This window comes from Frigoribacterium sp. CFBP 13729, assembly GCF_014841875.1.
GTDB lineage: Bacteria > Actinomycetota > Actinomycetes > Actinomycetales > Microbacteriaceae > Frigoribacterium.
This window is the reverse complement of sequence record NZ_JACYUR010000004.1, coordinates 170,652-224,476: the sequence shown is the minus strand read 5'-3', so window position 1 is coordinate 224,476 and position 53,825 is coordinate 170,652. Positions and strand designations below refer to the sequence as shown.

The following is a 53,825-nucleotide window of genomic DNA, read 5'->3' as shown; positions in this document are numbered from 1 at the left end:
AGGACGGGCTGCTGCTAGAAGGTCAGCAGGCCCTGCGTCTTGCTGGTCGCGGCGGCGTAGCGCTGGCCGACGTTGTCCCAGTTCACGATGTTCCAGAAGGCCTTGACGTAGTCGGCGCGCACGTTCTGGTAGTCGAGGTAGTAGGCGTGCTCCCAGACGTCGAGCATCAGCAGCGGGACGAGGCCGAACGGCACGTTGCCCTGCTGGTCGAAGAGCTGGAAGACGCTGAGGCGCTGACCGATCACGTCGTACGCGAGCACCGACCAGCCGGAGCCCTGCACGCCGAGCGCGGTGGCAGTGAAGTGCGCCTTGAACTTCTCTAGGTCGCCGAAGTCGCGGCCGATGGCCTCGAGCAGGTCGCCGGTGGGCTCGCCGGTCTCGGGGGTCAGGTTCGTCCAGAAGATCGAGTGGTTGACGTGGCCGCCGAGGTTGAACGCGAGGTCCTTCTCGAGCTTGTTCACGTTCGCCAGGTTGCCGGTCTCGCGGGCCTCGGCGAGGGCGGCGTTGGCCGTGTTCGCGCCGGTGACGTAGGTGTTGTGGTGCTTGGAGTGGTGCAGCTCCATGATCGTCGCGCTGATGTGCGGCGCGAGGGCGCTGTAGTCGTAGGGGAGATCGGGGAGGGTGTACTCAGCCATGTGGGAGTCCTTTCGCAGTTGACCTCCGTCCACCGTACGACTCCCGTGGGGTGCTGTGTCGAGCAACTCCCAGCAGGGACGCAGCCTCGCGGGCTGGTGTCCGGCTGAGCGTGCAGAGTCTGCAACGATCTGGACCGTGCACATGCCGATCACCCGAGTCGAGGTCTTCGAGGCCGCCCGTCGTCGGCAGCTGCCGATCAACGTGCCCCTCGACCCGTGGCGTCGGGCACTGCGGCGTGAGCTCGGCACGCAGCGCTTCGCGCGGTGGTTCACCCTCGCGATGTCCGGCGTGCTGCCCGCGGTGCTGGCCGTGGGCATCGTCGTCACGAGCGCCTCCCTGTCACGTGCGCTCGGGGACCTCGTCCCGCTCGTGCTGTTCTGGTCGATCGCCGCCGTCGTCGTCCGCCTGACGGGTCGGCGTCGCCGGGGCATGCGAGCCCTGCTGGCCGTGCTCGACCACGCGCCCGTGCAGAGGCCGCGCGAGGAGGGACGCCTGACGGACCAGGAGCGGCACCTGATCCGCAGCCTGCCCGAGCCGATCGCCGCCGACGACTTCCTCTTCTGGTTCGGCGCCCCGGACGGGCGCGACCTCGGGCTCGAGCTGCTGGGCGAGGTCGTGCGGTCGCGGGTCGACGACGACCTGTGGGCCGCGCTGCGGGTCTGCTTCGTCTTCGGGCTCGACGGCGACCACGTGCCGCTGCTCGCCGAGCTCTGGGACGGCGACTGGCACGAGGAGCACCTCGACGTCGTCGCCGCCCTGGGCGCCACGGGGGCGGCCTCGGCGGTGCCCGTGCTGCTCGGCGTCGTCGACGACGTCCCGCGGCACCTCGAGGGGCTGGACGCCTGGCGCGTGCCCGTCGCCGTGGTCGACGCGCTGGGCACGCTCGACGTCGAGGGCGACGGCGACCTCGACGGCGACCTCGACGGCGGTGCCGACGTCGGCGACGCGCGCGAGCTTGCTCTTGCCGAGCTGACGGGGCACGTCGACCGCGTCGTCGCCGGGTACGCCTGGGTCCGCCTGGTGGACCTGCACCCCGACTGGTGGCAGCAGATGGTCGACGAGGGCTCCGAGGCCGACCGGGCCACCGCCTCCTGAGGCTCGCCTGCTCCTGGACTCGTCCCGACCGCGGTCGGGCACGGAGGAGGCGCGCGGCCGTGGACGGCCCTGGCACCATGGGTGCATGGCCCAGACGACACCCCACCGACGAGCTGCCGCCGTCCGCGCCGCTCGCCTCGCCCTCGTGGCGGTCGCGGCGACGTTCCTCCTGGGCGCGTGCGCCCAGGCCGGGCCGGGCGAGGCACACGACGCGGGGGCGGCGCCGACCGGGTCGTCGAGCCCGTCCGTCCCGGTGGACGACGGCGACGGCACGGACGACGGCGCCGCCGAGGGCAGCCCCTCGGTGGTCTGGCTCGACGAGGGGACGTCGTTCTCCCTGACCCTCTTCGGCAGCTCGACCTGCCCGCCGGTCGTCGAGTCGGTCGAGGCGGCCGGTGCCGACGCCGTGACCGTGCGGCTCGCGCCTGCCGACCCGGGCATGTGCACGATGGACTTCGTGCCGGCCGTGTCCGAGCACGCGCTCCCCGCCGGCGTGGACGGTCGCCCCGTCACGGTCGACGTCGTCCCCGCGGAGGAGGGCGCCGAGCCCGTCTCCCTCGAGCTGCCGTAGGACCCGCGGAGCTGCCGTAGGGCCTGAGTCGCCGACCGTTCGTCTCGACCAGGTGTCGGTCGGGGCGGCTAGCCTGGCGTCGACCACGAGGAGGCGCACCATGGCAGGTTTCACGGGCTTCGGCCGACGTCGCGAGGCCGACCCGCGCCTCCCGCCGGGGCAGCACCTCGAGAAGGGGTTCCCGGTGCTGTCGGCCGGCCCGACCCCGAACATCAAGCGGTGGGAGCTGCAGCTCGGCACCGAGCAGGGCAGCCGCTCGCTCAGCTGGGCCGACTTCCAGGCGCTGCCGCACGAGCAGATCGAGACCGACATCCACTGCGTCACGAGCTGGTCGAAGCTCGGCACGCACTGGTCGGGGGTCTCGCTCGACACCCTCTTCGACGGCCTCGAGACCACGCACGAGTTCGCGATGACGACGAGCTACGGCGGCTACACGACGAACCTGCCCCTGAGCGAGCTGCTGGGCGGCAAGGCCTGGGTCGTCGACACCTACGAGGGCGAGCCCCTGGGGTCCGAGCACGGCGGCCCGGCCCGGCTCTTCGTGCCCGGCCTCTACTTCTGGAAGAGCGCGAAGTGGGTGCAGGGCATCCAGACGATGGCCTCCGACCGCCGTGGCTTCTGGGAGAGCATGGGCTACCACGCGCTCGGCGACCCCTGGCGCGAACAGCGCTACGCGTGAGCTCGTCGGACGACGGCGCGCCTGCCTCCTCGTCGGCGTCGCTGCCCGCTGACCCCTTCAGGTGGATGCCGGCGACGATCGTCGCCGCGGCTGGGCAGACCCCGACCGGGCGCTCGATCGTGCTCGAGGTGCCGGGGCTGCGACCGGCCCGGGCCGGTCAGCACGTCGACGTCCGCCTCACCGCGGACGACGGCTACCAGGCCGTCCGCTCGTACTCGTTGTCGGACGTCACGCTGTCGGACGTCTCGTCGTCCGACGTCTCGCTGTCGGACGTGCGGGCGAGCGCAGGAGGCGCGGGCCGGGCACCGCAGATCGAGCTCACGGTCGAGGAGCTCCCCGACGGCGAGGTCTCGCCGTACCTCGTCTCGGCGGCCGAGGTCGGCGACCCGGTCGAGGTGCGCGGCCCGATCGGCGGCTGGTTCGTCTGGCCGCCGACCGAGTTCGACCCCGACTCGGCGGTGCACGCCGTGCTGCCCGAGCCGGACGGGGCACCGGCACCGGGCCGGTCTCCGGTGCAGCTGGTCGGGGGAGGGTCGGGCGTCGCCCCGCTCGTCGCGATGGTGCGTGCTCGGGCCGCGGGGGCTGGTGCTGGTGCTGCTGACGCTGCTGCGGCCGGCGCCGCCGGCTCGCTCGGCGGGCCGCCGCCGATGCGGCTGCTCTGCTCGGTCCGGACGCCGACCGACCGCTGGTTCGGCGACGAGCTGGCGGCGCTCGCCGAGGAGTCGGCGGGCGAGGTGCGGGTCGACTGGGTCTTCACGCGCGAGGCTCCCGCCGGGGCGACCCGCGCCTCCGGCAGGCTCACCCGGGACGAGCTGCTCGACCTCGTGCTGCCCGCGTCCGCGCACCCGCTCGTCTACGTCTGCGGCACGAACTCGTTCGTCGAGACCGTCGCCGGCTGGCTGGTCGACGCTGGGCACGACCCGACCCGCGTCCGCACGGAGCGCTTCGGCGGCGTCTGACCCGCCCGCACCGCCCGCGCCTGCCTCGAGTGGTCCGAAGTGGTCGGTCCCGGCTCGATCGAGGACACGTCGTGACCACTCGGCGCGGGGCCGGCCGAGAGGGCAGCTCAGCCGAGCAGCTCGCGCATCTTGGCGTAGAACTCGGCCGGGTCGCCGGCGAGCGACGCCTTCACCATCGCGCTCCAGTCGTCGACGACGACCTCGATCGCACCGGCGGCGAGGCCGTCGAACGAGCTGCGGGGCACGTCGCGCGGGTCGATCTTGGGCCCGTCGTAGTTCGCCGTGATGTCGGTGTCCGCGGCCCCGAGCATCACGCCCTGCACGAGCGTCCCCTGGGCGGCGAGCTCGAGCCGGACGGCGTTGGTCATGTTCCACTCGGCGGCCTTGGCGGCGGCGTAGGCCCCGCTGCCGGTAGCGGCGAACCACGAGAGGGCGGAGAGGACGTTGACGATCGCACCGCCCCCGTTGGCCGCGAGCACGGGGGCGAACTCGCGGATCACGTCGAGGGTGCCCCAGTAGTGCGTGTCCATCTCGCGGCGGGCGTCGACGAGGTCGCCGGTGATCAGCGACGCGCCGGTCGCGATGCCGGCGTTGTCGACGAGCACGGTCACGTCGTGGGCCGCGGCGGCGGCGGCCACCACGGAGGCGTGGTCGGTGAGGTCGAGCTGCAGCGGCACGACCCGAGGGTCGGCGAAGTCGAGGGTCTCGGTCCGGCGAGCCGTGGCCCAGACCTTGGCGGCTCCGCGCTCGAGCGCCTCGAGGACGAACTGGCGGCCGATGCCGCGGTTGGCCCCCGTCACGAGGACGGTCTGGCCGGTGATGTCGATGTTCATGCGTGGTGTCTTCCTGGTCGTGGACGGTCGGCCGGACAGTCTCGGCTGGCCCGGCGTCGGCTACGCTAGGACTTCACGTTGACGTCAAGGGCAAGTCCGACACGCGGACCAGGCCGAGACGCCTTCCAAGAAGCACAGGGGCACGGATGCGCATCGGCGAGGTGGCAGAGCGAGCGGGCGTCAGCACGCGCGCGCTGCGGTACTACGAAGAGCAGGGCCTGCTCGAGTCCGACCGCACGAGCAGCGGCCAGCGCAGCTACGCGGAGGCGGCGGTCGAGCGGGTGCAGCTGATCCAGCAGTTCTTCACGGCGGGGCTCCCGAGCCGCACGATCCTGCAGCTGCTGCCCTGCGTCGACTCCGGCACGAGCTCGCCCGAGGTCTTCGCCGTGCTCGAGGCGGAGCGTCGGCGCATCACCACGGCGATGGCCGACCTCGCCGCTGCGCGCGACGCCCTCGACCGCATGGTCGAGATCGCGCGGCACCCGACCCCCGAGCACTGCCCGGCGCTGCGCGAGCCCGCCGAGCCTGCCCGCGACGCGGCCTGACCGGGGACCGGGTCAGGCGCGCGGGTCGCCCTCGTCGAGCCACGACGGCCGTGAGGGGCGCGGGTGCCGGAGCGTCTGCACGACGCCGATCAGGCAGACGACGAACACGACCGCGACCAGCACCAGGAACACGATGCCGAACGGCGTGGGAGCCTCGCCGCGGCCGAGCGAGACGGCGGCCGTGACCAGGTGCAGGAACAGCGGGAACGCGAGCACGCCCCAGAGGAACGGCGACCCGCGGAAGGTCGGCCACTGCGGGCGCAGCCTGCCTCGCGACCGACCGTCGGAGGCGGGGCGCGTCGCACCGGGGCGCTCGGGGCGCTCGTGTCGGTCGTGCGTGCGGTGCTGCTCGGCGTCGCGGTCGCTCATGGAGTGCCCTTCGTGGTCGTCGTCGATCGGTCCACCGTACGCCGCGCCTCCCCCGCCCCTCGGGTCGGGTCGAGAGGCCTCGGATCGACGTCCGGAGGTGCTCCGAGGTCGATCCGGGGCCTCTCGTGGTCGCGAGGACGGGCGGCGGTGCAGGCGCTGCACCGGGGGAGGCGGCGTCCAGGGCGGTGCTGCGACCATGGAGGCCCACCGACCCCCTCACCAGGAGCCGCCATGTCGCCCCGCGCCCTCTTCCGCTCGTTCGCCGTCGCCGAGGTCGTGACCTGGGCCCTGCTGATCGGCGGGATGCTGCTGAAGTACGTCGCGAAGGTGGGCGACTGGCCCGTCAGCGTCGCAGGGCCGATCCACGGGTTCGTGTTCCTCGCCTACCTCGTCGCGGGAGTCGTCGTCGCCGTGAACCAGCGCTGGTCGCCGGGGGTGACCGTGCTCGCCCTCGCGAGCGCCGTCGTGCCGTTCGCCTCGCTGCCCGTCGAGCGCTGGATCGACCGCCGCGGCGGGCTCGACGGCGACTGGCGGCGCGAGGCGACCGGCGACCCGCGCGACCGCCGGCCGCTCGACCGCCTCCTCCGCTGGGTGCTCGGGCACCTCGCCCTCGCGGTCGTGCTGCTGCTCGCGGCCGTCGTGGTCGTCTTCGTGCTGCTGCTGATCGTCGGCCCGCCCGTCGGCGGCTGATCCGTCAGGGGGCTGACAGCGAAGGGGCTGACAGTCGAGGAGGCGGTCGCCTCGAGACCTGGACGTCCCGTTCGATACCCCCCTAGGGTATGGGGATGAGCACCCCGCACGACCACCACGCCCCCGTCGACGACGAGCAGGTCGGCACCGACCACTCGGGACTCGCGACGGCCGACCACTGCCAGGACGCCGCGGGCGTCGGCGCGGGGCACGACGCGCACGTGGGCCACGACGCGCATGCCGGCCACGACGCGCACGCAGGGCACGACGCGCACGCGGGCCACCACGGTCACGGAGGCCACGGCGACCACGCCGCGCAGTTCCGCGACAAGTTCTGGGTCAGCCTCGTCGTCGCCGTGCCGGTGGTCGCCTTCAGCTCGATGTTCGCCGGGCTGCTCGGCTACGACGTCCCGTCGTTCCCCGGCTCCGAGTGGATCTCGCCGGTGCTCGGCACGTTCCTCTTCGCGTGGGGCGGCTGGCCGTTCCTCAGCGGAGGCGTCGCGGAGGCCCGGGCGAAGCAGCCGGGCATGATGCTCCTCATCGCGATGGCCATCACCGTCGCGTTCGTCGCGAGCTGGGCGACGACGCTCGGCATCGGCGGCCTCGACCTCGACTTCTGGTGGGAGCTCGCGCTCCTCGTCGTCATCATGCTGCTCGGGCACTGGATCGAGATGCGGGCCCTGGGCGCCGCCTCCGGCGCCCTCGACGCGCTCGCCGCGCTGCTGCCCGACACGGCCGACCGCGTCGACGCCGGCGCAGGCACCGGCACCGGCACCGGCGCCGGCGCGACGACCGAGGTGGCGCTCGCCGACCTCGTCGCGGGCGACGTCGTGCTCGTGCGCTCGGGTGCTCGCGTGCCCGCCGACGGGGTCGTCGTCGACGGCTCCGTCGAGATGGACGAGTCGATGGTCACGGGCGAGTCCCGGACCGTCGCGCGCGGCGAGGGCGACCGCGTCGTCGCCGGCACCGTCGCGACCGACGGCGCCCTGAGGGTCCGGGTCACCGCGGTCGGCGACGACACGGCCCTCGCGGGCATCCGGCGGCTCGTCGCCGAGGCCCAGGCCTCGTCGTCGCGTGCCCAGGCGCTCGCCGACCGCGCCGCCGCCCTGCTCTTCTGGTTCGCCTCGGGTGCCGGGGTGGTCACCTTCGTCGTGTGGCTCCTCCTCGGCGACCTCGACCAGGCGATCACGCGCACCGTGACCGTGCTCGTCATCGCCTGCCCGCACGCCCTCGGGCTCGCCATCCCGCTCGTGATCGCGATCTCGACCGAGCGCGCCGCCCGGGCGGGCGTCCTCGTCAAGGACCGCCTCGCCCTCGAGCGCATGCGCACGGTCGACACCGTGCTGTTCGACAAGACCGGCACCCTCACGAAGGGCGAGCCCGGCGTGACGGACGTGGCCACCGCCTCCTCGTCCGGGGGGCTGACGGCCGACGAGGCCCTGCGCCTCGCCGCGGCCGCCGAGCGCGACAGCGAGCACCCGGTCGCCCGGGCGCTGGTGCGTGCCGCGGACGCAGCGACGTCGGCTGCCCCGCAGGAGGCGCGGGTCGAGTCGTTCCGCTCGCTCACCGGCAGCGGCGTCTCGGCCCGGGTCGACGGGGTCGACGTCGCGGTCGGAGGTCCCGGGCTGCTCCGCGACCTGGCGCTCGAGGCGCCCGCCGACCTCGCGGCCGCGACGGAGCCGTGGCGCGGTGACGGCGCGGCCGTGCTGTGGCTCGTGCGCTCGGGCAGCGTCGTGGCGGCCTTCGCGCTGCGCGACGAGGTCCGGCCCGAGTCGGCCGAGGCGGTGCGCCGGCTGCACGGCGCCGGGGTGCGCGTCGCGATGGTGACGGGCGACGCGCGGCAGGTCGCAGACTCGGTCGCGCGCGAGCTCGGCATCGACGAGGTCTTCGCCGAGGTGCGCCCGGACGAGAAGGACGCCCGCGTCGCCGAGCTGCAGCAGCGCGGCCAGCGCGTGGCGATGGTGGGCGACGGCGTCAACGACGCCCCCGCGCTGGCCCGGGCCGACGTGGGGATCGCGATCGGCGCGGGCACCGACGTCGCGGTCGAGTCCGCCGGCGTCGTGCTGGCCTCGAGCGATCCGCGTGCCGTGCTCTCGGTCATCTCGTTGTCCCGGGTCGGCTACCGCAAGATGATCCAGAACCTGGTCTGGGGCGCGGGCTACAACGTGCTCTCGGTGCCGCTGGCCGCGGGCGTGCTCGCGCCGGTCGGCTTCGTGCTGTCGCCGGCCGCCGGAGCCGTGCTCATGAGCCTGTCGACGGTGATCGTCGCCTTGAACGCGCAGCTCCTCCGCCGCTGGCGCCCCGCCGCCTGAGCGCCGCGCCTCCTCGTCCCCCCTGAGCGCATCTCCGCGCCTCCTCGCTCCGTGTGACCCGCAGATGCCGACCGAGGTCGCTCCAAAAGTGGAGAATCCGGGGGTTGTGAGGCCGTTCGCGCGTTCACGGTCGGCATTTGCGGCGACGAGGATTCCGCGAGGGGCGGGCGCAGGAGGGGCGGGCTGGGAGATCGCTGATGATTCAGTTGCTAAGAGATCGGGCGGGGATAGCGTCGGCGGCATGAGCACAGCAGCGACCCGTCCCGCCTCCGCCACCGCACCTCCCGCGTCCGTCGACGTCGTCCGTCAGGTCGTCGTCGTGGTGGGCGCCGTGCTCGCGATCGTCCTGGCCGCGATCGGCTCGGGGGCCTTCGGCGGCACCTCCGTGTCGGGAGCCTCGGGCGGCGCGCTCAGCGCCGACGCGACGCCGATCGCCCCGGCGACGACGGCCTTCTCGATCTGGTCGGTGATCTACGCCGGCCTCGTCGCCTACGCCGTCTACCAGGCGCTGCCCGGCCAGCGGGCCGTCGACCGTCACCGCCGCCTCGGCTACTGGGTCGCCGCCTCCATGCTGCTCAACGCGGGCTGGCTGTTCGCCGCCGTGCAGCTCGGCCAGGTCTGGCTCAGCGTCGTCGTGATCGTCGCGCTGCTCGCCGTGCTGGTCCGGATCTTCCTGCTCGTCGTGCACACGCCCACCCGCAGCCGGGTCGACGCGGTCGTCACCGACGGGACGATGGGCCTCTACCTCGGCTGGGTGTCGGTCGCGACGGCCGCCAACATCGCCGCGGCCCTCGTCGAGTCCGGCTTCGGCGGGTTCGGGCTGCCGAGCGGGCTCTGGTCGACGCTCGTCCTCGCGGTCGCCGGGCTCTCGGGCGTCGCGGTCGCCGTCGTCGGACGGGGTCGCATCGCCCCGATGCTCTCGCTGGTCTGGGGCCTGGCGTGGGTCGCCGTCGGGCGGTTCTCGGGGCAGCCGCTCGACATCGCTGCGGGAGTCACCGCGCTGGTCGCCGCCGCCGTCGTGCTGGTCGTCGTGCTCGTGCTCCGGGTGCACGCCGAGCGGAGCGGCTCCGCTCGCGCCCCCGGGGAGGCGACGCGCGCCTCCTAGGGGGCCTGTCCCTCCGGGGAAGCGACGAACCGACGTGGTCTCCCCCGTCGGTTCGTCGTTCTCGCGTCGCTCAGGCGCCAGCGCGGGTCACGCGGCTCAGCGGCTCAGCGGCCGCCGGTCAGCTTGCGGTCGCGCTGCGCGACGCCGGCGGTCCCGTACGGGTAGTCGTCGACGCGCGGGCTGCTCGACGCGTCGAGGCGGGCCAGCTCGTCGTCGGTGAGCAGCTTCGCGAGGTCGGAGGCGCCGAGGTTGTCGTCGAGCTGCGCGACCGTGCGCGCGCCCAGGATGACCGAGGTCACGGCCGGCTGCCGCAGCAGCCACGCGAGCGACACCTGCGACGAGGAGGCGCCGTGCGCGTCCGCGACGGAGGCGACGGCCTCGATGGCCGACCAGGTCCGCTCGTCGCCGTTGCGCGCCTCCCACGCCTCCATGCCGCGCTTCGGGTCCTCGCCCAGGCGGGTCGCGCCGGTGGGCGCCTCATCGCGACGGTACTTGCCGCTCAGCCAGCCGCCGGCGAGGGGCGACCACGGCAGCAGGCCGATGCCGGCGTCGAGCGACGCGGGGACGATCTCGTGCTCGATGTCGCGGACGAGCAGGTTGTACTGCGGCTGGAGCGTGACGGGGGGCGCGAAGCCGAGCGCCTGCGCCCGGGCGACGGCCTTCGTGAGCTGCCAGCCCAAGTAGTTCGAGAAGCCGTAGTAGCCGATCTTGCCCGCGGTGATCGCGTCGTCGAGGAACCGCAGCGTCTCGTCGATCGGGGTGAAGGAGTCCCAGGCGTGCATCTGGTAGAGGTCGACGTGCTCCACGCCGAGCCGGCTGAGCGACGCGTCGAGCGCCGTCGCGAGGTGCCGGCGCGAGAGGCCGACGTCGTTGGGTCCGTCCCCCATCGGGAACCGTCCCTTCGTCGCGAGCACGACCTGGGCCGCCTCCGTGGGGTGCGCGGCGAGCCAGCGCCCGATGATCTCCTCCGAGGTCCCCGCCGAGTACACGTCGGCGGTGTCGACGAGCGTGCCGCCGGCCGCGACGAACGCGTCGAGGATCTGGTGAGAGGTGGTCTCGTCGGCTTCTGCGCCGAACGTCATGGTGCCCAGTGTCAGCTCCGACACGGAGGCACCGCTGTTCCCGAGGGTCCTGTAGTCCATGCCCCGACGCTACGCCGCGAGCTCGGGGCCGTGCCCGAGGAGGCGTCGGCCCGGCACCCGGGAGACGCTCGATACCAGGCGGTCGGGTGAGAGTCGCCCGAGACGAGCCTGCGAGGTAGCATCGCGGCATCGGTGGATCAGGCCGATGCGTGCGAGGTGCGTCGACCACCGGCCTCGCCGCCCACGAGAGCACCTCGTGCTCCGCCGCACCGCCTGGAGGGGCGCATGGCCAGTCCTGCGACGCCCACGGCCTGGACCCGCGCGGGCTCCCGTCGCCCGGACTTCGACGACCCTCGGGTGCGCGGCGTCGAGACCTCGGACCCCGCGGTCGCGCACTCCATCATCAGCCGCATCTACCGTCTCCGCGACCTCACTCCCGAGGCCGGCCACGACTTCAGCTTCGGCCGGGTCGTCACCGGCGACGACCGGTTCGCGATGGGCCAGATCCACTACAGGGGACAGCTGCACGCCGTCAGCGAGCCGCTGCCCGAGTTCTTCTGCATCAGCCGCGTCCTGGGCGGCCGCTACGGCCTCGCGGACGGCAGGGCCGACCTGCGGGCACAGACGGGCGACCGCTTCGTGTTCCCCAGCGACCGCGTCAAGGAGCACCGCTGGGACGACATGCACCTCGGCCAGGTGATGCTCGACCGGGCCGCGGTGGAGCGCGAGCTCGCCGGCCTGTCGCTCACGACGCCGCCGGAGGGGCTGCAGACCCTCGCGATGGAGCCCGTCTCCGAGGCCCTGGGCGAGCACTGGGGCAGCACGACCCGGCACGTGCTCGACGGGGTGCTCTCGAACGACGCCGCGATGGCGAGCCCGCTGGTGCGGTCGGCCGCGTTCCGCTCGCTCGTGACGGCGTTCGTCGAGGCCTACGACACGAACGTGGTGGGGACGGGCCGGTCCTCCGACGCGCGTGCCCTGCCGTCCACCGTCCGTCGAGCGCTCGCCTTCGTCGAGGAGCACGCGCACGACGACATCGGGATCGTCGAGATCGCGGAGGCGGCCCGCCTGACCCCGAGAGGGCTGCAGCTGGCGTTCCGTCGCCACCTCGACACGACCCCGATGGCGGCCCTGCGCGCGGCTCGCCTGCGCGGTGCGCATGCCGACCTCGTGCTCGGCGACCCCACGCTCGGGCACACCGTGGCCGGCATCGCGCTGAGCTGGGGCTTCGCCAACCCCGGACGGTTCGCCGCGCTCTACTCGACGCAGTTCGGCCGGACGCCCCGCGAGACCCTCGAGTCCTGAGCCGCCGAGTCCTGAGGCCCGGTTCCCGGCCCCCTCTGCAGGAGGCGGCCGTCGCGATCCCGATCCGGCGCCTCCTTCGCTCCCTGTCCTCCTCCTTCGTTTCGTGACCACCTGGTGGTCAAGAGGGCCCGACACGACGCAGAATGAGAGTGCCTCGCGATTTGGGTTCAGGATCGCGAGTCGTCACGCGGCACGCTGAGGGACGTCGGGTCCCGTTCGCGGCTGCGAGGGGTGCGGGTGAGGGCGTCGGGTCCCCGCCCGCACCCCCTTCTCGTTCCGCCCTCCCTGCCCGCGGGCCGTAAGGTCGTCCCATGTCTGGCAGCACCTTCGGTGAACTCTTCCGCGTCACGAACTTCGGCGAGTCGCACGGCGTCGCCATCGGCTGCGTCATCGACGGGTGCCCTCCGGGCCTGTCCCTGAGCGAGGCCGACATCCAGGGGGAGCTCGACCGCCGCCGCCCGGGCACCTCGCGCCACGTCACGCAGCGCAGGGAGCCCGACGCCGTCGAGATCCTGTCCGGCGTCTACGAGGGGCAGACCACGGGCACGCCGATCGCCCTCATGATCCGGAACGTCGACCAGCGCAGCAAGGACTACGGCAACATCCTCGACACGTTCCGCCCCGGCCACGCCGACTACACGTACTGGCGCAAGTACGGCGTGCGCGATCCTCGTGGCGGCGGCCGCTCCTCCGCCCGGCTCACCGCGCCGATGGTCGCCGCGGGCGCCGTCGCGCGAAAGTGGCTGCAGGAGCAGGGCGGCATCTCGTTCACCGGCTGGATGAGCCAGCTCGACGACATCGCCGTCCCGTTCACCGACGAGTCGCAGATCTCGCAGAACCCGTTCTTCGCCCCCGACGCCGCGATCGTGCCGCGGCTCGAGGAGCGCATGGACGAGCTGCGCCGTGCCGGCGACTCGTGCGGCGCCCGCATCGACGTGGTCGCCCGCAACGTGCCCGCGGGCCTCGGCGAGCCCCTGTTCTCCAAGCTCGACGCGGACATCGCGGCCGCGATGATGGGCATCAACGCCGTCAAGGGCGTCGAGATCGGGGCGGGCTTCGACAGCGTCTCGCAGCGCGGCAGCGAGCACGGCGACGCCCTGACCGCCGACGGCTTCGAGACCAACGACGCGGGCGGCGTGCTCGGCGGGATCTCGACCGGGCAGGACCTGAGGGTCTCGGTCGCGATCAAGCCGACGAGCTCGATCCGGACGCCCCAGCGCTCGATCGACCGCGAGGGCAACGAGACGAGCGTCGAGACGTTCGGGCGGCACGACCCGTGCGTGGGCATCCGCGCGACGCCCATCGTGGAGGCGATGCTCGCCCTGGTCGTGATGGACCACGTGCTCGCGTTCCGGGCCCAGATCGGGCCCGTGCCCTTCACCCCTCCCGGGGCCTGATCGGCGCTGCTCGGCCGAGCGTCCTGCTCAGCCGAGCCGCGCCTCCTGCAGGGCTGAGCCCCCGGGGGTCAGTCGCGCGCGGACACGTCCGTGTGGACGAAGTTCGTGGCCGAGCGGCTCGCGGTCGGTCCGCGCTGGCCCTGGTACCGCGAGCCGTACTCGCCCGAGCCGTAGGGGTGGTCGGCCGGCGAGCTGAGGCGGAAGAAGCAGAGCTGCCCGATCTTCATGCCCGGCCAGAGCTTGATCGGCAGCGTCGCGACGTTCGAGAGCTCGAGGGTGACGTGTCCGGTGAAGCCGGGGTCGATGAAGCCGGCCGTGGAGTGCGTCAGCAGGCCGAGGCGGCCGAGTGAGCTCTTGCCCTCGAGGCGGGCGGCGACGTCGTCGGGCAGCGTGACGCGCTCGTACGTGCTGCCGAGGACGAACTCGCCCGGGTGCAGGATGAACGGCTCGTCGGCGGGCGTCTCGACCAGGCGCGTCAGCTCGGGCTGCTCGGCGGCAGGGTCGATGAACGGGTACTTGTGGTTGTCGAACAGCCGGAACAGGCGGTCGAGCCGCACGTCGATGCTCGACGGCTGGATCAGCGAGGAGTCGTAGGGGTCGAGGCCGATGCGCCCGGCGTCGAGCTCGAGCTTGATGTCGTGGTCGGAGAGCAGCACGCGGTCAGCCTAGTCAGCCGCCCCGTCCGCCTCGCTGCCCGGCGCCTCCTGCACCTCGTGGCTGACGATGGCGATGTGGGTGCGCACCTGGTGCTCGGCCGCGTCGCCGTCACCGTCGGCGACCGCGCGCGCGGCCGCGACGTGGGCGTCGAGGGTGCCCGGCCAGGGGACGGCCGGCGTGAGGCCGAGGTCGGCGCGCCCCTCCAGGATCTCGCGGACCGGGGCGGCGAGCTCGGCGTACAGGAGGTTGCCGCTGGCGGTGAGCAGCAGCGAGTGGAACGCGACGTCGACCGCGAGGTACTCGGACGAGTCGCCCCGCCCGGCCCGGCCGAGGTCGTCGAGCTCGGAGGCGAGGCGCACGAGGCCCGCCCGCTGGTCGTCGGTGGCGTTCCGGGCCGCGAGCCGGGCGGCGGCCGGCTCGAGCGCGGCGCGCAGCTCCATCAACTCGACGAGGTGTCGGTGCCGCAGCGGGCCGGCCAGGGTCCAGCGGATGAGCTGCGCGTCGAGCACCCGCCACGACGCGCGCGGCTGCACGGTCATCCCCACCCGTCGGCGCGACCGGATCAGGTCGAGCGACTCGAGGACGCGCACCGCCTCGCGCACGGCGGTCCGGGAGGCCCCGAACTCGAGCTCGAGCGCGGCGAGGGTGAGCACGGTGCCCGCGGGCAGGTCGCCCGAGGCGATGCGGCCGCCGAGGGCGTGCACGAGCCGGGCGTGCGTCCCCTCGGCCCCGGGGCGAGATGTCATGAGGGTCATCCTGTCGTAGGCCGAGAGCTCGGCACGACTTGAAAAGTACTACCTTTGATGGCACCCTGGCCTTCACCGCGGTCGCGCACCTCTTGTGCGCCTCGACCGCGGACTCGACGGGCGCAGCCCACGGTATTCAACGGAGAAGATCGACATGGACGACTGGACACAGACCCTGGGGGCGGCTCCGCTCCTCGCGATCGCCGCGGGGGCGATCGCCTTGATCCTGGTGCTCGTCATCAAGTTCAAGCTGCACGCGTTCCTCACCCTCGTCATCGTCGCGGCGCTCACGGCCCTCGCGACGGGCATCCCCACGGGCGCCATCGCCGACCTGCTCGTCACGAGCTTCGGCAGCACCCTCGGCTCCGTCGCGCTGCTCGTCGGGCTCGGGGCCATGCTCGGGCGGCTCGTCGAGTCGTCGGGCGGCGCCCGGGTGCTCGCCGACCGCATGGTCGACGTCTTCGGGGAGAAGCGCGCGCCCTTCGCCCTCGGCCTCGCGTCGCTGATCATGGGCTTCCCGATCTTCTTCGACGCCGGCCTGATCGTCATGCTGCCGATCGTCTTCGCCGTGGCCCGCCGCATGGGCGGCAAGTCGCTGCTGCTCTTCGGCATCAGCTCCGCCGCGGCCTTCTCGGTCATGCACGTGTTCCTGCCGCCGCACCCCGGCCCGGTCTCGGCGACAGAGCTGCTCGGCGCCGACCTCGGCATCGTGCTCGTGGCCGGCCTCGTCATCGTGTTCCCCGTCTGGTACGTCTCCGGCTACCTGTGGGCCAAGTACGTCAACAAGCGCATCCCGCTGCCCGTGCTGTCCCTCTTCGGCAGCGAGAAGGACGACGTCCACGCCGCGAACCCGCCCAAGGCCGGCACGGTCATGGCCGTCCTCGCGGTCCCGCTCGTCCTGATCCTGCTGAACACCGGGCTCAGCTCGCTCGGCTCCGTGGGGGTCGTCGACCCCGACGCCACCTGGGTGCAGGCGCTCGTCCTGATCGGCACCAGCGGCATCGCGCTGCTCATCTCGGTGCTCGTCGCGGCCGTCGTCCTGGGCCGGGCCCGTGGCGTCGGCGGCAGCGCGCTCGAGAAGGTGCTCGACAGCGCGCTCGGCCCCATCTGCTCGGTCGTGCTCATCACCGGCGCCGGCGGCATGTTCGGCGGCGTCCTCCGCGCCTCGGGCATCGGCGATGCGCTCGCCGACGTGCTGGGCGACCTCGGGCTGCCCGTCATCGTGGCCGCGTGGATCATCGCCGCGATCCTCCGCCTCGCCCAGGGCTCGGCGACCGTGGCCCTCGTGACCGCCGCGGGCCTCGTGGCCCCGGCCGTCGCCCTGGCCGACCTCAACCCCGTCCAGCTGGCCGCCGTCGTGCTCGCCACGGCCGCGGGCTCGGTCTTCGCCGGCCACGTCAACGACTCGGGCTTCTGGCTCGTCGGCCGCCTGATGGGCATGGACGTGAAGACCACCCTGCGCGTGTGGACCGTGCAGCAGGGCGTCGAGTCCGTGCTCGGCTTCGCCGCGGCGCTGCTCGTCTTCGCCGTCGGCTCGCTGGTCTGACCGACCGCCCGGAACCACCAAGGAGAACCATGACCTCGTCCCTCTTCGACCTCACCGGCCGGCTCGCCCTCGTGACCGGCTCCTCCCGCGGACTCGGTCGCTCCTTCGCGCTGGCGCTGGCGGAGGCGGGGGCCCAGGTGGTCGTGCACGGCCGCGACGCCGGGGCGCTGCGCGAGACCCAGGACGCCCTCGAGGCGGCCACGGGGACCCGGCCCGCGACGACGGTCTTCGACGTCACCGACGCCGCGTCCGTCGAGGCGGCCGTCGGGGAGCTCGTGGCCGAGCACGGCGTGCCCGACGTCCTGGTCAACAACGCCGGCGTGCAGAAGCGCGCGCCGTTCACCGAGTTCCCCGTCGAGGACTGGGACGCCGTCGTCGCCACCAACCTGTCGAGCGTGTTCTACGTCTCGCGGTTCGTGGCGCCCGGCATGGTCGAGCGCGGCTCGGGCAAGATCGTCAACGTCGCGAGCGTGCAGTCGATGCTGGCGCGCGAGACCATCGCGCCGTACTCGGCGAGCAAGGGCGGGGTCGCCCAGCTCAGCCGCGGCATGGCGGCCGACGTGGCCCGGCACGGGGTCCAGGTGAACACCCTGTCGCCCGGCTACTTCGCGACCGAGATGAACACGGCTCTCTGGCAGGACGAGACCTTCGACTCCTGGCTGCGGCAGCGCACGCCGGCGCGTCGCTGGGGCCGCGTCGAGGAGCTCACGGGGACGCTGATCTACCTCGCGTCGAGCGCGAGCGACTTCGTCTCGGGGCAGAACATCTTCGTCGACGGCGGCATGACGAGCGTCGTCTGACGTGCGTCGTCCGACGAGCACGCAGGACCGGCCCGCCCACAGAGGAGAACGACCGTGAAGACCATCCAGATCGACTCCGCGACCGTCCTGACGGAGCGCGAGGTCCCGACGCCCGAGCCCGGAGAGGGCGAGGTGCGCATCCGCGTCGACTTCGTCGGCATCTGCGGCTCCGACCTGCACTACTACTTCGAGGGCGCCAACGGTGCCTTCGTCGTCGAGGAGCCCCTCGCCCCCGGCCACGAGCTGTCGGGACGCGTCGACCTCGACCCGAGCGGCGAGTGGGCACCCGGGACCCCCGTCACCGTGCACCCTGCCCGGTTCGGCACCCCGACCGAGGGCACCGAGGAGGCGCCGCACCTGTGGCCCGGCGGCTCCTACCTGGGCAGCGCCTCGACGCACCCGCACACGCAGGGCGCCCTCAGCGAGTACCTCGTGGTCGACGCGGGCATGCTGCGGGCGCTGCCCGCCACGCTGCCGCTCGAGCGCGCGGCCCTGGCCGAGCCCCTCGCCGTCGCCCTGCACGCGGTGAGCCGGGTCGGCGACGTCCGGGGCGCCCGGGTGCTCGTCTCCGGGGCCGGGCCGATCGGCCTGCTCGCCGCCGCCGCGGCCCGTGCCCGCGGCGCGGCGCGCGTGACCGTCGTCGACGTCCTGCCCGAGCCCCTGGCGCGGGCGCTCGCCGTGGGCGCCGACGAGGTCCTCCGCCTCGGGGAGGACGCCGTCCCCGCCGACTCGTTCGACGTCGTGCTCGAGTGCTCGGGCGCCGCGCCGGCCGTCAGCGCCGCCTTCGTCGCCGCCCGTCGCCTCGGCGTCGTCGCGCAGGTCGGGATGGTCCCCGACGTCGCCCGTCCGGTCAACCTCGCGCCCGCGATCTCGAAGGAGCTCACCGTGCTCGGCGTCTTCCGCTTCCGGGACGAGATCGACGAGGCCGTGCGGATGCTCGACGCCGACCCGTCGCTCGGCGCGGTGGTCACGCACGTCGTCGACAGCGCCGACGCGGTCCGGGCCTTCGACGTCGCCCGGGACTCGTCGGTCAGCGGCAAGGTGCTCGTCGCCGCCTGGCCCGACAGGCCGTAGGAGGCGCCGGCCGTTCCACGGGACAGGGCCCGCGAGCCTCGTCCCGCCCCGTGGGGGGAGGATGGGGGCATGCGCGCCGTCACCGTCCCCGTCCCCGGAGGGCCCTCCGCCCTCGTCGTCAGCGAAGTCCCCGAGCCCGTCGCCGGCCCTCACGAGGTCGTGATCGACGTCGCCGCGGCGGGTGTGAACCGCGCCGACGTCTCGCAGCGCGAGGGGCACTACCCGTCGCCGGCCGGGGCGCCCGCGTGGCCGGGGCTCGAGGTGAGCGGCACCGTCGTGAGCGTGGGCAGCGAGGTGACGAGCGCCTCCCTGGGCGACTACGTCCTGGCGCTGCTGTCCGGCGGCGGCTACGCCGACCGCGTGGCCGTCGACGAGGGCCTGCTGCTGCCCTACGCGAAGGGGCTCGACCTGGTCGAGGCGGCCGGGCTGCCCGAGGCGCTCGCGACCGTCTGGTCGAACGTCTTCATGTCGGCCGGGCTGCAGCCGGGCGAGACCCTGCTGGTGCACGGCGGGTCGAGCGGCGTCGGGTCGATCGCGATCCAGCTCGCCGCGGCCCTGGGCTCCACCGTCTACGCGACCGCCGGCTCGGCCGAGAAGACGGCGTTCTGCGAGCAGCTCGGCGCGGCCCGCGGCATCGACTACAAGCAGGAGGACTTCGTCGAGGTCGTCCGCGAGCTCACCGGGGGCCGCGGCGTCGACGTCGTGCTCGACCTCGTCGGCGGCGACTACCTGGCCCGCGACGTCGAGGCGGTGGCCCCCGGGGGCCGCGTCATGGTGATCGCGACGCAGGGCGGCACGTCCGCGACGATCGACGTGGGGCGCCTGATGGCCGCGCGCGCACGCATCTGGGGCACCACCCTGCGTGCCCGTCCGCTCCCGGAGCGCCGCGCGATCATGGCCGAGGTGCGCGAGCACGTCTGGCCGCTCGTCTCCGCCGGGACCGTGCGCCCGGTGCTCGACAGCGTCTACCCGCTCGAGTTCGCCGCGACCGCCCACAAGCGGATGGAGTCGGGGCAGCACCTCGGCAAGATCGTGCTCGCGGTGCGCTGAGGGCCGCGCGCCCGGCCGACACGTGAAGGAGGTGCGGTGCAGGCAGACCTGCACCGCACCTCCTCGACGTGGTCTCGTCGCCGGTGCGTCGGCGGCGCGTCGGCTCAGCGGACGCGGGCGTCCGACTGGTCGTCGTCCTCGTCGTCGTCGCCGGGGATGTGCACGTCGGCGACGGCCACGTTGACCTCGGCGACGTCCATGCCGACGAGCTGCTCGATGGCGGCCGCGACGGACTCGCGGACCTGGTCGGCGACCTGGCTGATGGCGACGGGGTACTCGACGACGATGGTGACGTCGGCCGCGACCTGGGTCTCGCCGACCTCGACGCGGACGCCCTGGCCGAGGTCCGTGCTGCCGACGACGTCGCGGAGGGCGCCGAACGCTCTTGCGGCACCGCCGCCGAGGGCGTGCACGCCGGGCACCTCACGGGCGGCGATGCCCGCGACCTTGGCGATCACGGCGTCCGCGACGACCGTTCGGCCGGGCGTCGTGCCGTCGGCCGGGAGGCCGTCCGGGGTCGTGACGGCGGCGGGGGAGGTCTGCGTGGTGTCGGCCATGATGGCTCCGTTCTGCGTGAGGCTGGTGTAGTCATGGATGAGACGCGTCCCGCGACACGATCGTCACGGAATCCGTCGAACTCGTCCCACCCACGCTCCTTCGAGAGCCGCCGCGCAGAGGAGGCAGCATGCCGATCGACCTCTCGGACGCCGCCGACGGCACGCTCGCGTCCCGTGCCGCGGAGGGCGACGAACGGGCCTTCGAGGTGCTGCTACGGCGTCACCTCGGCCTGATGACGGCGTACGCGACGCGGCTCACCTCGTCCCGGGCCGACGCCTCCGACGCGGTGCAGGAGGCGTCGATCACCATCTGGCGTGAGCTGCCGGGCCTGCAGACCCCCGACGCCGTCCGCGGCTGGATGATGACGATCGTGTCGCGCAAGGCGTTCGACCTGATCCGTCGTCGCCGTCCCGCCGCCGACGTCGACGAGCTGGAGGTGCCCTCGACCGACGGCGCCCACGACGACCCCGAACGACGGGCGCAGTCGTCCGACGCGATGGTCGCGCTGCGCCAGGCGCTCGGCCGGCTGCCCGCCGCCCAGCGCCGCGTCTGGACCATGCGCGAGGTCGGCGGCGAGTCGTACGCTGACATCGCGGAGCGGACCGGCTCGTCCGTGACCGCCGTGAGGGGCCAGCTCGCCCGTGCCCGAGAGTCCCTGACCCGAGAGATGGAGGCCTGGCGATGAGCGACCCGACGCACGTCTCGCCTGCCGTGCAGCCCGCCGAGAGCCCTCGTGAGAGCTCGGAGCCGGACGGCGGCTCGGTCTCGACCGAGCGGCTCGCCGACTACCTCGACTCCGGCCGGGAGCCGTACGACCCGCTCATCGAGGACGACCCCGAGTGCCTCGCCCAGCTCGTCGCGCTCGAGCGGCTGCGGGCGCTGTCGTCCGAGCTCGTCGAGAGCGACGTCGAGACGGCTCCCGCGCCCGACCCGTCGTGGATCGCCGGCGTCATGGACCGCGTGCGTCTCGAGTCGCGCACCGGCCGCGACATCCCCCTGGCGTCGCCCGACCCGCGCAGCACGGTGCACATCACCGAGGGCGCCGTGCGCTCGCTCGTCCGCGAGGCCGGCGACTCGGTGCCCGGCGCCGTCGTGGTCTCGTGCGGGCTCGCGGGCGACGTGGGCATCGCGGACGCGCCGATCCGGGTCGACGTGGCGATCAGCGTCGTCTACGGCGCCGACCTGCGGAGCGTGGCCGACCTCGTCCGCGAGGCCGTGGCGCGGGCGCTCACCCGCCAGACCGAGATCGTCGTCGAGGCGCTCGACGTGACCGTGCGCGACGTGCACCTCGGTGCCCGAGAGGCAGGACTGTGATGGACGAGGCGACGAAGGACGACGCGACGACCGTCGAGGAGGCGCCCGTCGCCTCCCCGGCACAGGCGCGGCTCGACGACCTCGCGCTCGAGCTCGGTGCGCTCGCCGCCGAGACGGACGGCGTCGCGCGGGTGCAGGCCCGGCCCGGCGCCGTCGAGATCGCCCGCCAGGCGCTCGACGGGCTCGCGGCGGCGGTCGCCAGCGTGACCGCGCGCGTGGGCACGGGTGCCGGCGCGGGTGCCGACGGTGCCGAACGTGCCGACGCGTCTGCGTCCGCGACGCAGCCCGCGGGGCGCTCGCTGCCCCTCGTGACGCTGGTCGTGACCGACGACGAGACCCGGGTCGTGCTCGACCTCGCCGTGGACGAGGCCGCCTCGGGGCCGGCCGTGGCCCGCGACGTCGCGGCGCGCCTCCTCGTGCACCTCGCGGAGCAGCAGCTGCCCGACCCCACGGTCGACGTGCGGATCGTGGGCGTCGCCTCCTAGCCTGCCGTCGGCCCGGCGGGGCGGGGCTCGAACGTCGGCACCCGCCGGACCCGCGCGGACCCTCGTGCGCGCCGAGGGGTGTGCGCGGGTCCCGAGGGTGTCGACGAGCCGGCTGTCAGCGGGTCATGCGGTCGAGCGAGAAGGCCGCCGAGGCGAACGGGCCGCCCTGCGGGCCGGCGACGGTGCCCGGGTCCGTCGGCGCGACGCCCTCGGCAGTCGGCTCGGGGAGGGGGCCTTCCGCCGCTACGGACGCGTCGTCCAGCGGGTGGTACCCCACGGCCTCGCCCGCCGCGAGGTCCCACCATCCCTCGGCGTTGGCCGACACCGCGTAGAACACGGCCGCGTGGACGTCGGTCGTCATGGCGGCGACGAACGCGCGCACGGCGTCCGGACGGCTGAGCCAGGTGTGCAGGTGGCGGGTGTCCTCCGGCGCTGCCCCGTAGCTGCCGATGCGGAGCGCGATGGTACTCAGGCCGAACTTGTCCGAATAGAGGCGGCAGAGGGCCTCGCCGGCGACCTTCGAGACGCCGTAGAACCCGTCGGGGCGGGGCGTCATGCCGACGTCGACGGTCGTGTCGGTGTCGTACGAGCCGGTGAGCCGGTTGCTGCTCGCGAAGACCACGCGGCCGACGCCTGCCCGTCGCGCCGCCTCGAGCACGTGGTACGTGCCGACCACGTTGACCGTCGCCAGGTCGTGGAAGTCGGCCTCGTCGCTGAGGCCGCCGAGGTGCACGACCCCGACGCAGCCGGCGAGGAGCGCGGTCAGGGCCTCCAGGTCGGCGACGTCGACGATCTCGCGCCGCTCGACGGCAGCGGCTGCGGCTGCGGCGTCGGGGTTGCTGCCGGAGACGAGGGCCGCGACCGGAGGCACCTCGACGACGTCGGTCGAGACGAGCTCGACCCCGAGCTCGTGCAGCGCGGAGCGGAGGTGCACCCCGATCCGCCCGGCAGCACCGGTCACGGCCCAGCGGGCTCCTCGGAGGCGGGTGGAGTCGGGCTCGGCGTGGTCGCTCATGCCCCCACCGTAGAGCCGACCCCCGACCCCCGACCCCGACCCCCGACCCCGAGCTCGGGCCGCACATGCCGACCGCAGGCGGGGATGCGCCCCCGCAACACAGGGATTTCCCGCTACAGCAGCTCGCGCGGTCGGCATTTGCAGGCACCACCGGCTGGAGGAGGCGCGATGGGCGGCCTGGGGGAGGGGACGGGGCGGGCGCGCACGGCACCGACCCCGGACAGCAGTCGAGCCCGGCACCTGTGCAGGTGCCGGGCTCGGACTGGGAGGGCGCGACGTGTCGACGCCCGGGTGGATCAGTGCTGGTCGCCGTCCTTGGCGCGCTCGGTGGCGAGACGGTCCTCGCTCATCGACTTGTCCTTCTGGCCCTGAGCGGTGAGCTCGGCGTCGTCGGTCTTCTTGCCGACGGCCTCCTCCACGTGTCCGGCTGCCTTCTGCACTGCGTCCTTGGCCTTGTCTCCGATGGACATGCGGTTCCTCCTCCTGCTGAGTCCCGGGATGTCCCGGCTGTGACGTGGACGGTAGGCCCGCCCGGCGACCTGCGCCCGCCGCTCGGGATGTTCCCAGGAGGCGGTCGGCCGGCGGTCAGCGCCGGCCCGGCGGCCTAGACCTCGCGGCCGGCGGGCATCTGCGTCTTGCGGGGGTCGGTCTCGGCGAGCCCCTCGAAGATCGACTCGATCTTCGCGAGCACGTCGGCCTCGAGCACGACGCCCGACGCCTTCGCGTTCGACTCGACCTGCTCCGGACGCGAGGCGCCGATGATCGCCGACGCGACGTTCTCGTTCGACAGCACCCAGGCCAGCGACAGCTGTGCCTGCGTGAGGCCGAGGTCGTCCGCGACGGGCTTGAGCTGCGCGACGGCGTCGAGCACGTCGTCGCCCATCCAGCGCTCGATCATCGCGGCGCCGCCCTTCTGGTCGGTGGCCCGGCTGCCCGAGGGCAGCTCGCCGCCCTTGGTGTACTTGCCGGTCAGCACGCCCTGCGCGACGGGGGACCAGACGATCTGCGAGATGCCCAGCTCCTTCGAGGTCGGGACCACCTCCTCCTCGATGACCCGCCAGAGCAGGGAGTACTCGGGCTGGTTCGAGACGAGCTGGATCTTCAGCTCACGGGCGAGCGCGTGCGCCTCGCGCAGCTGCTCGGCGTTCCACTCGGAGACGCCGATGTAGAGCACCTTGCCCTGGTGGACGAGGTCGGCGAACGTCTCCATCGTCTCCTCGAGGGGAGTCTCGACGTCGTAGCGGTGCGCCTGGTAGAGGTCGACGTAGTCCGTCTGGAGCCGCTGCAGCGAGCCGTTGATCGACTCGGTGATGTGCTTGCGGCTGAGGCCGGTGTCGTTGTGGCCCTTGGGGCCGGTCGGGCCGTAGACCTTGGTGAAGATCTCGACCGACTCGCGACGCTCGCCCTTCAGGGCCTCGCCGAGCACCACCTCCGCCTGGGTGTTCGCGTACACGTCGGCCGTGTCGAAGGTCGAGATGCCGACGTCGAGCGAGGCGCGGACGCACGCCGTCGCCGTGTCGTTCTCGACCTGCGAGCCGTGGGTGAGCCAGTTGCCGAACGTGAGCTCGGAGACCTTGAGTCCTGAGTTGCCGAGGTACCTGAATTCCATGGGGTTCTCCTTGTCGGGGGCGCTCCGCTGCGCACCGCCGTCGACGCTACGCCCCGGCGGCGTGAACGTTCACGCCCGGGGTACGGCGGCCTGGCGGCCTCGAGTGGTCAAGAAGTGTCCTTCCCGGCTTCGGGAAGGACAGATGCTGACCAGTCGACCTCCGCAGGCGACGGCTGCACGACGAGAGGCCCCGTTCCGACCTCCGCAGGTGCGGGCAGGTCGATCCGGGGCCTCTCGAGGAGTCTTCGGGGGTAGGGGCTCAGGCCTTGTCGGCGTCCGAGTCCTTGTCGTCGTCGACGAGGCCGTCCTTCGAGCCGTCGGCCAGCTTCTCGGTGTGCTCGGCCTGCTCGTCGGTGACGTTCGTCGAGCCGTCGGGGGCGGTGTCCGGTGTGGTGTCGTCGTGATCGCTCATGCGGGCGACGATACGCCGCACCGCGCCGGGCCGCCGGACCGGTCAGCCTCAGAGCGAGGGAGATCCGGTCCGAGGTGGGCAGGATCACGGGGCACTTGACCGGCCGACGGGCAGATCACTCTCAGATCGAGGGAGGCATGCCACGCACCGCACCGCACCGGCAACGGACGCAGGAGGCGCGGTACCGGTCGTGATGTCCAGGCACCTCTCGTGTCCGCCCTCCGACCTTGACCTGTCTTGCACCGCAAGGTAGCTTGTGACGCATGACAGCGGACGTGGGTGCGCAGCTGCGCAAGGGCGTCGTCGAGTACTGCGTCCTGGGCCTGCTCGACCGCGAGCCGATGTACGGCTGGCAGCTCTCCGAGCAGCTCGTCCAGGCCGGGCTCGTCGCCAGCATCGGGACGCTCTACCCCGTGCTCGGCCGTCTCCGGGCCCAGGGCCTCGCCACCGCCTTCGATCAGCCCTCGGCCACCGGCCCCGTCCGCAAGTACTACCGGCTCACCCCGCTCGGCCGGGCCCAGCTGACCGCCTTCCGCCTCCAGTGGGGGCCCTTCACCGCGTCGGTGCACCAACTCATCGGAGAGGACACCCATGACTGACACCACCCCCGAGGTCACCACCGCGTACCTCGCCCGGCTCGACTCCGAGCTCGACCAGCTCCCGGCAGACCTGCACCGCGACATCGTCGCCGGCGTCGAGGAGGAGCTGCAGGGCCTCGACGCCGAGTCGGCCGCTGCCCGCATCGAGCAGCTCGGCGACCCCGCGTTCATCGCCGCGGAGGCGCGCGCCGGGTCCGCGACGGAGGCGCGCGCCGAGTCGCCTACCGGAGCTCCCCTCGGGGCCCCGGACGCGCCTCCCCCCGGCCGGGCGTTCTCGATCACCGCCGCCGTCGTCCTGATCGCCGGCTCGCTCCTGGTGCCGGTCGTCGGCGCCCTCGTCGGCCTCCTCTTCGTCAGCCAGGCCCAGGCGTGGTCACGACGGGAGAAGGCCGCGGCGTGGCTCGCGTCCGTCGGCGTCGCGCTCCTCGCCCTCGCGGCGGCGGCCCTGATGTCCTCGTCGGGTGTCGGCGGCGGCCACCTCGCGCTCCTGGTCGGCTACCTCGTCATCCCCGTCGTGGGCATCGTGCTCGCCGTCCGGGCGCACCGTCGCGGCTGGCGCGCTTGACCGATCCCCAGGCCGAAGGCTCGCGCCGGCGCGCACGACCGTCGGCGCGAGCGACAGTCGGTGTGCGCACCCGCCGGCGGGGGCACTCGCTGGCTCGCGCGACCGTCGGCCGACGCACCCGCCGACTCGCGCACCCGCCGGCCCGCGCCTCCTGCGCTCGCCCCCTGCGCACCACACCCCCTACGGTGCACCGCACCCCTGATCTCAGGGGTGCGGTGCACCCGAGGGGGTGCGCCAGGTCGGGCGGCCGCGGGCTAGCGCGCGGTCTCGCCCGCGTCCGCGATGCAGCTGAGCGCCTGCTGGCCGGCGTCGGACTGCTCGGCCGACGAGTCGGAGGAGACGGGCCAGGTCGACGACGACTGCGCGTCCTCGTTGACCGACTCGAAGGTGCCGTCGAACTCGTCGGACTCGACGTCGCCGGTCGTGGTCCAGAGGCCGACCGTGTCGCTCAGCACGTTGTTCTCGCCGACGGGGGCGGCGACGTACCAGGTGCCGTCGTCCTCGCGGGCGTAGGCGAGCAGCACGTCGTCGTCGACCTCGTCGCCGAGGGCGTTCAGCGCGCTGTCGAGCACGCGACTGCAGTCGACCTGGTTCGACTGGGCGGGGCTGGTCGCCGTCTTCTCGCTGCCGGGCACGTCGCCGGCCGGGTCGGTGACCTGGGCGCCGCCGGTGCAGCCCGTCAGCGGCAGCAGCATGAGGGCGGCGAGGGGCAGCAGCGTCTTCTTCGTGATCATGGGGCGACCGTACGGCGGTGGCGCGCGGGCCGTCCGCATCCACAGGAGATCGTGCCCTGCGAGCACGGCCGACGCTCTTGCCCGGTGCCGCGGACGACCCGAGGAGGCGCGGGTCGGTATAGTAGGAGACACCTGCCTCAGAGCGGGTTCGCGAGTGTAGTTCAATGGTAGAACTCCAGCTTCCCAAGCTGGTAGCGCGGGTTCGATTCCCGTCACTCGCTCCACTTCCCCGTCGACGCGCCGTCGTCGCCGTCTCCGTCGCCGTCTCCCGTGTGACCGGGGCCCCTACCGCGACGTCGGCGGTCTCCCATAGGTTCGAGCCAGGCCGTCGGCGTCCCCGGACGACGCGGCCGCAGCTGCTCCGCCTCCCCGGAAGGACCACCATGGACATCCTCTTCGTGCACGGCGCCCTGGTGCGCGACGGCCAGTGGTGGTGGCGGCCGACGGCCGACCTGATGGAGGCGGAGACCGGCATCCGGAGCCGCTCCCTCGCCCTGCCCTCGTGCGGGGAGCGCCCGGCCGACGGCCGCGACGACGTGCGGGTCGGCTCCGATGCTGGCGGCGGCGCCGGCGTTGCCGGCGGTGCAGATGGCCCCGCGACCGGCCTCGTCGCCGACGCCGCCGCCCTGCGCCGCGCCCTCGACGAGGCGAGCGGGCCCGGCGAGGTGATCGTCGTCGCGCACTCGTACGGCGGCACCGTCGTGGCCGAGGCCGGTGCTCACCCGGCCGTGGCGCACCTCCTGCTGGTCTCGTCGTACCTGCCCGACGTCGGGCAGTCGCAGGGCGCCGTGATGAGCGGCGAGACGGACCCGGTGCCCCTCGGCGACGCCGGCGCCGGGCGGCTCGGGCTGGTCGGCGACCTCAACGCCCCGTGGTTCGGCGCCCGGTTCCTGCAGGACGGCACCCCCGATCAGCAGCGCGAGGCCTTCAGCCGGGTCGTGCCGCAGGACGCCGCCTCCTTCACGACGCCCACCACCCGGGCCGGCTGGCAGGGCGTCGACTCCACCTACCTCGTCTGCGCGGACGACCGCAGCACCTCGGTCGGGCTCCAGCGCGCGCACGCGGCCCGGGCGACCCGGTCGGTCGAGCTGCCGACCGGGCACCACCCCTTCGTGACCCGGCCGGACCTCGTCGTCGAGCAGCTGCGGGCGTTCGCGTGAGCGCGCGGGGCGCGTCGGGCGCGACGGGCGTGCCGAGCGTGCCGAGCGCGTCCAGCGCGATGTCGGGCTCGACCCGCACGACTCTGGTGGCGGGCGTGCTCGTGGGGCTGTCGGCGGCGACCGCCCTCGTCGACCTGGTCGTCGCCTCCTCGTTGCTGCGCACCGCGGGTCCGCTGCTCGCGCTCACGGGCGCGGTGCTGCTGGTCGTCGGCGTCCGGGACGAGACCGGACTCGGGCGGGTCTCGGCCGTCGCGTCGACGGGCGTCGTCCTGCTGTTCGTGCCCGACGTGGTCGACCAGGCGCTCTCGTCGACCTGGAGCGACCTGGCGACCTCGGCCTCCCCGGGGGCCCTGACGCTCGGCACGGCGCTCAGCGTGCTGCGGCTCGTGGCGGTCGGGCTCGCGGTCGCGGCCGCCGTCGTCGTGGTCCGCCGGCGCCTCCTCGAGCCGTGGGCGCGACGCGCCCTGGTCGCCGTGGTGGTCGCCGCGGCGTTCTTCGCGCTGATGCCGCTCATCCCGTCGTCGACGCTGGGCCTGATCGTGATCGTCACCCGCCTGTACCTGCTGCCGCCGGTGCTGTCGCTGCTGCTCGGCGTGGCCCTGGTGCTGCACGGGCGAGGTGGCCGGGTGCGCTCGCGGGTGGGGCGCGGCCTCGAGGCGTAGCGCTCGAGCACGGACGTCGTGCGCCGGTGAGCGCCGTCGGAGTCAGGCGGGGGCGAGCACGGCCGTCAGCGTGACGGCGAGGGCCGCGTGCTGTCGCTCCGCCGGCCAGGCGCCGGGGTCCCCGGCCGTGAGGGTGGCGATGCCCTCGATCGCGGCGACCAGCGCCGACGCCCGCGCGGCTGCATCCGCGGCTCTGTCGGGGTCACCGGTGCCTGCGTCACCGTCGACGTCGGTGCCGGCCGGGCCCCGGGCGGCCTCGAGGAGGCGCGAGAGCCGGGCGACGAACGACCGGTTCGCCGCGGTGTGGCGTTCCGCCAGCACGGGGTCGCCCAGCGCCGCGGCGACGAAGCCCACCCACACGCGGGCCTCGGCGAGCCCCTCGGCGTCGGTCGGCAGGGAGGCGCTCGCCACGGCCCGCACGGCGGCGGCGGGGTCGGCCGCGGTGTCGGCCTCGAGCCGTTCGGCACGCTCTCGCGACCGCTCGTGGAGCACGTCGCGCGCGTGCAGCAGCAGCGCCTGCTTGTCGCGGAAGGTGTGCAGCACCAGCCCGGTCGTGCAGCCGGCCCGCTCGGCGACGGCGCGCAGGGTCAGGCCGCCCGGCCCGAGCTCGGCGAGCGTCGCGAAGACCGCCTCGGAGAGCTGGAGGCGTCGGGCGTCGTCGTCGCGGAGGCGGGGCACCCCAGGACCGTAGCATCTGTTACCGTAACGCTTGCTACGGACGCCGGACGAGAGGGCATCCGCGAGAGGAGCCGCACATGACCTGGCAGATCGAGGTCGTCCCCTACGACCACCCCGAGGCCGACGAGCTGCGCCGGGCCCAGCGCCGCGAGCTCGACGAGCGCTACGGCAGCGACGACCACGAGCCGGGCACGCCGCCCAGCGCCTCGGACGTGCCCGTCTTCGTGGTCGCGCGCACCGCCTCCGGTGCCGCGGTCGCGTGCGGAGGGCTCCGCCCGCTGCCCGACGACGTCGCCGGGCCCGGCTCGGTCGAGGTGAAGCGCATGTTCGTCGATCCGTCCGCTCGCGGCTCGGGGGTGGCCGTCGCGGTGCTCCGAGCGCTCGAGGAGGAGGCGCGCGGCCTCGGCGCCCGCCGCGTCGTCCTCGAGACGGGCACGCGGCAGCCCGACGCGATCCGCTTCTACGCCCGCGAGGGGTACGGCGAGGTGCCGCTGTTCGGGGCGTACGTCGGCAGCGCCGAGTCGGTCTGCTTCGCCCGCGAGCTGTAGGAGGCGCGGCGCGCGTCGCCGAGGGCGGTCGCGTCTTCGTCCGGCCCGGCTCAGCTCGGCTCGGCTCTGCTCGGTGCGGTTCTGCTCGGTGCGGCTCTGCCTCGTGCGGCTGGCTCTGCGCCGAGGGCGGGTCTTCTGGCTCGAGGGCGGGTCGCGGGCGACCCGCCCTCGGCCCGGAACGCCCGCCCTCGGCAGGGGGCGCTGCCGCTCGCGTGCTGGCCGGCTGCCGCTAGCCTGGGCAGGTCGCGAGGGGCGACGGATCGAGGGGGACGACATGAGCGACGCACGAGACGACGAGCAGGGCCGGGCCGGGGGGCAGCAGCCGCAGCCGTACGGGCAGACGCCCTACGGGCAGCAGGCAGGCGGGGAACAGCCGCCCTTCGGGCAGCCGCCGCAGCAGCAGCACGGCGGGCAGCCCTACGGCCAGCAGCCCACTGGTCAGCCGCCCTACGGGCAGGCGCAGTCGGGTCAGCCGCCCTACGGGCAGTCGCAACCGCCCTACGGCACGCAGCCGCAGCAGCCGTACGCCCAGCAGTCGTACGGCCAGCCGCAGCAGCCCTACGCCCAGCAGTCGTACGGCCAGCCGCAGCAGCCGTTCGGCGCGCCTCCCGGAGTGTCTCCGCGCCTCGCCGACGGCTCGGTGCCGCTCTGGGCGCCGCTGTACGGCGCCGGTCCGCTCGAGTCGGTCGGGCGGTTCTTCCGCAAGTACGCCGACTTCAGCGGCCGCGCGAGCCGGAGCGAGTACTGGTGGGTGGCGCTCGCCACGGTCGTCGTCTGGTTCGGCCTCGGCCTCCTCGGGCTCCTGGCCGGTCTGCCCGGCATGGAGGTCCACGCCGACGGCTCGTCCGACCCGGGACCGGGCTTCTATCCCTTCGCCCTCGTCTTCGCGGCGCTCTTCTTCGGGACGATCGTGCCGTATCTCTCGATCGGGGTCCGACGGCTGCACGACGTCGACCTGAGCGGGTGGCTGCTCCTGATCAACCTGTTCCCGTACCTCGGCGGCATCGCGCTCACGGTGCTCGCGATCCTCGGCCCGAAGCCCGGCGGCGCGCGCTTCGACCGCCCCCGGCCCTAGGGCCCGCCGGCCCGCCCGACGTACCTGCCGTCTCGCACCCCTGAACGAGCAGCACACCCCCGAATTCGGGGGTGTGCTGCTCGTTCAGGGGTGTGACGTGTGCGCGGGTGGGCGGGCGTCAGCGAGGGAGCGTCAGCCGGAAGACGGCGCCGCCGGGGGCCGCACCTCCGGGCTCACAGACGAGGTCGCCGCCGTGCGCCCGCGCGATGCCGCGGGCGATGGGCAGGCCGAGGCCGGCGCCTCCGTCGCCCGTCCGCCGGGCCTCGTCGAGCCGGACCAGCCGGTCGAAGACGCGCTCGCGGTCGGCCTCCGGCACCCCGGGGCCGTCGTCGGCGACGAGCACGGCGGCCACCTCCGGCGACGAGCCGTCGACCGTCAGCACGACCGTGCCCGTCCCGTGCGTCGCCCGCGCTGCGTTGTCGACGAGGTTGCCGAGCACCTGCGCCAGCCGGCCGGCGTCGCCCAGGACGACCAGCGCACCTGCGCCAGCGCCGCCGCCTGCACCAGCGCCGCCGCCTGCACCAGCGACAGCGCCAGCGCCGACCCCAGCGCCCGCACCAGCACCAGCGCCGCCACCGCCGTCGACCCACGCCCCGGCCGCGGCGCCCGCCCCCCGCACCTCGACCCGCAGCTCCAGCCCCGGCCGACGCAGCCGCTGCCCCTCCACGACCGAGGCGACCAGCGCCTCCACGTCGACGGGCGCGACGTCGAGCTCGAGCCCGCGGTCGACGCGGGCCATCAGCAGCATGTCGTCGATGAGGCGCGACGCCCGGGCGGCCTCCCGGACGACGTGGACGGCCAGCCGCTCGCGCTCGTCGGGCCCGACGTCGGCCGACGAGCGGACCAGCGTGTCGGCGGCCGCGCGCATCCCGGCGACGGGCGTGCGCAGCTCGTGCGCCGCGTCGGACACGAACGCGCGCACCCGCTGCTCGGCCTCCAGCGCGGTGCGCTCCGCGGCGAGTGCCGTCCGCTCGGCCTCGAGCGCGGCCTGCTCGGCGCCCTCGACGCCGTCGAGCATCTCGTCGAACGCGGTGGCGACGCGGCCGATCTCGGTCGACTCCTTGGCGGGACGCAGCCGCCGACCCCGGTCGCCGTGGGCGATGGAGCGAGCGACGGCGGTCATCCGGTCGAGCGGACGCAGGGTCGCCCGCACCACGAGCACGAGCCCCGCGGCGGCCACGACCAGGAACACGCCCGACGTCCCGAGCATCACCCAGCGCAGCTGCGTCAGCGTCTGGCCGACCGAGCTCGAGTCGGCCGTCAGCGTGATCGTCGACCCGTCGCTGAGCTCGCTCACCAGCGTCGTCACCTCGTCGTCGGCCGTGACGCTCGAGGCGGTCACCGTGACGGCGTCGGAGTCGGCCGCGGCGCCGTCGGTCGCACCCGGAGCCGAGGAGGTGCCCGTCGCCTCCTCTCCCGGGGCCGCGGGGCCTGCGGTCGCGTCGCCGGGCGGCGTGTCCGTGCCCGCGCCTCCTGCGCCCCTGCCCGGTCCGGCCGGCAGGCCGTCCCCGAGTGCGGGCGGGCCCTCGCGCAGCTCGTCGGGGGAGGGACCGGCGACGATCGCGCCGCCGTCGGCGTCGCGGATCACGACGGACAGGCCCTGCGCCGACAGCCGGTCGGCGAGGTCGTCGCCGTCGACGGTGCCGACGAGCGCGGCGGCCGCCGAGGCGCGGTCGCGGAGGCGGTCCTCGACCTGGGCGCGGAGCCGCTGGCCCAGAGTCGCCTCGACCGCGACGGCCAGCCCGGCGAGCAGCAGGGCGAGCAGCACGAGCACGGCGACGACGGTGCGCGCCCGGAGCGACCCGGTGCTGAGTCGAGGCCCGTCGTGCCGCGCGGTGCCGTCTCGCGCCGCGTCGTGCCGCACCGTGTCGCGCCCGTCGCTCACGCGCTCATCCGGTAGCCGAGCCCGCGGACGGTGTGGATGAGCCGCGGCCCCTCCCGCTCCATCTTCTTGCGGAGCGAGCTGAGGTGCACCTCGACGAGGTTCGGGTCGTAGTCGTCGTAGCCCCACACCTGGGTGAGGATCTGCGTCTTCGAGACGGTCCGGCCCCGGCTCTCGGCGAGGAAGGTCAGCAGGCGCTGCTCGGTCGCGGTGAGGTCGAGCGCGACCCCGGAGCGGGTGGTGACCGAAGCCTCCGGGTCGACGACCAGGTCGGCCACCTCGATCACGGCGGGGATGCGCCCGCGGCGCCGAAGCACCGCGCCGATCCGGGCGAGCAGCTCGGCCACCGAGAACGGCTTCACGACGTAGTCGTCGACGCCCTCGGCGAAGCCCCGGAGGCGGTCGTCCAGCTCGTCGCGCGCGGTCAGCATGACCACGGCCGCGTCGCTGCTCGTGCGGACCGTCGCCGCGAGGCGGATGCCGCTCGCCCCCGGCAGCATCCAGTCGAGGACGACGAGGTCGGGGACGAACGCGCGGAGCGCCTCCGGCAGCTCGGAGCCGTCGGGCAGGCCCTTGACGGCGAAGCCCTCCGCGCCGAGGGCGGCGACGACGGACGAGAGCAGGGCAGGGTCGTCGTCGATCACGAGGACGCGGGCGGGGGAGATCACCGGCTGGACGGTACGGGGCCGAGATGCGCCGTCGCCGCCGGTCGCCTATGGAACTGCTGGACGCCCCGGCGACTTAAGCGCGGCTTCAGGTGCGCTCCCGAGGTTGGTCACAGCGGCGGACGACCGGTCCGCACCACCACCACCCCCTCGTCAGGAGACGACATGAACGACCAGCAGAACCCCTTCGACCGTGACGGCGACCTCGGCCGTGACGGCAGCGGCGCCGGCGACGGCGACCGTCACCGCGACCAGCGCGACGCGTTCGGCGCCCCCCGGCAGGACTCGACGGCCGACGACGCGACCCGCGAGCTGCCCCTCTCGCCCCGCGTCGCGTCGGAGCAGGGCGTGCCCGCCGCCCCGCGCCGACGGGTGACGAAGCGGCTCGGGATCGGCCTCGGCGTCGCCGCGGTCGGGCTCGCGCTCGTCGGCGGCACGGCAGCGGTGGCGTCGTCGGGCGGCGCGAGCACGCTCACGGCGGCGACGTCGAGCGCGTCGCCGAGCCCCAGCGCGAGCTCGGACGCAGGAGGCGGCACGGACTCCGCAGACGAGACCGGCCCTGCGGCCCCCGGCTCGGACGCCTCGGGGTCGCCGACGCCCGCCGCGCCCGGTGCGACCGGCGACGAGGCGGACGGCGACGCGCCGGTCGGCCCGCTCGCGGGCGGCCCCGGCTGCGCGTCGGGCACTGCCGGCGAGGGCGCCCCGGCCGCACCCGCGCCGGGCGACGCGCCCGACCCGGGCGCGAAGGGCGCCGACGGTGCCGACGGCGCCGAGCGCCCGACGCCGCCGGCCCCGCCGGCCGACGCCCCGGCCCCCGGCGAGGAGGGCTCCGGCAGCAGTGACCGCCCCACTCCTCCGACCGATGCGCCCACCCCGCCGACGGACGCTCCGTCGGCCCCCGCCGACGAGTCCGCCACCGGCAGCTGACCCGCTCCTCGTGCACCTCGAAGTGGACGATGCACCCCGTCATGTCGGGGTTCATCGTCCACTCCGGGGTGCCGGGCCGCCGCACCCGGCCGCGCCGCACCCGGCCGCCGCGCTCAGCCGTCCCGGCAAGCACAGCGCCGCGGCAGACCGCTCGGTCTGTCCGCAACGCGCAACCTCGGCGGCCGGCGCTGGCGCGTAGATGCGGCCGCATGTACCGTCAGCGAGCGCCACCGCGCCACCCGACCGGGACGGATCCCGGCACCGCACCGCCAGGACGGCCCATGCACACCCTCCGAGACCGCACAGCAGCGACCCTGCACACGCTCGCGCGCCCCTACCTCGCCCTCCACCTCGGGGTGCTCGGCCTCAAGATCCGCAGCGCGCCGTTCCCCCGGGACGAGGTCACCGCGACCCTCCCCGGGCCGAGTGCCGCCCGCCTCCTCGTCGTCGGCGACCTGGCCGCCTCCGGGTACGGAGTCCTCCTGCACGGCATGGCGTTCCCGGCGCAGCTCGCCGGCGTCTGGTCGACCCGCACCGGCCGCGGCTGCAGCTGGCAGACCGTCGCCGACCCGCTGCTGACCGTGCGCCGGGCGGCCCACCACCCCCGTCTCGGCTCGTCGGCGACGGGTGCCGACGCCGCCGTCGTCGCTCTCGGCATCCCCGACGTGCTGAGGATCACGCCCAGCGCGGACGTCGTCGCGTCCGTCTCTCGCCTCGTCGCCCGCGTCCGCTCGGCTGCGGGCAGGGACGTGCCCGTGCTGCTCGCCGGGCTGCCCCCGATGACGCAGTTCCAGGGCCTGCCGCCCGCCGCCGCGCAGCTGATCGGGTCGCAGCTGCGCCGCGTGGACGCCGCCCTCCGCCAGGTCGCCGCCGAGCACGTCGGCGTCGAGTTCGTCTCGTTCCCCGCCTGGGACACCGACGGCACGACCCTCCGCCGCGCCTTCTCGTTCCGCGCGATGCACCGCGGCTGGGCGCTCGCCGTCGCCGCCCGGCTCGCGGCGGTGCTGCCGGGCGCGGGGCCCGATCCGGCGACGGGGGTCGTCCCCGAGGCCGAGCTGATCACGAAGGAGGCGGTCGTCGGCCCAGACGGCGACGGCGCCTCCGTGACGCTGGTCGCCTAGGTCGCCGGGGCCGCCGCACGACCCGGCCCTCGGCGCTGTCGCCCCCGTAGGGTCGTCCCGAGGCCGCGCCCGCGGCCGTGACCGACGGAACGGAGCCGACGACCATGGCGATCTCCAACCTGCCCTACGACGACCAGGCGATCGTCGACGCGGTGAGGGCGCTGCCGGCTCAGGACGAGTCGGTCAGCCAGGTGTCCGTGAACTTCCTCAGCAACGACATCGAGGAGGGCACCACCGCGACCGTCACCGCGACGGTCACCTGGGTCGTCAGCGCGACCGACGCCGTCGCGATCCTCGATGCCGCACGTCCCCGTCCGGTCGGGCCGGTCGACCCCGTCGACCCCGGCAGGGACGACTCGCCCCTCGCCTGAGCCTGCCCCCCACCGCCATCGAGAGGAGACCCCGTGGGCTACCTGATCTACGACGGGAACACCGCTGAGATCCACATGGACGACCGCACGCTCGCGCACCTGCAGATCGTCATCATCAACAAGCTCCGTCGCCAGGAGAGCTTCGCGTTCTCCTGGAAGGAACCTGCCTCGGCAGGCGACGGCCGCAGCACCATCTGGCTCTACCCGACGGTCAGCCTCCGCTTCCGGTTCGAGGGGAGCCGTCCGCCGCTCGTCAACCAGGAATGGCTCACGACGCTGTCCGCCGCCGCGAACAGCGGGTCGGGGCTGCAGGTGCTGCCCGAGCCCCCCGACCGCGTGTCGGGCACGAATGCCGAGGGTCGCCGCGAGACGTCGAGCAGCACGGTCTGAGAGGCACACGAGCCAGCCCTCCAGCCGTGGAGCTGGCGGGCTGGTCCCCGGCGGGACGACCCGCGCCTCCTCGGCTCAGCCGACCTGGTGCACGGCGTAGCTCGCGACGAAGCCGAGCACGGTCACCAGCCCGGTCAGGGTCTGCGCCTTGCGGAACGCCTCCGGGATCATCGTGTCGCAGATCATCGCGAGGATCGCTCCGGCCGCGAAGGCCATGACGAACGACTGGGCTGCCTCCGGCACGCCGCCGAGCAGCACGTAGCCGCCGATCGCCGACAGGGCGCAGACCACGGCGATGCCCGACCAGAGCCCGAACACGTATCGGGCACCGCGCCCCGACTCCTTGAGGTCGGCCGTGCTCGACATGCCCTCGGGGAAGTTCGAGATGACCACTGCGACGAGCACGGCGACGCTCAGCGTGCCGCCGCCCGTGAGGCTGACGCCCTGCACGGCGGTCTCGGGCACGCCGTCGAGCAGGGCGCCGAGCGCGATCCCGAGGCCGGTGCCGCCGCCGGCCGCAGCGGCCTTCGCGCCGCCGCCACCGCCGCCGGTGCTCGCGTCGTCCTGGTGCCGGCGGTGTCGCTTGTGCCGGGACCCGCCGTGCTCGAGCAGCTGGTCGAGCACGACGTAGACGACAGCCCCGGCGACGAAGCCGGAGATCGTCGGCACGAAGCCGCCGCTGCTGGTCGCCTCGTCGACGAGGTCGAACGCGAGCGCCGAGATGAGCACGCCTGCGCCGAACGCCATCACGAGGGCGACGAGCTCGCGCGGGACCCTCATGAACCAGGCGACGAGGGAGCCGACGACCAGCGACAGGCCGGAGAGCAGACCGGCGAGGCCGGCGAGGAGGAGCGGTGAGGTCACGCGGTCCGGTGTACTCCCTGGGGGAGGCCTCCGTAGGGCGACGGCCGGTCCCGGTGGTGGAGACGTCCGGTCTCGGGCAGGGGCCGGGCCGGCTCCGTCGTGGAGGCGGGACGTCCCTCCGGACCTGTCCCTCCCGTACCCCGTTCCCGTGCTCCGCGACTTGTACCGCACCCCTCGTTCGGGGCGCAAGCCCCTGCCCGAGGTCGGTCTGCCGTCCTAGCCTCAGGACAGGACGAGACGGGTGTCCTCGACGCGGAGGGAACGGAATCGACATGAGCCTGTACGAGACCGACCCGCGGGTCCGACCTGCGGCGATCGAGGCCTACCCGAAGCGCCGGCCCCCCGTGCCGGCTCTGCCGCCGATGCGCTCGGTCCGGCCGCCCGAGCCGGCGTACGCCGACTTCTTCGAGGGGGAGCACGCGGCACTCGCGGTCTCTGCTGTCGCGACCCGCTGAGGTCGCGCGCCTCCTCAGCTCTGCCGGGCCGCGCCTCCTCGGCCCTGCCGGGATCGCGCCTCCTCAGCAGGACCGAGACCGCGCCTCCTCGGCCCACCGGCATCGCACCTCCTCGGCCCGACCGCATCGCACCTCCTCAGCCCGGCTGGGCCTCCGCCTCGGGCTGCGGCCGTGACCGCACCGCCAGCTGCACCGCCAGCCCGATGCCGACGAACGCGACCATGAGCCCGCCCATGACGAGGGCGGTCCCGCCGAGGGCTCCGGCCAGCGGCGTCGCGAGGCCGCCGAGCCCGAACTGCAGCCCGCCCTGCAGCGCGGCCGCCGAGCCGGGCCAGCGGTGCCCGAGCGCCTGCGTCAGCGTGATCGACCCGGGGATGACGAAGCCCCAGCCCGCCGTGACGAGCGCGAGGGCTGGCCAGATCAGCGCCGGTCCGACGCCGGTCGCCGCGCCCGCCAGCACGAGCGCCGACCCCACCGTGCAGGTGACGAGGCCGGCCGTGTAGAGGGAGTCCTCGGCGAACCGCCCCACCAGCCGCCGGAACAGCAGCGTCGACAGGATCATGCACGACGCGTTCGACGCGAAGACGAGGGTGTAGCCGAGCTCGCTGAAGCCGTACTGCTCCTGGAACACGAACGACGACGTCGAGATGTACGAGAAGAAGCCGATCGTGGCGGCACAGCCCGTGACGAGGTACCAGCGGAACCGCGGGATCCGCAGCAGCTCGCCCATGCGGCGACCCGCGGCACCGAGCGAGGCTCCCGACCGGGAGGCGGCGGGCAGCGTCTCGGGGAACCGCACAGCCGACAGCAGCGTGAGCACCAGGCCGAAGACGGCGAGCACCACGAAGAGCGACCGCCAGGCGGCGACCGTCAGCACGACGCCGCCGACCAGGGGCGCGACGACCGGCCCGAGCGAGTTCACGACGGCGAGCGAGGCGAAGAGCCGGCTGCGGCGCGTGCCCGTCGTGGAGTCGCCGACCATCGCCCGTCCCGCGATGCTGCCCGCCGCCCCGCCGAGTCCCTGCAGCACCCGCGCGACGATCAGCGTCGTCGCGTCGGGCGCCAGGGCACAGCCGAGGGAGGCGACGGTGAAGACCGCCGTGCCGATCAGCAGCACCCGGCGTCGGCCGATGCCGTCGCTGAGCGGGCCGATCACGAACTGGCCCAGCGCGAAGCTGACGAGGAACGCGGTCAGGCTGAGCTGCGCGACGGCCGTCGTGGTGTCGAGGTCGCGGGCGATGGCCGGCAGCGCCGGGACGTACATGTCGGTCGCGAACGGCGAGATGCCGACCACGAGGGCGAGCAGGGTGATCGACGACCGCCGACGGGTCCACGAGGAGGCGGGGGTCGCGTCGTCGTCGTCCACCTGACCGACGCTAGTCGTTCATCGTCCCGGCCCGCGCCTCCTGCGGGGTGCTCGTCGCCGGGGCGTCGTGAGCGTCGCGCAGCTCTCAGGAACTCTCCCCGCCACGATCCTGCATGGTGCACGGTTCAGGACTCCGGCTCCCCCCGTGGCGAGGATCAGGACCGGACTTCCTGAATGAGGAGCGGAACCGACATCGGCGCGGGCCGGCTAGCGCTCGGCGTCGGCGTCGGCGCGGGCGTCGGCGCGGGCGCGTTGGCGGACCCGCACCGTGAGGACGGCGGCGCCGATCAGCGCCGAGACCAGCGACCCGACGAGCACGCCGACCTTCACCACGTCGTCGCGTTCGCTGCCGCTGCCGAACGCGAGCTCTCCGACGAGCAGCGACACCGTGAAGCCGATGCCCGCGACGAACGAGAGGCCGACGATGTCGGGCCAGCGCAGGCTCGGGTCGAGGCGGATGCCGGGGAGGCGCGTCACGAGCAGCGACGACACGGTGATGCCGATCGACTTGCCGAACACGAGGGCCAGGACGATGCCCAGCGCGACGCTGTCGGTCAGCGCGTCGCGCAGGCCGGTGAGGCCGCCGACCGTGACGCCCGCCGAGAAGAACGCGAAGAGCGGCACGGCGACGCCGGACGAGACGGGGCTCCAGCGCTCGGCGAAGTGGTGCGTGAGCGGGTGCCGCTCGACGTGGCCGTCGGGGCCGGTGTGGTCGACGCCGGCCCGTCGGGTCGCGATCGCCGGCACGAGCAGGCCGAGCACGACCCCGGCGATGGTCGCGTGGATGCCCGAGGCGTGCACCAGGGCCCACGCGACGACGCCGAGGGGGATGAGCAGCCACCACGAGCGGACCCCGCGACGGACGAGCAGCGCGAACGCCGCGAGCGGGACGAGCGCGGCGAGCAGCGGCAGGAACAGGATGCCGGAGGTGTAGAAGATCGCGATGATCGTGATGGCGAGCAGGTCGTCGACCACGGCCAGGGTGAGCAGGAACGTGCGGAGCGCCGGCGGCAGCCGCTTGCCCACGACCGCGATGACCGCGACGGCGAACGCGATGTCCGTCGCGGCGGGGATCGCCCAGCCCTGCAGGGCGTCGCCGCCCGCGTCGAGGTTGACCAGCGTGTAGATCACGGCCGGCAGGGCGACGCCGCCGACCGCCGCGGCGATGGGCAGGGCCGCCGCGCGCGGGTCGCGGAGCGAGCCCGCGACGAACTCCTGCTTGAGCTCGAGGCCGACGACGAAGAAGAAGATCGCGAGCAGGCCGTCGGCGGCCCAGGCCCCGACGCTGAGGTCGAGGTGCAGGGCTGCAGGCCCGAACGTCGTGTCGCGGACGGCGCCGTACCAGTCGGCGGCGGGGCTGTTGGCGAGCACGAGCGCGAGCACGGTCGCGCCGAGCAGCAGCAGGCCGCCCGTCGTGTCGCGGCTGACGAAGCGGGCGAGGCGGGCCCCGCGGCCGAGCGGGCCGGGGGCGTGCGCAGGCGGCGCGGGCGTGGAGGGGGCCGGGCCCGTCGGGACGGGGGCGGACGAGGAGGCGTCGGGGACGTCAGGGGACACGGTGGCTCTCAGAGGGGGTCGGGGAACGGCGGGCGCAGGGAGGCGCCCGGGTCGTCGACGATCCCGGGCGCGGTCACGCCGTCGGCGGAGGGCATCCCGCGATCTCGCCGTGGGCGTTGCTGCCCCAGAGGCTCATCCAGCCGTTCGTGCCGCACGTGCGCTTGGTCAGCACGAGCCGGTTCGGGAACGCCTGCCGTGCCGCGCGCTGGCGGCGCGTGCTGCGGGCGATCGGGTGGCTGGTCACGTCCCGATGGTACCCGGGGGCGGCGTCAGCGGGCGGCGAGGCGCAGGTCGACGCCGGCGTCGCGCAGCGCGGCGGCGGCCTCGTCGCCGAGGGCGTCGTCCGTGATCACGCCGTCGAGCTCGTCGAGCCGCAGCGCCCGGTACCGGCCGAAGCGCCCGTACTTCGAGCTGGCGGCGACGAGCACGGTCCGCTCCGCGACCGCGAGGGCCGCCCGCTTGGCCTCGATCTTCGCCTCGACGGGGGTGGTGACGCCGTGGGCGAGGTCCCACGAGCTCGACGAGACGAACGCGAGGTCGAGCGACAGCTCGGCGAGGGCGACGCCGGTGAGGCGCCCCATCGTCGACTGGTTGGCCCGGTCGACGCGTCCGCCGACGCAGATCAGGTCGGCCGTGGGGTGGTCGAGGAACGCCTGCACCGTCGCGAGGTCGTTCGTCACGACGGTCAGGTCGGAGACGTCGTCGAGGTGCCGGCGCATCGCCTGCACCGTGGTGCCCGCGTCGAGGTACACGGTCATGTGGTCGTGGACGAGGGCGGCCGCCTCGCGGGCGATCGCCTCCTTCTCCGCGACGTCCGCCTCCTGCTTGACGGCCCGGCTCGGCTCCTCGACCAGGCGCGAGGCGAGCTTGGCGCCGCCGGCGGTCGCGCTGACGCGGCCGGCGTCCTCGAGGGCGGCGACGTCGCGGCGCACCGTCATCTGGCTGACGCCGAGCAGCTCGGTCAGCTGCCGGTAGCTCAGCACCCGCTCGCGCTGCAGGTGCTCGACGATCGACTCGCGGCGCTGCTCGGGGATCAGGGGGGTCGACACGCGCGCCAGCCTAGTTGTCGCGGCCCTCGCCGGCGGCGGGCGGGACGGAGGCCGAGGAGGCGGGCGAGACCGCAGCCGAGGAGGCGCCGCCCTCGTCCGCGGGACCGGTCCAGGGCATCCCCCACGCGGCCGTGATCGCCCGCACCTGGTCCGGCGCGATCAGGCGGCGCGCGGCGCCCTGGGTGAGGAGCGCGATGCGGCACGCCTCCTCGAGCTCGATCGTGCTCTGGACGGCCCGGTCGAGGTCCTCGCCGCTGACGACGGCGCCGTGGTTCGAGAGCAGCGCCGCCCGGAACGGCAGCGGGCTGTCGCCGACGAGCGCGCCCATCGCCGGGTCGCCGGGGGCGACGAACGGCAGCAGCGGCACCTGGCCGACCCGCATCAGCGCGTACGGCGTCAGGGGCGGGACGGCGCTGTGGGCCGACCACGGCTCGAGGCACGACAGGGCGACGGCCGATGGCGAGTGCACGTGGACGACGGCGGTGTGGGCAGGGTCCTTGGCGTACATGGCCAGGTGCAGCGCCACCTCCTTCGACGGCGCGGGGCCGCCGAGGTGCGCGCCCGCGAGGTCGAGCACCGACAGGTCGTCCGGCGCGAGGTCGCCGAGCTGCGTGCCGGTGCCGGTCATCAGCAGGCGGTCGCCGTCGCGGACGCTGACGTTGCCCGAGCTGCCGGGGCTCAGCCCGGCCGCGACGAGGGCGCGACCGGCGGCCACGAGGAGGCGGCCTGCCGACGCGTGCGCCGCCGCGGTCTCGAGGGGGTCGGGCTCCGCGGCCCGCGTCGTCGTCCGTGCGTCGGCGCCGCTCATGCCAGTGCCTCCCAGGCGCTCGAGAAGAGGTCGACCGCGCCGAAGTTGCCGCTCTTGAGGACGAGCGCCACCTCCCGGCCGTCGTCGGTGGTGGCCGCGCTCCAGCAGACGCCGGGGGCGAGCAGGGGCCCGATCGTGAGCAGGCCGACACCGAGGGAGCCGACGACGGCACCGCTCGTCTCGCCGCCCGCGACGACGACCTGGTCGACCGTGCCGTCGGCGACGAGGTCGAGCACGAGGCCCGACAGGACCGTCTCGACGACCTCCGAGGCGCTGACGGCGGCGCCCGCGCCTCCTGCGGGCAGTGCCCCTGCGGGCACGACGTCCGACGGCTGGCCGACGGAGTACACGACCGGCACGGAGGCGTCGTCGAGTCCGCGCACCCACTCGGCCAGCGAGGCGGTCTCGGCCTCGGGATCGGCGAGCGCCTGCGCGATGTCGACCTTGCGGGTCGGGTGCCCGGCGGCGACCGCGGCCGCGACCTGCGCCTGCGTGGTGGTCGAGGCCGAGCCGCACACGACGAGGCGACGACGGGAGAAGGAGGGGAACGGGACGGCGGCGTCGGCTGCGTCCGCTGCGCGCGTGCCCGCAGTGCCTGCGCCCGCCGCGACCGGCGTATCCGGCACGACCGGGTCGAGCCCGAGCGCGAGGCCGGCCCCGCCGCTGACGAGCCGGTGCCCGGCCGTCGCCTGCGCGATGGCCCTCAGGTCGTCGTCCTCGACGGCGTCGACGACGAGGTAGCCCGCGGGGGCGGCGTCGAGCGCCTGCCGCAGCGCGTCGGCCCCGCGGCGCACCACGTCGAGCCCGATCTCGGTGACCGTGGCCGTGGTCTGCGGCGCGAGCAGGTCGCGCAGCCGGGACCGCGTCATGGGCGTGAGCGGGTGGTGCCGCATGGACGAGTCCTCGAGCAGGTCGTCGCCGACCCACAGCGAGCCGTCGCGCACGGTGCGGCCGGTGCCGGGGAACGCGGGCACGACGACGCTGCGGTCGGTGCCGAGGCGCTCGCGGAGCGCGTCGAGCACCGGCCCGATGTTGCCCTCGTCGGTCGAGTCGAAGGTCGAGCAGTACTTGAGGTAGAAGCGGTCGGCACCCCAGCCGAGGAGGCGGTCGGCGGCCCCCAGGGACGCGCCCACCGCCTCCTCGACGGGAGCGGTGCGCGACTTGAGGGCGACGACGACGGCGTCGAGCCCGGCCACCTGCTCGTCGGGGACGGGCCGGTCGCCGATCACGACGGCGGCCCGCAGCCCGCGCGAGTGCAGGGCGGCGGCGAGATCGGTGGCTCCTGTGAAGTCGTCGGCGACGGCACCTGTGAGCATGGGGACCTTCCGGTGGAGACATGTCGTCCGTCGTCGGACGCGACGGAGCCATCTCAGCATATGTGACTATTTGGTGCGATCTTTGACAATCTGTGAAGTCAGGCTACGGTTGCCCACGAAGCCCCGGCCGACCGATCCCTCTCGGACGACAGGCCACCTCGAACGAACGGGAACAACGGTGATCCTCCACTCGACGTCGCGCCGCGCGACCCAGGCCCGCGAGACCCCGGTCCGCGTCCTCCTCACCGGAGCGAACGGCGGGTACGGCCGCACCCTGCTCGACCAGCTGCGCCGGCTCGACGACATGGTCGCGACCCAGCTCGTCGACCCCGACGTCGCGGGCACCACGCGGATGCTCGACGAGCTCGGCGTCCCCGCCGACCGCGTCGCGACCCCCTCCACCGTCGCCGAGACGGCCGCCGCGCTCGCCGCCGGCCAGGTCGCCGTGATCGCCGACGGCGCTGCCGTCGACTGGAGCGCCGCCGACGTGCTCGTCGAGGCCACCGGGCGCATCGAGGCCGGCCACGGCTACGCCGACACGGCCCTCGACCACGGCGTGCACGTCGTCATGGTCAGCAAGGAGATCGAGTCCGTCGCCGGCGTCGCCCTCAGCGCCAAGGCCCGCGCCGCCGGCCTCCGCTACCTGCCCGGCGACGGCGACCAGCCCGCGAACCTGCTGCGCCTCGTCGCCTGGGTGCTCGACTGCGGCTTCGACATCGTCGCCCTCGGCAAGTCGAGCGAGTACGACCTCGCCTTCGACCCTGCCACCGGCGTCGTCGACCAGGCCGGCACGACCGTCGACGCCCCCGGGCTCGCCGACCTGCTCGAGCTCGGCGACCGCCCCCTCGAGACGGTGGAGGCGCGGGCCGCCCAGGTGGCCTCGCTCAAGCGGTCCGCCGCGGCCGACCACTGCGAGATGACCGTGGTGTCGCTCTACACCGGCGCGCACGCCGACGTCGAGGGCATGCACTACCCCGTCGCCCGCCCGCACGAGCTCGCCGACCTCTACGCCACCCGCGAGGACGGCGGCCTGATCGGCCGCACCGGCAGCGTCGACGTGTTCTCGATGCTCCGTCTGCCGGGCGAGGCCAGCTTCGCCGGCGGCGTCTTCGTCGTCGTGCGCACCGGCGACCCCGTCACCTGGGAGACCCTGCGCGGCAAGGGCCACGTCGTCAGCCGCGACGGCCGGTACGCCTGCATCTACTGGCCGTACCACTTCATGGGCGTCGAGACCCCGCTGACCATCGCGGCAGCCGTCGACGGCGGGTCGCCCGTCGCCGAGCCCCGGCAGCACACGGTGCTCGCCGCACGGTCGAGCTCGGCGCTCGCCGCGGGCACGACGTTCCGCGTCGAGGGGCACCACCACGAGATCGCCGGCGTCGCACCCGTCATCGTCGATCCCGACGACCACGGCGTCGCGCCGTACTACCTGCTCAGCGGCGCACGGCTCGTGGCCGACGTCGCGCCGGGCGAGCTCGTGCGCCTCGACGACCTCGCCGACGTGCCCGCCGCCGCGCTGGCCGCGTACCGGACGGGCCTGGCCCTCGGGGCCTGACCCGCTCCTCCTTCTCGCTCCACACCCCTGCAGCACCCACCGCCCCCACCGCACAGGAGATCGACGACGATGCCCCTCAGCCCGACACCGCCCGCCCCCGCCCCGATCGAGGTGACCTCGTGAGCGTCGAGATCATCGCGCTGATCGTCCTGGTCGCCGTCTTCACGATCTCGGCCGTGCGCAACATCCACATGGGCGCCCTCGCGCTCGTCGCCGCCCTCGTGGTCGGCGTGCTCGTCGTCGGCGAGAGCCTCGACGACGTGCTCGGCGGGTTCCCCGTCGACGCCCTGCTGATCCTGCTCGGCATCACGTACCTGTTCGGCATCGCCCGGGTCACCGGCACCATCGACTGGCTGGTCGACCGCTCGGTGCGCCTGATCGGCGACCGCGTCGCGCTCATCCCGTGGGCGATGTTCGTCATCGGCACGCTCGTGGCCTGCCTCGGCACGTCGCACGCCGCGTTCACGATCGTCCCGATCGCGATGAGCCTCGCGCACAAGCACAAGATCCACTCGACGATGATGGGCATCGTCATGAGCTCGGCCATCGTCGGCGGCGCGCTCGCCCCGACGAGCATCAACGGCATCACCGTGATGACCGTGGCCCGCACCGCGGGCATCCCCTACAACCCCGCGCTGATGTTCGGGCTGTCGATCGGCATCAACACGCTCGTCGTGCTCGTCGCCTTCTTCCTGTTCGGCGGGCGCGAGCTGATCGCCCGGACGCGCGCCGCAGGTGATGCCGCCGCCGCGGGCTCGGGCTCGGGTTCTGGCTCGTCGCGTCGCCGTGCCGGCGGCCCCGGGATCGGCGGCTCCGGCCTCGCGACGACCGTCGCCACGAGCGAGGGCGCCGTCGGCACCGCCGCCACCGGTGCGGACCGCGCCCAGGCGGGCGCCGCCTCCTCGGCCACGACCGCCTCCGCGACCTCGACGGCCACCGCGACCGCCGCCTCCTCGGCCGTCTCGCTCGACGACGCCCCCGCCGAGAAGCTCAGCGGCTACCAGCTGCTCGTGCTCGTCTCGATCCCGGTGCTGATCGTCGGCTTCTTCACGATCACGCTGCTCGACGTCGACCTGAACCTCGGCGCCGTGGCGCTGACGATCGCCGTGCTGCTCGCCTTCGTGAACCCCGACGTGGGACGCCAGGCGCTCGGCCGCATCGACTGGGGCACCATCCTGCTGCTCGGCGGGATCATCACCTACGTCGGAGTCCTGACCCGCCTCGGCGCCATCGACCAGCTCGGCGAGGCCGCCCGCTCGGTCGACTCCCCGCTGCTCGCCGCCCTCGTGATCTGCGTGATCGCCGGGCTCGTGTCGGCCTTCGCGTCGACGATCGGCATCCTCGGCGCGCTCATCCCCCTCGCCGTGCCCCTGCTGATCCCCGGCGGAGGCCTCGAGATGACCGGCTTCATCTACGCGCTGGCCATCTCGGCGTCGCTCGTCGACTGTGCGCCGTTCGGCACGACGGGCGCGACGATCGTCGCCTCGGGCGTCGAGGAGGAGCGCCCGCGCCTCTACCGCCACCTCATGTTCTGGGGCCTGTCGATGGTGGTCATCGGGCCGGTCGTGACGCTGCTGCTGTTCGTGGTGCCCTTCCTCTGGGCCTAGCCCCGCCTGGCCTAGCCCCGCCTGGCCTGGCCCGGCCCGGCCGGGCCGGGCCGGGCTCGGCTGGCCCGTCGGCCTCGAGTCGTCCGAATCGGTCCCCCTCAGGCACCGGGAGGACCGAACGTGACCACTCGGCGACGTGAGCGGCAGGACCGAGGTGCCCGCGCCTCCTCAGCCGGCCCGGCTGGCCCGACCGTAGGGCTCGAGTGGTCCGAAGTAGTTTCCTTCATGCACGGGGAGTACCGATCGTTACCACTCGGCGACGTGAGCGGCTGACCTGAGGCGCCCGCGCCTCATCAGCTGGCGGCCGGCCAGCCGCCCGTCGGTGCCGAGTGGTCCGGATCTGTCCCCCGTCGACACGAGAGGGACCAATTGGGACCAGTCGACGCCTCGGCCCCGCGAGCCGCGACTGCAGGCAGGAGGCGCGGGTCAGGCCTCGGGGGAGCCGCCCGTCACGGGACGCAGCAGCGCCGCGACGACGTCGCCCATCAGGTCGCCGGGCGCGACGTCGCCGGTGGCGGGCGCGTCGAAGGCGGAGCCGACCGAGATGGTGATGAGGAGGCGCGCCAGCTGGTCGGAGGAGAGCCCGGTCGCGTCGGGCGTGCGTCCCTGGAACACCTGATCGACGAGGCCGCGCAGCGTGTCGAGCACGGCTCGTCGCTGCTCGACGAAGACCTCCATGACGCGCGGCTCGGCGAGCGCCTGGGAGCGGAGCTCGGACATCAGGCTGAAGTCATCGGCCGTGCCCGGGCCGTAGGGGGCGAACGCCGCACGGATCGCGGCGGGCAGGTCGGGCAGGTCGGTGCCGGGCACGCGCATCTCGTGCAGGGCCCGGAGCGCGCCGTCCGTCTCCCGACGCAGCAGGGTCACGACGAGGTCGGCCTTCGAGTCGAAGTTCGAGTAGACCGCGCCCTTGCTGAACCCGGCCGCCTTGGCCACGTCGTCGAGGGTCGTCGTGTGGACGCCGTGACGCGCGAAGAGCCGGCTCGCCGCCTCGATCAGGCGCTCGCGCACCTCGGCGCGCGGCGGGCGCTTGGTGGGGGCGCTCCCGGTCGTGGACATGTCGTCACCCTAACGTCCGGGCGACGGCTGTCGTCTGCGGCGCGCAGGGCCGGGATCCTTTGCATACTCACGGGTATCCACCCGCTAGGATCGTCCTGCCTGGTGGACCCGAGACACCAGGAACGACCGAGCGCGCGTCGAGCGAGGCCGCCCGAACGAGCCACCGCCCCGCGCGCTCGGTCCCGTCCCTCGTGCGGGCTGCCCGGTGCGCGGCCTGTCGCGAGGCCGTCTCGCGTGCCCGCCGCGCGTGCACGGCTCTGCTGTGGATGAAGGAGGCGCCGCACCTGTGCACTTATCCACAATGGGCAGCGCAGAAGAAGTCCTGATCACAGGCATGTGGATGAGTTACAGCCGTGTAATTTCCACACCGTAGTCCACAGCTTCACTCGGTTATCCCCCGAAAGAGTCGCTCTCGACACACGTTTTCCACATGTTTCTCCACACGCTGTGGGGAGGCGCGCGCGCCCGACGATCACCCCCGGGCTGGGTGCAGCTGCCCCTCGCGTCGAGGCCGGGGCGATCGCTAGGCTGCCGACCGTGTACGTCCTCTTCACCGTGGCGATGTTCGCCGTCAGCCTGATCGCCCTCGTCGACATCGTGTCGCGCGACGACTCGCAGGTGCGCGGGCTGCCCAAGCTCGTCTGGGTGCTGCTCGTCGTGTTCGTGCCCCTGCTCGGCAGCGCCCTGTGGTTCATCGTCGGCCACGACTGGAGCGCCGCCCGTGCGGCGGGGTCGTTCGGGGGGCGCTCGTCCGAGAACGTCTCGTTCGGGGACCCGCGCCGATCGGAGCGGGTCGGCTTCGGGGGCTCGCGTCGCGCCTCCTCGTGGTCGTCGCAGCCGACAGCCCCGCGGCAGAAGACGACCGAGGAGCAGCTCGCCGACCTCGACCGCGAGATCGAGTTCCACGAGCAGCAGGCCCGCCTGCGCGCCCTCGAGGTCGAGGTGGAGAAGCGCAAGCGCCTCGAGTGACCCCGGGCACGACGCGGCCTGACCCGGCGACGGGCTCGGCCGTGGTCGGGCCTCAGTCGTAGACGCGCCCGAGCACCCACTGCCCTGCGCCGTCGCGCAGCACCTCGAACATGTGCGTCGTGCCGACGCCGTCGGTGGCCTGGAACCGCCACCCGACGAACTGCTGCGGCGGGTGCGTGATCAGCGCAGGCACGAAGGCCGGCTCGTGCCACATCTCGGTCGGGGTGTCCGTCACGCGCCACCGGGTGCCGTCGTGCACGAGCCGGTCGGGCGTGCCGTCGACGAACCAGAGCGCGACGGCCGATCGGGTGGTGGAGATGTTCATCGGGGCCGCCTCTCTCTCGAACACGTGTTCGAACAGGAGGCGAGTGTAGGCAGGCCGGATCGGCTCGCGCAACCGCTCCGGCGTGTCGTCAGCGGCGCGCGGGCAGCGCCCCGAGCGGCATCCCGAGCGCGGCGGCGACGCCCGGCGCGACGACCGCTCCCGCGACGACGTTGAGCCCCGCGGCGAGGGCCGGGTCCGCCGCGGTCGCCGCCTCCCAGCCCTGGTCGGCGACGGCCACGACGTACGGCAGCGTCGCGTTGGTCAGCGCACGCGTCGACGTCTCGGGCACGGCGCCCGGCATGTTCGCGACGCAGTAGTAGACCGTGTCGTGCACGGCGAAGGTGGGGTCGTCGTGGGTGGTCGGCCGCGACCCCTCGAAGCAGCCGCCCTGGTCGATCGCGATGTCGACGAGCACGGCACCCGGCTTCATCGTCGCGACCATCTCGTCGGTGACGAGCTTCGGCGCCGCCGCCCCCGGGATCAGCACGGAGCCGATCACGAGGTCGGCCTCGCGCACCTGCGCGGCGATCTCGAACGGCGACGAGTGCCGCGTCGCGACCCGGCCGTCGAAGCGCGACTCGAGCGCACGGAGGCGCGGCAGCGACAGGTCGACCACGGTCACGTCCGCGCCCAGGCCGAGGGCGTTCGCGGCCGCGTGCTCGCCGGCGACCCCGCCGCCGATCACGACGACCTTCGCGGCCGGCGTGCCGGGCACGCCGCCGAGCAGGGTGCCGCGACCGCCGGAGGCGCGCATCAGGTGGTACGCCCCGACCGTGATCGACAGGCGACCTGCCACCTCGCTCATCGGCTGCAGCAGCGGCAGCGAGCGGTCGGGCAGCTGCACCGTCTCGTAGGCGATCGCGGTCGTGCCCGAGGCGACCAGCGCCTCCGTCAGGGGCCGGTCGGCGGCGAGGTGCAGGTAGGTGAAGACGACCTGGTCGGCCCGCAGGTGGCGGTGCTCGGACGCGATCGGCTCCTTGACCTTGAGCAGCAGGTCGGCGGCCGACCAGACATCGTCGGCGGTCGCGACGATCGTCGCGCCGACCGCGGCGAAGTCGTCGTCGTGGATGCGCGAGCCCAGCCCGGCGCCCGCCTGCACGAGCACCTCGTGGCCGCGACGCACCAGGGCGTCGGCCCCGGCGGGCGTGAGGGCCACCCGGTTCTCGTTGTTCTTGATCTCGGTGGGGACTCCGACGCGCACGGTTGCTCCGATCTTCGTCAGGAGCGCCTCGTCGCGACCCTGCTCATCCAGTGTGACCCGATCGTGGCGATCGTTCGTTTCGGACCTGTTTCGACCGAAGGATCTTCTGCGAGGATGCCCCCATGGCTGCATCCGACCCAAGGGAAGACCTCCCCGCGAGTCCGGGGCCGAACGATCTTCGCGCCTCCGGCCCGCTCGGCGAGCTCGACCTGCGCCTCCTCGACGTGCTCGGGACGGACGCGCGCATCTCGAACGCCGCGCTCGCCGCGGCGGTGGGCGTCGCGCCCTCGACGGCGCACGTGCGGCTGCGCTCGCTGATCGACCGCGGGGTGGTGACGGGATTCCTGACGAGCATCGACCAGCGCAGCCTCGGCTTGCCGCTGCAGGCGATCGTCGGCGTGACCCTGCGGCCGGGGTCGCGGCAGGCCGCGATCACTGCGTTCTCGGAGGCCGTGCGGAGCCTCCCGCAGGTGCTGCAGGTGTTCTTCCTCGGCGGGCACGACGACTTCATCGTGCACATCGCCGTGGCCGACTCGAGCGAGATCCGCACCTTCGTGGTCGACCATCTCTCGGCCCAGCCGTCGGTCGCCTCGACCCGCACCAGCATCGTGTTCGACTACCACCGCAACGGGGTCGCGGCGTCGTTCCGCTGAGGTCGGGCACGAGGAGGCGCGGGTCACGACCCGGCAGGAGGCGCGGGTCACGGTCCCCTGGGAGTCGCGGTCGGCCTCCGCACGCCTCGCCTACCGTCCGCCTCATGAGAACGACACGAGCAGCCCTCATCACCAAGACCCCTGCCCGCACACCCTCCAGCCGCACACCCTCCACCCGCACGCCGTCGGCCCGCGCGACCCTGACCGGCGCCGCGCTCGCCGTCGCGGTGCTCGGGGCCACGGCCGGCTGCACCTCCGCCGAGGCCGAGAGCACGACCCCCACGGTGACCGTCACCTCCGCACCCGACCCCGTCCCGTCCGAGTCGGCCACCTCCGCCGCCTCGCCGGCGGTCGAGGTCGTCCGCGAGTACCTCGACGCCGCGGCGGCCGGCGACGCGGCCGCCGCCTGGGCCCTGCTCACGCCCGAGGCGCAGGCTTTCTACCCGTCCGAGCAGCAGTTCGCGTCGACGTTCGGCCGGGACGGCACGGTCACGCCCGAGGCGGCCGGCCAGCTCGCCGGTGCGACCTTCCAGGAGGTGGAGGCCCTCGAGGGCGCCGTCACCGTCGTCAGCGCGACGACCGAGGCCGAGGCCGACGCGTGGGTCGTCCGCGAGTCGTCGGCGGGCCTCCGCCTCGACGACGCCGGGGTGCCCTCGACCGGCGACTCCGTCTACGAGTGGACCAACCCGGCCGCGGGGGCGGAGGACGTGCAGTCCGACGCGGGCGCCGCCTCCTTCGACGACTCGGCGCCCGCCTCCCTCTCGTTCGCGTCGCCGGCCTCGGCCGATGCGACCGGGCCGTCGACGGTCGGCTACCCGACCGGCCTGTTCGCCTTCGTGGACGGGGTCGAGACGCCCGTCGACGAGCCCGTCTCGGCCGGCTCGGGCAGGGAGTTCACGATCCCGGTGGGCTCCGCCTCGACCGACGCCGCACCCCGCGGGCTGACCGTCGTGTGGCAGGTGGGCGACGCGCCGGCGTCGTTCCGCAGCAGCACGGTGCTGCTCTGACCGCGGCCGCTGCCGTCGCTGCCGCGCCCGCCGATGTCCGTCCGGCGCACTGACCTCCGCCCTGCCCGCCGGGGCAGGTAGCCTCGCCCTCATGGACGACAGCGACCTCGCGGGATCCCTCCTCGCGGCCCTCCCCGTGTCGGGAGTGTCCGTCGCGACGATGGGCGGGCTGCTGCGCACCGAGACGGTGTCGGCGAGCGACCCGGTGGCGGCACGGCTCGACGAGCTCCAGTTCGACCTCGGCGAGGGGCCCTGCTGGGACGCCGTCAGCGAGCGTCGCCCCGTCTTCGAGGCCAACCTCAGGATCGCGCCGCGACGCACCTGGCCCGCCTTCTCGCGCGCCCTGCTCGACCACGACGCCGTCGAGGCCCTCCACGCGTTCCCCCTGCTGCTCGGCCCCCTCGCCCTCGGTGCGATGGAGCTCTGGTGCGACCGCCCGGGCGACCTCCCCGACGCGAGCGCACGCCGCGCCTCCGCCCTGGCCGGCCAGGTCAGCCGGCACCTGCTGCGGCGCGCGGTCAGCGACGTGGCCGACGACCAGGCCGAGGAGGTGCGGGTCGACAAGTACTCCCGGCGTCGCATCCACCAGGCGACCGGCATGGTGCTGGCCCAGGCCGACCTCTCGGCCGAGGACGCCGAGCTGCTGCTCCAGGGCCACGCCTTCGCGCAGGGCGTGCCGATGCGCGAGGTCGCCGACGCGGTGCTCGACGGCCGGCTCAGCTTCGCGTCCGGGGCCGACGGGATCGTGGAGCGATGAGCGCCGACGGCCGCGACGCCCACGGCGAGGCGAGCCGCGAGGCCGTCCTCGTCGACACCTTCGCGGCCCTCGCCGACAGCCTCGTCGCGGGCTTCGACGTCATCGAGCTGCTGCAGACGCTGGTCGAGACCTGCAGCCGGGTGCTCGACGTCGACGAGGCGGGGATCCTGCTGGCCGACGAGGACGGCGACCTCGAGGTCGTCGCCTCGACCAGCGAGTCGAGCACGCTCGTCGAGACCATGCAGCTCGACGCCCGCTCCGGCCCGTGCTGGACGAGCTTCACGACCGCCGCACCCGTCTCGCTGCCCGACGTCGAGGTCGACCGGGAGCGCTGGCCCGAGTTCGTCGAGGTGGCACGGCAGCAGGGATTCAGCTCGGCGCACGCGGTGCCGCTGCGCCTGCGGGGCACCGTGATCGGCACGCTGAACCTGCTCCGGAGCTCCGTCGGCGCGCTGAACGACCGCGACGTCCGGGTCGCACAGGCGCTCGCCGACGTCGCGACGATCGGCATCCTGCAGGAACGCACCCTGCGCGAGAGCGCCGTCGTGCAGCAGCAGCTGCAGGGAGCGCTCGACACCCGCGTCGTGATCGAGCAGGCCAAGGGCGTCGTCGCGCACGTGCGGAGCGTCAGCACGGACGAGGCGTTCGTGCTGATCCGCCGCCACGCCCGCGAGAACCGGCTGAAGCTGGCCGACGTCGCCGCGCAGCTCGTCGAGCGCCGCCTGACGCTGTAGCGCTGGGCGCCCGCGGTCTGCTCCGTACCCCGTGAACCCGCGCGCACCCCTCGGCGCGCGCGCGGGTCTGCGCGGGTCCCGAGGGTGCGGACGCCGCTCGAAGGGCGAACGGAGCAGCTGCTGCGCGCGCCTCCGTGAACCGCGACGGCGGCAGCGCCGTACATTCAGCAGATGCACCTCTCCCACGAGGTCGACCCCCGGTCGGCCACGGCTGTCGTCCGCGCCCGCCTGCCGCGCTCGGTCGCCGACTCCCTCGCCCTCGCCACCGACCTGACCGGTCGAGGAGGTGCGGCGCCCGTCCCCGGGGCCGGCTCCACCGCTGACC

General features: G+C 74.1%; 61 protein-coding genes and 1 tRNA gene (1 of these 62 only partly in view). 37 read left to right on the top strand and 25 right to left on the bottom strand.

Annotation, left to right across the window (positions count from 1 at the left end; all coding sequences use genetic code 11):
• Window positions 1-14: 14 nt before the first annotated feature.
• Window positions 15-635 carry a superoxide dismutase gene (locus IFT77_RS13400; protein ID WP_146905495.1) on the bottom strand — a complete coding sequence of 207 codons (621 nt, stop codon included), beginning with the start codon at window positions 633-635 and terminating at the stop codon, window positions 15-17.
• Between the two features lie 142 nt (window positions 636-777).
• On the opposite strand from IFT77_RS13400, the gene IFT77_RS13395 reads away from it, so the two are divergent.
• The 4 genes from IFT77_RS13395 to IFT77_RS13380 all read left to right on the top strand — a co-directional run bounded on the left by IFT77_RS13395 (window position 778) and on the right by IFT77_RS13380 (window position 3,940).
• Window positions 778-1,731, top strand: a complete 954-nt coding sequence (locus IFT77_RS13395) for a hypothetical protein (protein WP_192042916.1) — start codon at window positions 778-780, stop codon at window positions 1,729-1,731.
• Window positions 1,732-1,816: 85 nt separating this feature from the next.
• Window positions 1,817-2,302, top strand: coding sequence for a hypothetical protein (locus IFT77_RS13390; protein ID WP_192170258.1), 486 nt, complete (start codon window positions 1,817-1,819; stop codon window positions 2,300-2,302).
• Between the two features lie 100 nt (window positions 2,303-2,402).
• Window positions 2,403-2,981, top strand: coding sequence for a molybdopterin-dependent oxidoreductase (locus tag IFT77_RS13385; protein ID WP_192170257.1), 579 nt, complete (start codon window positions 2,403-2,405; stop codon window positions 2,979-2,981).
• Complete coding sequence (locus IFT77_RS13380; RefSeq protein WP_371741058.1) at window positions 2,978-3,940, top strand: FAD-binding oxidoreductase; 963 nt, start codon at window positions 2,978-2,980, stop codon at window positions 3,938-3,940. Before IFT77_RS13385 ends, IFT77_RS13380 begins: the two co-directional genes overlap by 4 nt.
• A gap of 107 nt (window positions 3,941-4,047) precedes the next feature.
• On the opposite strand, the gene IFT77_RS13375 is transcribed toward IFT77_RS13380, so the two are convergent.
• Entirely contained in the window at window positions 4,048-4,767 is a 720-nt protein-coding gene (locus IFT77_RS13375; protein ID WP_192043007.1) for an SDR family oxidoreductase, read from the bottom strand.
• A gap of 152 nt (window positions 4,768-4,919) precedes the next feature.
• On the opposite strand from IFT77_RS13375, the gene IFT77_RS13370 reads away from it, so the two are divergent.
• On the top strand, window positions 4,920-5,318 hold the full coding sequence (locus IFT77_RS13370; RefSeq protein ID WP_192042918.1) for a MerR family transcriptional regulator: 399 nt from the start codon (window positions 4,920-4,922) through the stop codon (window positions 5,316-5,318).
• A 12-nt stretch (window positions 5,319-5,330) separates the two neighbouring features.
• On the opposite strand, the gene IFT77_RS13365 is transcribed toward IFT77_RS13370, so the two are convergent.
• Window positions 5,331-5,687 carry a hypothetical protein gene (locus IFT77_RS13365; protein ID WP_192042919.1) on the bottom strand — a complete coding sequence of 119 codons (357 nt, stop codon included), beginning with the start codon at window positions 5,685-5,687 and terminating at the stop codon, window positions 5,331-5,333.
• 231 nt (window positions 5,688-5,918) lie between these two features.
• Between IFT77_RS13365 and IFT77_RS13360 the strand changes: the two genes are divergently transcribed.
• The 3 genes from IFT77_RS13360 to IFT77_RS13350 all read left to right on the top strand — a co-directional run bounded on the left by IFT77_RS13360 (window position 5,919) and on the right by IFT77_RS13350 (window position 9,794).
• The gene (locus IFT77_RS13360; protein ID WP_192042920.1) at window positions 5,919-6,377 is read left to right on the top strand and encodes a DUF3817 domain-containing protein; all 459 of its coding nucleotides are present in this window, start codon (window positions 5,919-5,921) and stop codon (window positions 6,375-6,377) included.
• A gap of 95 nt (window positions 6,378-6,472) precedes the next feature.
• The gene (locus tag IFT77_RS13355) at window positions 6,473-8,689 is read left to right on the top strand and encodes a heavy metal translocating P-type ATPase (protein ID WP_192170256.1); all 2,217 of its coding nucleotides are present in this window, start codon (window positions 6,473-6,475) and stop codon (window positions 8,687-8,689) included.
• Window positions 8,690-8,930: 241 nt separating this feature from the next.
• A complete protein-coding gene (locus IFT77_RS13350) occupies window positions 8,931-9,794 on the top strand; it encodes a tryptophan-rich sensory protein (RefSeq protein WP_192170255.1) in 864 nt (287 codons plus the stop codon).
• A gap of 104 nt (window positions 9,795-9,898) precedes the next feature.
• On the opposite strand, the gene IFT77_RS13345 is transcribed toward IFT77_RS13350, so the two are convergent.
• Window positions 9,899-10,936, bottom strand: a complete 1,038-nt coding sequence (locus IFT77_RS13345) for an aldo/keto reductase (protein ID WP_192170254.1) — start codon at window positions 10,934-10,936, stop codon at window positions 9,899-9,901.
• 225 nt (window positions 10,937-11,161) lie between these two features.
• Between IFT77_RS13345 and IFT77_RS13340 the strand changes: the two genes are divergently transcribed.
• Together IFT77_RS13340 and aroC are read left to right on the top strand one after the other, a co-directional pair.
• A complete protein-coding gene (locus tag IFT77_RS13340) occupies window positions 11,162-12,181 on the top strand; it encodes a helix-turn-helix transcriptional regulator (RefSeq protein ID WP_192042924.1) in 1,020 nt (339 codons plus the stop codon).
• Between the two features lie 311 nt (window positions 12,182-12,492).
• A complete protein-coding gene (gene aroC, locus IFT77_RS13335) occupies window positions 12,493-13,578 on the top strand; it encodes a chorismate synthase (RefSeq protein WP_192042925.1) in 1,086 nt (361 codons plus the stop codon).
• 68 nt (window positions 13,579-13,646) lie between these two features.
• Here aroC and dcd read toward each other — a convergent pair whose 3' ends face one another.
• Both dcd and IFT77_RS13325 read right to left on the bottom strand, forming a co-directional pair.
• Window positions 13,647-14,234 (bottom strand): dCTP deaminase, encoded by a 588-nt coding sequence (gene dcd, locus IFT77_RS13330; protein WP_123548404.1) that lies wholly within the window; start codon window positions 14,232-14,234, stop codon window positions 13,647-13,649.
• 9 nt (window positions 14,235-14,243) lie between these two features.
• The gene (locus tag IFT77_RS13325) at window positions 14,244-14,981 is read right to left on the bottom strand and encodes a FadR/GntR family transcriptional regulator (protein WP_244638795.1); all 738 of its coding nucleotides are present in this window, start codon (window positions 14,979-14,981) and stop codon (window positions 14,244-14,246) included.
• Between the two features lie 154 nt (window positions 14,982-15,135).
• Between IFT77_RS13325 and IFT77_RS13320 the strand changes: the two genes are divergently transcribed.
• From IFT77_RS13320 to IFT77_RS13305, 4 genes are all read left to right on the top strand, one after another.
• Window positions 15,136-16,527, top strand: a complete 1,392-nt coding sequence (locus IFT77_RS13320; protein ID WP_192170253.1) for a GntP family permease — start codon at window positions 15,136-15,138, stop codon at window positions 16,525-16,527.
• Between the two features lie 29 nt (window positions 16,528-16,556).
• Window positions 16,557-17,327: an SDR family oxidoreductase gene (locus tag IFT77_RS13315; protein ID WP_192042929.1), complete on the top strand. Its 771-nt coding sequence runs from the start codon at window positions 16,557-16,559 to the stop codon at window positions 17,325-17,327.
• Window positions 17,328-17,381: 54 nt separating this feature from the next.
• Window positions 17,382-18,401, top strand: coding sequence for a zinc-binding dehydrogenase (locus IFT77_RS13310; protein ID WP_192042930.1), 1,020 nt, complete (start codon window positions 17,382-17,384; stop codon window positions 18,399-18,401).
• A 69-nt stretch (window positions 18,402-18,470) separates the two neighbouring features.
• Window positions 18,471-19,451, top strand: coding sequence for an NAD(P)H-quinone oxidoreductase (locus IFT77_RS13305; protein WP_192042931.1), 981 nt, complete (start codon window positions 18,471-18,473; stop codon window positions 19,449-19,451).
• Window positions 19,452-19,555: 104 nt separating this feature from the next.
• Here the strand turns inward: IFT77_RS13305 and IFT77_RS13300 are convergent, their stop codons facing one another.
• On the bottom strand, window positions 19,556-20,008 hold the full coding sequence (locus IFT77_RS13300; RefSeq protein WP_192042932.1) for an Asp23/Gls24 family envelope stress response protein: 453 nt from the start codon (window positions 20,006-20,008) through the stop codon (window positions 19,556-19,558).
• 128 nt (window positions 20,009-20,136) lie between these two features.
• On the opposite strand from IFT77_RS13300, the gene IFT77_RS13295 reads away from it, so the two are divergent.
• The 3 genes from IFT77_RS13295 to IFT77_RS13285 are packed head-to-tail and all read left to right on the top strand — an operon-like array spanning window position 20,137 to window position 21,808.
• Entirely contained in the window at window positions 20,137-20,694 is a 558-nt protein-coding gene (locus tag IFT77_RS13295) for an RNA polymerase sigma factor (protein ID WP_192042933.1), read from the top strand.
• Window positions 20,691-21,323, top strand: coding sequence for an Asp23/Gls24 family envelope stress response protein (locus tag IFT77_RS13290; RefSeq protein ID WP_192042934.1), 633 nt, complete (start codon window positions 20,691-20,693; stop codon window positions 21,321-21,323). Before IFT77_RS13295 ends, IFT77_RS13290 begins: the two co-directional genes overlap by 4 nt.
• Window positions 21,323-21,808, top strand: a complete 486-nt coding sequence (locus tag IFT77_RS13285) for a hypothetical protein (RefSeq protein WP_192170252.1) — start codon at window positions 21,323-21,325, stop codon at window positions 21,806-21,808. The genes IFT77_RS13290 and IFT77_RS13285 overlap by 1 nt, the downstream gene beginning before the upstream one ends.
• A 115-nt stretch (window positions 21,809-21,923) precedes the next feature.
• Here the strand turns inward: IFT77_RS13285 and IFT77_RS13280 are convergent, their stop codons facing one another.
• The 4 genes from IFT77_RS13280 to IFT77_RS13265 form a co-directional block, all read right to left on the bottom strand.
• Window positions 21,924-22,823 (bottom strand): NAD(P)-dependent oxidoreductase, encoded by a 900-nt coding sequence (locus tag IFT77_RS13280; protein ID WP_192170251.1) that lies wholly within the window; start codon window positions 22,821-22,823, stop codon window positions 21,924-21,926.
• Between the two features lie 296 nt (window positions 22,824-23,119).
• Window positions 23,120-23,293 (bottom strand): CsbD family protein, encoded by a 174-nt coding sequence (locus tag IFT77_RS13275; RefSeq protein ID WP_123548416.1) that lies wholly within the window; start codon window positions 23,291-23,293, stop codon window positions 23,120-23,122.
• 134 nt (window positions 23,294-23,427) lie between these two features.
• Window positions 23,428-24,432: an aldo/keto reductase family protein gene (locus IFT77_RS13270; protein WP_192170250.1), complete on the bottom strand. Its 1,005-nt coding sequence runs from the start codon at window positions 24,430-24,432 to the stop codon at window positions 23,428-23,430.
• 259 nt (window positions 24,433-24,691) lie between these two features.
• On the bottom strand, window positions 24,692-24,844 hold the full coding sequence (locus IFT77_RS13265) for a hypothetical protein (RefSeq protein WP_192170249.1): 153 nt from the start codon (window positions 24,842-24,844) through the stop codon (window positions 24,692-24,694).
• Window positions 24,845-25,107: 263 nt separating this feature from the next.
• Here IFT77_RS13265 and IFT77_RS13260 point away from each other — a divergent pair, with 263 nt between their 5' ends.
• Together IFT77_RS13260 and IFT77_RS13255 are read left to right on the top strand one after the other, a co-directional pair.
• The gene (locus IFT77_RS13260) at window positions 25,108-25,443 is read left to right on the top strand and encodes a PadR family transcriptional regulator (protein WP_192042938.1); all 336 of its coding nucleotides are present in this window, start codon (window positions 25,108-25,110) and stop codon (window positions 25,441-25,443) included.
• Window positions 25,436-26,008 carry a hypothetical protein gene (locus IFT77_RS13255; RefSeq protein ID WP_192170248.1) on the top strand — a complete coding sequence of 191 codons (573 nt, stop codon included), beginning with the start codon at window positions 25,436-25,438 and terminating at the stop codon, window positions 26,006-26,008. The genes IFT77_RS13260 and IFT77_RS13255 overlap by 8 nt, the downstream gene beginning before the upstream one ends.
• A 254-nt stretch (window positions 26,009-26,262) precedes the next feature.
• On the opposite strand, the gene IFT77_RS13250 is transcribed toward IFT77_RS13255, so the two are convergent.
• Window positions 26,263-26,742, bottom strand: coding sequence for a hypothetical protein (locus IFT77_RS13250; RefSeq protein ID WP_192042940.1), 480 nt, complete (start codon window positions 26,740-26,742; stop codon window positions 26,263-26,265).
• A gap of 150 nt (window positions 26,743-26,892) precedes the next feature.
• Here IFT77_RS13250 and IFT77_RS13245 point away from each other — a divergent pair.
• The 3 genes from IFT77_RS13245 (at window position 26,893) to IFT77_RS13235 (ending at window position 28,564) form a co-directional block, all read left to right on the top strand.
• A tRNA-Gly gene (locus tag IFT77_RS13245) sits at window positions 26,893-26,966 on the top strand.
• Window positions 26,967-27,125: 159 nt separating this feature from the next.
• Window positions 27,126-27,902, top strand: a complete 777-nt coding sequence (locus IFT77_RS13240) for an alpha/beta hydrolase (protein WP_192170247.1) — start codon at window positions 27,126-27,128, stop codon at window positions 27,900-27,902.
• Entirely contained in the window at window positions 27,899-28,564 is a 666-nt protein-coding gene (locus tag IFT77_RS13235) for a hypothetical protein (protein ID WP_192170246.1), read from the top strand. The genes IFT77_RS13240 and IFT77_RS13235 overlap by 4 nt, the downstream gene beginning before the upstream one ends.
• A 42-nt stretch (window positions 28,565-28,606) precedes the next feature.
• Here the strand turns inward: IFT77_RS13235 and IFT77_RS13230 are convergent, their stop codons facing one another.
• Window positions 28,607-29,242, bottom strand: a complete 636-nt coding sequence (locus tag IFT77_RS13230; protein ID WP_192042943.1) for a TetR family transcriptional regulator C-terminal domain-containing protein — start codon at window positions 29,240-29,242, stop codon at window positions 28,607-28,609.
• Between the two features lie 77 nt (window positions 29,243-29,319).
• On the opposite strand from IFT77_RS13230, the gene IFT77_RS13225 reads away from it, so the two are divergent.
• Both IFT77_RS13225 and IFT77_RS17345 read left to right on the top strand, forming a co-directional pair.
• Window positions 29,320-29,790: a GNAT family N-acetyltransferase gene (locus IFT77_RS13225; protein ID WP_192042944.1), complete on the top strand. Its 471-nt coding sequence runs from the start codon at window positions 29,320-29,322 to the stop codon at window positions 29,788-29,790.
• Between the two features lie 274 nt (window positions 29,791-30,064).
• Window positions 30,065-30,865, top strand: coding sequence for a DUF805 domain-containing protein (locus IFT77_RS17345; protein ID WP_192170245.1), 801 nt, complete (start codon window positions 30,065-30,067; stop codon window positions 30,863-30,865).
• Between the two features lie 118 nt (window positions 30,866-30,983).
• Here IFT77_RS17345 and IFT77_RS16970 read toward each other — a convergent pair whose 3' ends face one another.
• Window positions 30,984-32,750, bottom strand: coding sequence for an ATP-binding protein (locus tag IFT77_RS16970; RefSeq protein ID WP_371741057.1), 1,767 nt, complete (start codon window positions 32,748-32,750; stop codon window positions 30,984-30,986).
• Window positions 32,747-33,415: a response regulator transcription factor gene (locus IFT77_RS17525; protein ID WP_192170244.1), complete on the bottom strand. Its 669-nt coding sequence runs from the start codon at window positions 33,413-33,415 to the stop codon at window positions 32,747-32,749. Before IFT77_RS17525 ends, IFT77_RS16970 begins: the two co-directional genes overlap by 4 nt.
• A 162-nt stretch (window positions 33,416-33,577) precedes the next feature.
• On the opposite strand from IFT77_RS17525, the gene IFT77_RS13205 reads away from it, so the two are divergent.
• From IFT77_RS13205 to IFT77_RS13190, 4 genes are all read left to right on the top strand, one after another.
• Window positions 33,578-34,339, top strand: coding sequence for a hypothetical protein (locus IFT77_RS13205; protein WP_192170243.1), 762 nt, complete (start codon window positions 33,578-33,580; stop codon window positions 34,337-34,339).
• Between the two features lie 281 nt (window positions 34,340-34,620).
• Entirely contained in the window at window positions 34,621-35,460 is an 840-nt protein-coding gene (locus tag IFT77_RS13200; protein ID WP_192170242.1) for a GDSL-type esterase/lipase family protein, read from the top strand.
• 104 nt (window positions 35,461-35,564) lie between these two features.
• Window positions 35,565-35,831, top strand: coding sequence for a hypothetical protein (locus IFT77_RS13195; RefSeq protein WP_192170241.1), 267 nt, complete (start codon window positions 35,565-35,567; stop codon window positions 35,829-35,831).
• Between the two features lie 33 nt (window positions 35,832-35,864).
• Entirely contained in the window at window positions 35,865-36,221 is a 357-nt protein-coding gene (locus IFT77_RS13190) for an ATP-dependent DNA ligase (RefSeq protein ID WP_192170240.1), read from the top strand.
• Window positions 36,222-36,296: 75 nt separating this feature from the next.
• Here the strand turns inward: IFT77_RS13190 and IFT77_RS13185 are convergent, their stop codons facing one another.
• On the bottom strand, window positions 36,297-37,085 hold the full coding sequence (locus IFT77_RS13185; RefSeq protein WP_192170239.1) for a ZIP family zinc transporter: 789 nt from the start codon (window positions 37,083-37,085) through the stop codon (window positions 36,297-36,299).
• Between the two features lie 272 nt (window positions 37,086-37,357).
• On the opposite strand from IFT77_RS13185, the gene IFT77_RS13180 reads away from it, so the two are divergent.
• A complete protein-coding gene (locus tag IFT77_RS13180; protein ID WP_192170238.1) occupies window positions 37,358-37,540 on the top strand; it encodes a hypothetical protein in 183 nt (60 codons plus the stop codon).
• A gap of 136 nt (window positions 37,541-37,676) precedes the next feature.
• Here the strand turns inward: IFT77_RS13180 and IFT77_RS13175 are convergent, their stop codons facing one another.
• The 6 genes from IFT77_RS13175 to otnK all read right to left on the bottom strand — a co-directional run bounded on the left by IFT77_RS13175 (window position 37,677) and on the right by otnK (window position 43,633).
• Entirely contained in the window at window positions 37,677-38,906 is a 1,230-nt protein-coding gene (locus IFT77_RS13175; RefSeq protein ID WP_192170237.1) for a Bcr/CflA family efflux MFS transporter, read from the bottom strand.
• A gap of 207 nt (window positions 38,907-39,113) precedes the next feature.
• A complete protein-coding gene (nhaA, locus tag IFT77_RS13170; RefSeq protein ID WP_192170236.1) occupies window positions 39,114-40,460 on the bottom strand; it encodes a Na+/H+ antiporter NhaA in 1,347 nt (448 codons plus the stop codon).
• 73 nt (window positions 40,461-40,533) lie between these two features.
• Window positions 40,534-40,704: a hypothetical protein gene (locus tag IFT77_RS13165; protein ID WP_192042953.1), complete on the bottom strand. Its 171-nt coding sequence runs from the start codon at window positions 40,702-40,704 to the stop codon at window positions 40,534-40,536.
• Window positions 40,705-40,729: 25 nt separating this feature from the next.
• Window positions 40,730-41,509, bottom strand: coding sequence for a DeoR/GlpR family DNA-binding transcription regulator (locus IFT77_RS13160; RefSeq protein WP_314104633.1), 780 nt, complete (start codon window positions 41,507-41,509; stop codon window positions 40,730-40,732).
• A 10-nt stretch (window positions 41,510-41,519) separates the two neighbouring features.
• Window positions 41,520-42,317: a class II aldolase/adducin family protein gene (locus IFT77_RS13155; protein WP_192170235.1), complete on the bottom strand. Its 798-nt coding sequence runs from the start codon at window positions 42,315-42,317 to the stop codon at window positions 41,520-41,522.
• Window positions 42,314-43,633 carry a 3-oxo-tetronate kinase gene (gene otnK, locus IFT77_RS13150; RefSeq protein ID WP_192170234.1) on the bottom strand — a complete coding sequence of 440 codons (1,320 nt, stop codon included), beginning with the start codon at window positions 43,631-43,633 and terminating at the stop codon, window positions 42,314-42,316. The genes IFT77_RS13155 and otnK overlap by 4 nt, the downstream gene beginning before the upstream one ends.
• 178 nt (window positions 43,634-43,811) lie before the next feature.
• Between otnK and IFT77_RS13145 the strand changes: the two genes are divergently transcribed.
• Window positions 43,812-45,188, top strand: coding sequence for a homoserine dehydrogenase (locus IFT77_RS13145; protein ID WP_371741055.1), 1,377 nt, complete (start codon window positions 43,812-43,814; stop codon window positions 45,186-45,188).
• Window positions 45,189-45,307: 119 nt separating this feature from the next.
• Window positions 45,308-46,795, top strand: coding sequence for an SLC13 family permease (locus tag IFT77_RS13140; RefSeq protein ID WP_192170233.1), 1,488 nt, complete (start codon window positions 45,308-45,310; stop codon window positions 46,793-46,795).
• Window positions 46,796-47,221: 426 nt separating this feature from the next.
• Here IFT77_RS13140 and IFT77_RS13135 read toward each other — a convergent pair whose 3' ends face one another.
• Window positions 47,222-47,854, bottom strand: a complete 633-nt coding sequence (locus tag IFT77_RS13135) for a TetR/AcrR family transcriptional regulator (protein ID WP_192170232.1) — start codon at window positions 47,852-47,854, stop codon at window positions 47,222-47,224.
• 537 nt (window positions 47,855-48,391) lie between these two features.
• On the opposite strand from IFT77_RS13135, the gene IFT77_RS13130 reads away from it, so the two are divergent.
• Entirely contained in the window at window positions 48,392-48,823 is a 432-nt protein-coding gene (locus IFT77_RS13130; protein ID WP_370544952.1) for a PLDc N-terminal domain-containing protein, read from the top strand.
• A 52-nt stretch (window positions 48,824-48,875) separates the two neighbouring features.
• On the opposite strand, the gene IFT77_RS13125 is transcribed toward IFT77_RS13130, so the two are convergent.
• Together IFT77_RS13125 and ald are read right to left on the bottom strand one after the other, a co-directional pair.
• Window positions 48,876-49,148: a hypothetical protein gene (locus IFT77_RS13125; RefSeq protein ID WP_123548591.1), complete on the bottom strand. Its 273-nt coding sequence runs from the start codon at window positions 49,146-49,148 to the stop codon at window positions 48,876-48,878.
• Window positions 49,149-49,236: 88 nt separating this feature from the next.
• Entirely contained in the window at window positions 49,237-50,349 is a 1,113-nt protein-coding gene (gene ald, locus IFT77_RS13120) for an alanine dehydrogenase (protein ID WP_192170231.1), read from the bottom strand.
• A gap of 122 nt (window positions 50,350-50,471) precedes the next feature.
• Between ald and IFT77_RS13115 the strand changes: the two genes are divergently transcribed.
• From IFT77_RS13115 to IFT77_RS13095, 5 genes are all read left to right on the top strand, one after another.
• Window positions 50,472-51,002 (top strand): Lrp/AsnC family transcriptional regulator, encoded by a 531-nt coding sequence (locus IFT77_RS13115; RefSeq protein WP_192170230.1) that lies wholly within the window; start codon window positions 50,472-50,474, stop codon window positions 51,000-51,002.
• A 104-nt stretch (window positions 51,003-51,106) separates the two neighbouring features.
• Entirely contained in the window at window positions 51,107-52,009 is a 903-nt protein-coding gene (locus tag IFT77_RS13110) for a hypothetical protein (RefSeq protein ID WP_192170229.1), read from the top strand.
• A gap of 91 nt (window positions 52,010-52,100) precedes the next feature.
• Window positions 52,101-52,766: an ANTAR domain-containing protein gene (locus tag IFT77_RS13105; protein WP_192170228.1), complete on the top strand. Its 666-nt coding sequence runs from the start codon at window positions 52,101-52,103 to the stop codon at window positions 52,764-52,766.
• Window positions 52,763-53,500, top strand: a complete 738-nt coding sequence (locus IFT77_RS13100) for a GAF and ANTAR domain-containing protein (protein ID WP_192170227.1) — start codon at window positions 52,763-52,765, stop codon at window positions 53,498-53,500. Before IFT77_RS13105 ends, IFT77_RS13100 begins: the two co-directional genes overlap by 4 nt.
• Window positions 53,501-53,671: 171 nt before the next feature.
• Window positions 53,672-53,825 carry the 5' portion of an acyl-CoA dehydrogenase gene (locus IFT77_RS13095; protein WP_192170226.1) on the top strand. It continues 1,124 nt past the right edge of the window, so only the first 154 of its 1,278 coding nucleotides appear in the window; its start codon is at window positions 53,672-53,674; the stop codon falls past the right edge of the window.

Coding starts and splice junctions, on each gene's coding strand:
- IFT77_RS13400 (WP_146905495.1), bottom strand. CDS start 635: ATGGCTGAGTACACCCTCCCCGATCTCCCCTACGACTACAGCGCCCTC.
- IFT77_RS13385 (WP_192170257.1), top strand. CDS start 2,403: ATGGCAGGTTTCACGGGCTTCGGCCGACGTCGCGAGGCCGACCCGCGC.
- IFT77_RS13255 (WP_192170248.1), top strand. CDS start 25,436: ATGACTGACACCACCCCCGAGGTCACCACCGCGTACCTCGCCCGGCTC.
- IFT77_RS13275 (WP_123548416.1), bottom strand. CDS start 23,293: ATGTCCATCGGAGACAAGGCCAAGGACGCAGTGCAGAAGGCAGCCGGA.
- aroC (WP_192042925.1), top strand. CDS start 12,493: ATGTCTGGCAGCACCTTCGGTGAACTCTTCCGCGTCACGAACTTCGGC.
- IFT77_RS13390 (WP_192170258.1), top strand. CDS start 1,817: ATGGCCCAGACGACACCCCACCGACGAGCTGCCGCCGTCCGCGCCGCT.
- IFT77_RS13115 (WP_192170230.1), top strand. CDS start 50,472: ATGGCTGCATCCGACCCAAGGGAAGACCTCCCCGCGAGTCCGGGGCCG.
- IFT77_RS13270 (WP_192170250.1), bottom strand. CDS start 24,432: ATGGAATTCAGGTACCTCGGCAACTCAGGACTCAAGGTCTCCGAGCTC.
- IFT77_RS13290 (WP_192042934.1), top strand. CDS start 20,691: ATGAGCGACCCGACGCACGTCTCGCCTGCCGTGCAGCCCGCCGAGAGC.
- IFT77_RS13155 (WP_192170235.1), bottom strand. CDS start 42,317: ATGAGCGGCGCCGACGCACGGACGACGACGCGGGCCGCGGAGCCCGAC.
- IFT77_RS13305 (WP_192042931.1), top strand. CDS start 18,471: ATGCGCGCCGTCACCGTCCCCGTCCCCGGAGGGCCCTCCGCCCTCGTC.
- IFT77_RS13295 (WP_192042933.1), top strand. CDS start 20,137: ATGCCGATCGACCTCTCGGACGCCGCCGACGGCACGCTCGCGTCCCGT.
- IFT77_RS13315 (WP_192042929.1), top strand. CDS start 16,557: ATGACCTCGTCCCTCTTCGACCTCACCGGCCGGCTCGCCCTCGTGACC.
- IFT77_RS13110 (WP_192170229.1), top strand. CDS start 51,107: ATGAGAACGACACGAGCAGCCCTCATCACCAAGACCCCTGCCCGCACA.
- IFT77_RS13340 (WP_192042924.1), top strand. CDS start 11,162: ATGGCCAGTCCTGCGACGCCCACGGCCTGGACCCGCGCGGGCTCCCGT.
- IFT77_RS13280 (WP_192170251.1), bottom strand. CDS start 22,823: ATGAGCGACCACGCCGAGCCCGACTCCACCCGCCTCCGAGGAGCCCGC.
- otnK (WP_192170234.1), bottom strand. CDS start 43,633: ATGCTCACAGGTGCCGTCGCCGACGACTTCACAGGAGCCACCGATCTC.
- IFT77_RS13180 (WP_192170238.1), top strand. CDS start 37,358: ATGAGCCTGTACGAGACCGACCCGCGGGTCCGACCTGCGGCGATCGAG.
- IFT77_RS13265 (WP_192170249.1), bottom strand. CDS start 24,844: ATGAGCGATCACGACGACACCACACCGGACACCGCCCCCGACGGCTCG.
- IFT77_RS13360 (WP_192042920.1), top strand. CDS start 5,919: ATGTCGCCCCGCGCCCTCTTCCGCTCGTTCGCCGTCGCCGAGGTCGTG.
- IFT77_RS13355 (WP_192170256.1), top strand. CDS start 6,473: ATGAGCACCCCGCACGACCACCACGCCCCCGTCGACGACGAGCAGGTC.
- IFT77_RS13320 (WP_192170253.1), top strand. CDS start 15,136: ATGGACGACTGGACACAGACCCTGGGGGCGGCTCCGCTCCTCGCGATC.
- IFT77_RS13125 (WP_123548591.1), bottom strand. CDS start 49,148: ATGAACATCTCCACCACCCGATCGGCCGTCGCGCTCTGGTTCGTCGAC.
- IFT77_RS13100 (WP_192170227.1), top strand. CDS start 52,763: ATGAGCGCCGACGGCCGCGACGCCCACGGCGAGGCGAGCCGCGAGGCC.
- IFT77_RS13345 (WP_192170254.1), bottom strand. CDS start 10,936: ATGGACTACAGGACCCTCGGGAACAGCGGTGCCTCCGTGTCGGAGCTG.
- IFT77_RS13285 (WP_192170252.1), top strand. CDS start 21,323: ATGGACGAGGCGACGAAGGACGACGCGACGACCGTCGAGGAGGCGCCC.
- IFT77_RS13200 (WP_192170242.1), top strand. CDS start 34,621: ATGCACACCCTCCGAGACCGCACAGCAGCGACCCTGCACACGCTCGCG.
- IFT77_RS13300 (WP_192042932.1), bottom strand. CDS start 20,008: ATGGCCGACACCACGCAGACCTCCCCCGCCGCCGTCACGACCCCGGAC.
- IFT77_RS13195 (WP_192170241.1), top strand. CDS start 35,565: ATGGCGATCTCCAACCTGCCCTACGACGACCAGGCGATCGTCGACGCG.
- IFT77_RS13135 (WP_192170232.1), bottom strand. CDS start 47,854: ATGTCCACGACCGGGAGCGCCCCCACCAAGCGCCCGCCGCGCGCCGAG.
- IFT77_RS13240 (WP_192170247.1), top strand. CDS start 27,126: ATGGACATCCTCTTCGTGCACGGCGCCCTGGTGCGCGACGGCCAGTGG.
- IFT77_RS13225 (WP_192042944.1), top strand. CDS start 29,320: ATGACCTGGCAGATCGAGGTCGTCCCCTACGACCACCCCGAGGCCGAC.
- IFT77_RS13260 (WP_192042938.1), top strand. CDS start 25,108: ATGACAGCGGACGTGGGTGCGCAGCTGCGCAAGGGCGTCGTCGAGTAC.
- IFT77_RS17345 (WP_192170245.1), top strand. CDS start 30,065: ATGAGCGACGCACGAGACGACGAGCAGGGCCGGGCCGGGGGGCAGCAG.
- IFT77_RS13350 (WP_192170255.1), top strand. CDS start 8,931: ATGAGCACAGCAGCGACCCGTCCCGCCTCCGCCACCGCACCTCCCGCG.
- IFT77_RS13105 (WP_192170228.1), top strand. CDS start 52,101: ATGGACGACAGCGACCTCGCGGGATCCCTCCTCGCGGCCCTCCCCGTG.
- IFT77_RS13205 (WP_192170243.1), top strand. CDS start 33,578: ATGAACGACCAGCAGAACCCCTTCGACCGTGACGGCGACCTCGGCCGT.
- IFT77_RS13325 (WP_244638795.1), bottom strand. CDS start 14,981: ATGACATCTCGCCCCGGGGCCGAGGGGACGCACGCCCGGCTCGTGCAC.
- IFT77_RS13395 (WP_192042916.1), top strand. CDS start 778: ATGCCGATCACCCGAGTCGAGGTCTTCGAGGCCGCCCGTCGTCGGCAG.
- IFT77_RS13370 (WP_192042918.1), top strand. CDS start 4,920: ATGCGCATCGGCGAGGTGGCAGAGCGAGCGGGCGTCAGCACGCGCGCG.
- IFT77_RS13365 (WP_192042919.1), bottom strand. CDS start 5,687: ATGAGCGACCGCGACGCCGAGCAGCACCGCACGCACGACCGACACGAG.
- IFT77_RS13250 (WP_192042940.1), bottom strand. CDS start 26,742: ATGATCACGAAGAAGACGCTGCTGCCCCTCGCCGCCCTCATGCTGCTG.